Source organism: Tsukamurella conjunctivitidis (genome assembly GCF_007858475.1).
Taxonomy (GTDB): domain Bacteria; phylum Actinomycetota; class Actinomycetes; order Mycobacteriales; family Mycobacteriaceae; genus Tsukamurella; species Tsukamurella conjunctivitidis.
Genome location: NZ_VIGX01000012.1, coordinates 56,160 through 107,864, shown reverse-complemented (window position 1 = coordinate 107,864; position 51,705 = coordinate 56,160). Strand labels below are relative to the sequence as shown.

44 protein-coding genes and 2 pseudogenes (1 of these 46 cut by a window edge) are annotated in these 51,705 nt (G+C 68.1%); 21 read left to right on the top strand and 25 right to left on the bottom strand.

Going from position 1 to position 51,705, the window contains the following annotated elements:
* Positions 1-122: 122 nt before the first annotated feature.
* Both FK530_RS18010 and FK530_RS18005 read right to left on the bottom strand, forming a co-directional pair.
* Positions 123-842: pseudogene (locus FK530_RS18010) on the bottom strand (flavin-containing monooxygenase); the annotation flags it as partial.
* Between the two features lie 54 nt (positions 843-896).
* On the bottom strand, positions 897-1,853 hold the full coding sequence (locus FK530_RS18005) for an AraC family transcriptional regulator (protein ID WP_158645138.1): 957 nt from the start codon (positions 1,851-1,853) through the stop codon (positions 897-899).
* A gap of 214 nt (positions 1,854-2,067) precedes the next feature.
* On the opposite strand from FK530_RS18005, the gene FK530_RS18000 reads away from it, so the two are divergent.
* On the top strand, positions 2,068-2,487 hold the full coding sequence (locus tag FK530_RS18000; protein ID WP_146488357.1) for a tautomerase family protein: 420 nt from the start codon (positions 2,068-2,070) through the stop codon (positions 2,485-2,487).
* 533 nt (positions 2,488-3,020) lie between these two features.
* Here the strand turns inward: FK530_RS18000 and FK530_RS27020 are convergent.
* The 9 genes from FK530_RS27020 to FK530_RS17955 all read right to left on the bottom strand — a co-directional run bounded on the left by FK530_RS27020 (position 3,021) and on the right by FK530_RS17955 (position 12,767).
* Positions 3,021-3,344: a putative quinol monooxygenase gene (locus FK530_RS27020; RefSeq protein WP_158645137.1), complete on the bottom strand. Its 324-nt coding sequence runs from the start codon at positions 3,342-3,344 to the stop codon at positions 3,021-3,023.
* Between the two features lie 39 nt (positions 3,345-3,383).
* Positions 3,384-3,944: a carboxymuconolactone decarboxylase family protein gene (locus tag FK530_RS17990; RefSeq protein ID WP_146488356.1), complete on the bottom strand. Its 561-nt coding sequence runs from the start codon at positions 3,942-3,944 to the stop codon at positions 3,384-3,386.
* Positions 3,945-4,047: 103 nt separating this feature from the next.
* Complete coding sequence (locus tag FK530_RS17985) at positions 4,048-5,343, bottom strand: fatty acid desaturase family protein (RefSeq protein WP_146488355.1); 1,296 nt, start codon at positions 5,341-5,343, stop codon at positions 4,048-4,050.
* Between the two features lie 10 nt (positions 5,344-5,353).
* On the bottom strand, positions 5,354-6,388 hold the full coding sequence (locus tag FK530_RS17980) for a zinc-dependent alcohol dehydrogenase (protein ID WP_331456360.1): 1,035 nt from the start codon (positions 6,386-6,388) through the stop codon (positions 5,354-5,356).
* A gap of 148 nt (positions 6,389-6,536) precedes the next feature.
* Entirely contained in the window at positions 6,537-7,559 is a 1,023-nt protein-coding gene (locus tag FK530_RS17975; RefSeq protein ID WP_146488353.1) for a zinc-dependent alcohol dehydrogenase, read from the bottom strand.
* A gap of 351 nt (positions 7,560-7,910) precedes the next feature.
* Entirely contained in the window at positions 7,911-8,810 is a 900-nt protein-coding gene (locus FK530_RS17970; protein WP_146488352.1) for an enoyl-CoA hydratase/isomerase family protein, read from the bottom strand.
* 111 nt (positions 8,811-8,921) lie between these two features.
* Positions 8,922-10,115 (bottom strand): acetyl-CoA C-acyltransferase, encoded by a 1,194-nt coding sequence (locus FK530_RS17965; protein WP_146488351.1) that lies wholly within the window; start codon positions 10,113-10,115, stop codon positions 8,922-8,924.
* A gap of 75 nt (positions 10,116-10,190) precedes the next feature.
* A complete protein-coding gene (locus FK530_RS17960) occupies positions 10,191-11,492 on the bottom strand; it encodes an MFS transporter (RefSeq protein ID WP_205124221.1) in 1,302 nt (433 codons plus the stop codon).
* 105 nt (positions 11,493-11,597) lie between these two features.
* Positions 11,598-12,767 carry an acyl-CoA dehydrogenase family protein gene (locus FK530_RS17955; RefSeq protein ID WP_146488350.1) on the bottom strand — a complete coding sequence of 390 codons (1,170 nt, stop codon included), beginning with the start codon at positions 12,765-12,767 and terminating at the stop codon, positions 11,598-11,600.
* A gap of 276 nt (positions 12,768-13,043) precedes the next feature.
* Between FK530_RS17955 and FK530_RS17950 the strand changes: the two genes are divergently transcribed.
* The gene (locus tag FK530_RS17950) at positions 13,044-13,934 is read left to right on the top strand and encodes a LysR family transcriptional regulator (RefSeq protein WP_146488349.1); all 891 of its coding nucleotides are present in this window, start codon (positions 13,044-13,046) and stop codon (positions 13,932-13,934) included.
* On the opposite strand, the gene FK530_RS17945 is transcribed toward FK530_RS17950, so the two are convergent.
* The gene (locus tag FK530_RS17945; RefSeq protein WP_223120328.1) at positions 13,923-14,807 is read right to left on the bottom strand and encodes a LysR family transcriptional regulator; all 885 of its coding nucleotides are present in this window, start codon (positions 14,805-14,807) and stop codon (positions 13,923-13,925) included. The genes FK530_RS17950 and FK530_RS17945 overlap by 12 nt on opposite strands.
* 243 nt (positions 14,808-15,050) lie before the next feature.
* Here FK530_RS17945 and FK530_RS17940 point away from each other — a divergent pair, with 243 nt between their 5' ends.
* The 3 genes from FK530_RS17940 (at position 15,051) to FK530_RS17930 (ending at position 18,976) form a co-directional block, all read left to right on the top strand.
* Entirely contained in the window at positions 15,051-16,034 is a 984-nt protein-coding gene (locus FK530_RS17940; protein ID WP_205124220.1) for an NAD(P)H-dependent flavin oxidoreductase, read from the top strand.
* 66 nt (positions 16,035-16,100) lie between these two features.
* Entirely contained in the window at positions 16,101-16,865 is a 765-nt protein-coding gene (locus tag FK530_RS17935) for an enoyl-CoA hydratase/isomerase family protein (RefSeq protein WP_146488348.1), read from the top strand.
* A gap of 38 nt (positions 16,866-16,903) precedes the next feature.
* Positions 16,904-18,976, top strand: coding sequence for a 3-hydroxyacyl-CoA dehydrogenase NAD-binding domain-containing protein (locus tag FK530_RS17930; protein WP_146488347.1), 2,073 nt, complete (start codon positions 16,904-16,906; stop codon positions 18,974-18,976).
* 171 nt (positions 18,977-19,147) lie between these two features.
* On the opposite strand, the gene FK530_RS17925 is transcribed toward FK530_RS17930, so the two are convergent.
* The 3 genes from FK530_RS17925 to FK530_RS17915 form a co-directional block, all read right to left on the bottom strand.
* Positions 19,148-20,836 carry a class I adenylate-forming enzyme family protein gene (locus tag FK530_RS17925; RefSeq protein WP_158645136.1) on the bottom strand — a complete coding sequence of 563 codons (1,689 nt, stop codon included), beginning with the start codon at positions 20,834-20,836 and terminating at the stop codon, positions 19,148-19,150.
* 45 nt (positions 20,837-20,881) lie between these two features.
* Positions 20,882-22,033 (bottom strand): acyl-CoA dehydrogenase family protein, encoded by a 1,152-nt coding sequence (locus tag FK530_RS17920; protein WP_146488345.1) that lies wholly within the window; start codon positions 22,031-22,033, stop codon positions 20,882-20,884.
* Between the two features lie 714 nt (positions 22,034-22,747).
* Positions 22,748-23,656: an Lrp/AsnC family transcriptional regulator gene (locus FK530_RS17915; protein WP_146488344.1), complete on the bottom strand. Its 909-nt coding sequence runs from the start codon at positions 23,654-23,656 to the stop codon at positions 22,748-22,750.
* Positions 23,657-23,880: 224 nt separating this feature from the next.
* On the opposite strand from FK530_RS17915, the gene FK530_RS17910 reads away from it, so the two are divergent.
* Genes FK530_RS17910 through FK530_RS17900 form a run of 3 tightly spaced genes read left to right on the top strand, consistent with a single transcriptional unit; the run spans position 23,881 to position 26,239 of the window.
* Positions 23,881-24,276 (top strand): YybH family protein, encoded by a 396-nt coding sequence (locus FK530_RS17910; protein WP_146488343.1) that lies wholly within the window; start codon positions 23,881-23,883, stop codon positions 24,274-24,276.
* Positions 24,276-25,619: a purine-cytosine permease family protein gene (locus FK530_RS17905; RefSeq protein WP_146488365.1), complete on the top strand. Its 1,344-nt coding sequence runs from the start codon at positions 24,276-24,278 to the stop codon at positions 25,617-25,619. The genes FK530_RS17910 and FK530_RS17905 overlap by 1 nt, the downstream gene beginning before the upstream one ends.
* The gene (locus FK530_RS17900) at positions 25,616-26,239 is read left to right on the top strand and encodes a cyclase family protein (RefSeq protein ID WP_146488342.1); all 624 of its coding nucleotides are present in this window, start codon (positions 25,616-25,618) and stop codon (positions 26,237-26,239) included. Before FK530_RS17905 ends, FK530_RS17900 begins: the two co-directional genes overlap by 4 nt.
* A 48-nt stretch (positions 26,240-26,287) precedes the next feature.
* Here the strand turns inward: FK530_RS17900 and FK530_RS17895 are convergent, their stop codons facing one another.
* The 3 genes from FK530_RS17895 to FK530_RS17885 are packed head-to-tail and all read right to left on the bottom strand — an operon-like array spanning position 26,288 to position 29,716.
* Positions 26,288-27,769 carry a class I adenylate-forming enzyme family protein gene (locus FK530_RS17895; protein ID WP_146488341.1) on the bottom strand — a complete coding sequence of 494 codons (1,482 nt, stop codon included), beginning with the start codon at positions 27,767-27,769 and terminating at the stop codon, positions 26,288-26,290.
* Complete coding sequence (locus FK530_RS17890; protein WP_146488340.1) at positions 27,766-28,896, bottom strand: DUF5938 domain-containing protein; 1,131 nt, start codon at positions 28,894-28,896, stop codon at positions 27,766-27,768. Before FK530_RS17890 ends, FK530_RS17895 begins: the two co-directional genes overlap by 4 nt.
* Positions 28,897-28,921: 25 nt before the next feature.
* Positions 28,922-29,716 carry an SDR family NAD(P)-dependent oxidoreductase gene (locus tag FK530_RS17885; protein WP_146488339.1) on the bottom strand — a complete coding sequence of 265 codons (795 nt, stop codon included), beginning with the start codon at positions 29,714-29,716 and terminating at the stop codon, positions 28,922-28,924.
* Between the two features lie 196 nt (positions 29,717-29,912).
* Here FK530_RS17885 and FK530_RS17880 point away from each other — a divergent pair, with 196 nt between their 5' ends.
* Entirely contained in the window at positions 29,913-30,551 is a 639-nt protein-coding gene (locus tag FK530_RS17880; protein WP_146488338.1) for a TetR/AcrR family transcriptional regulator, read from the top strand.
* A gap of 46 nt (positions 30,552-30,597) precedes the next feature.
* On the opposite strand, the gene FK530_RS17875 is transcribed toward FK530_RS17880, so the two are convergent.
* Positions 30,598-31,167, bottom strand: a complete 570-nt coding sequence (locus tag FK530_RS17875) for a TetR/AcrR family transcriptional regulator (protein WP_146488337.1) — start codon at positions 31,165-31,167, stop codon at positions 30,598-30,600.
* A gap of 48 nt (positions 31,168-31,215) precedes the next feature.
* On the opposite strand from FK530_RS17875, the gene FK530_RS17870 reads away from it, so the two are divergent.
* Entirely contained in the window at positions 31,216-31,830 is a 615-nt protein-coding gene (locus tag FK530_RS17870; RefSeq protein WP_146488336.1) for a DUF1345 domain-containing protein, read from the top strand.
* An 18-nt stretch (positions 31,831-31,848) separates the two neighbouring features.
* Here FK530_RS17870 and helR read toward each other — a convergent pair whose 3' ends face one another.
* Positions 31,849-34,044, bottom strand: a complete 2,196-nt coding sequence (gene helR / locus FK530_RS17865; protein ID WP_191834111.1) for an RNA polymerase recycling motor ATPase HelR — start codon at positions 34,042-34,044, stop codon at positions 31,849-31,851.
* 219 nt (positions 34,045-34,263) lie between these two features.
* Between helR and FK530_RS17860 the strand changes: the two genes are divergently transcribed.
* From FK530_RS17860 to FK530_RS26710, 6 genes and pseudogenes are all read left to right on the top strand, one after another.
* Positions 34,264-34,908, top strand: coding sequence for an ABC transporter permease (locus FK530_RS17860; protein WP_146488335.1), 645 nt, complete (start codon positions 34,264-34,266; stop codon positions 34,906-34,908).
* On the top strand, positions 34,905-36,077 hold the full coding sequence (locus FK530_RS17855; RefSeq protein ID WP_146488334.1) for an ATP-binding cassette domain-containing protein: 1,173 nt from the start codon (positions 34,905-34,907) through the stop codon (positions 36,075-36,077). The genes FK530_RS17860 and FK530_RS17855 overlap by 4 nt, the downstream gene beginning before the upstream one ends.
* Complete coding sequence (locus FK530_RS17850; RefSeq protein WP_146488333.1) at positions 36,074-36,868, top strand: ABC transporter permease; 795 nt, start codon at positions 36,074-36,076, stop codon at positions 36,866-36,868. The genes FK530_RS17855 and FK530_RS17850 overlap by 4 nt, the downstream gene beginning before the upstream one ends.
* Positions 36,865-37,839 carry a glycine betaine ABC transporter substrate-binding protein gene (locus FK530_RS17845; RefSeq protein WP_231706687.1) on the top strand — a complete coding sequence of 325 codons (975 nt, stop codon included), beginning with the start codon at positions 36,865-36,867 and terminating at the stop codon, positions 37,837-37,839. The genes FK530_RS17850 and FK530_RS17845 overlap by 4 nt, the downstream gene beginning before the upstream one ends.
* A gap of 66 nt (positions 37,840-37,905) precedes the next feature.
* A pseudogene (locus FK530_RS26715) lies at positions 37,906-38,403 on the top strand (cupin domain-containing protein); the annotation flags it as partial.
* Positions 38,383-38,793 carry a rhodanese-like domain-containing protein gene (locus tag FK530_RS26710; protein ID WP_262406755.1) on the top strand — a complete coding sequence of 137 codons (411 nt, stop codon included), beginning with the start codon at positions 38,383-38,385 and terminating at the stop codon, positions 38,791-38,793. The pseudogene FK530_RS26715 and the gene FK530_RS26710, both read left to right, overlap by 21 nt.
* Here FK530_RS26710 and FK530_RS17835 read toward each other — a convergent pair.
* Positions 38,790-39,956: a GAF domain-containing sensor histidine kinase gene (locus tag FK530_RS17835; RefSeq protein ID WP_158645135.1), complete on the bottom strand. Its 1,167-nt coding sequence runs from the start codon at positions 39,954-39,956 to the stop codon at positions 38,790-38,792. The genes FK530_RS26710 and FK530_RS17835 overlap by 4 nt on opposite strands.
* Positions 39,957-40,036: 80 nt before the next feature.
* On the opposite strand from FK530_RS17835, the gene FK530_RS25920 reads away from it, so the two are divergent.
* Entirely contained in the window at positions 40,037-40,285 is a 249-nt protein-coding gene (locus FK530_RS25920) for a hypothetical protein (RefSeq protein WP_158645134.1), read from the top strand.
* Between the two features lie 5 nt (positions 40,286-40,290).
* Here FK530_RS25920 and FK530_RS17830 read toward each other — a convergent pair whose 3' ends face one another.
* A complete protein-coding gene (locus tag FK530_RS17830; protein ID WP_146488330.1) occupies positions 40,291-40,938 on the bottom strand; it encodes a response regulator transcription factor in 648 nt (215 codons plus the stop codon).
* A 192-nt stretch (positions 40,939-41,130) separates the two neighbouring features.
* Between FK530_RS17830 and FK530_RS17825 the strand changes: the two genes are divergently transcribed.
* The 4 genes from FK530_RS17825 (at position 41,131) to FK530_RS17810 (ending at position 46,206) form a co-directional block, all read left to right on the top strand.
* Positions 41,131-42,075, top strand: coding sequence for an acyl-ACP desaturase (locus FK530_RS17825; protein ID WP_146488329.1), 945 nt, complete (start codon positions 41,131-41,133; stop codon positions 42,073-42,075).
* A gap of 24 nt (positions 42,076-42,099) precedes the next feature.
* The gene (locus FK530_RS17820) at positions 42,100-42,780 is read left to right on the top strand and encodes a TIGR00266 family protein (RefSeq protein WP_146488328.1); all 681 of its coding nucleotides are present in this window, start codon (positions 42,100-42,102) and stop codon (positions 42,778-42,780) included.
* A 122-nt stretch (positions 42,781-42,902) separates the two neighbouring features.
* Entirely contained in the window at positions 42,903-44,675 is a 1,773-nt protein-coding gene (locus tag FK530_RS17815; RefSeq protein WP_146488327.1) for a BCCT family transporter, read from the top strand.
* 10 nt (positions 44,676-44,685) lie between these two features.
* The gene (locus FK530_RS17810) at positions 44,686-46,206 is read left to right on the top strand and encodes a carboxylesterase/lipase family protein (protein ID WP_146488326.1); all 1,521 of its coding nucleotides are present in this window, start codon (positions 44,686-44,688) and stop codon (positions 46,204-46,206) included.
* A 9-nt stretch (positions 46,207-46,215) separates the two neighbouring features.
* Here FK530_RS17810 and FK530_RS17805 read toward each other — a convergent pair whose 3' ends face one another.
* The 3 genes from FK530_RS17805 to FK530_RS17795 form a co-directional block, all read right to left on the bottom strand.
* Positions 46,216-46,800 (bottom strand): N-acetyltransferase, encoded by a 585-nt coding sequence (locus FK530_RS17805; RefSeq protein WP_146488325.1) that lies wholly within the window; start codon positions 46,798-46,800, stop codon positions 46,216-46,218.
* Between the two features lie 64 nt (positions 46,801-46,864).
* Positions 46,865-50,101, bottom strand: coding sequence for an arabinosyltransferase domain-containing protein (locus FK530_RS17800; RefSeq protein ID WP_158645133.1), 3,237 nt, complete (start codon positions 50,099-50,101; stop codon positions 46,865-46,867).
* Between the two features lie 9 nt (positions 50,102-50,110).
* Positions 50,111-51,705: the final stretch of an arabinosyltransferase domain-containing protein gene (locus FK530_RS17795; RefSeq protein ID WP_231706686.1), read on the bottom strand. The gene runs 1,828 nt beyond the window's last position; the window shows 1,595 of its 3,423 coding nt (coding positions 1,829-3,423); the start codon falls outside the window, past its right edge — the gene reads right to left on this strand; its stop codon occupies positions 50,111-50,113.

Genomic DNA, 51,705 nt, shown 5'->3' with positions numbered 1-51,705 from the left:
GTCGGCGCAACCACACTGCGCACCCGCGGCCGCCCATCCACACCCCGGACTCTAGCGGCTCAGGGCCCCACTCAGGTGGGGCCGAATGAAACCGCCCTACCGGGGCCAGATCAACTTGACATAGCCAGCTGTTCGGGCAGATGGGCACGGAGCCAGTCGGCGTGCTTGTCCCGACTGGGCACGGCGCTGATCCAGGTCGGACTACGTTGAAGCATGGTCACGTGTGTGTTCGATGACGCCATCGCCGGTACGAGGGTCACGGCGGTCGCGCCGCTGCCGATGACTACGATGCGCTTGCCCTCGTAGTCGAGGTCGTCGGGCCAGAACTGTGGATGAACCAGTTGCCCGGCGAAGTGGCTCTGGCCGGGGAATTCGGGGGCGTGGCCGGTGTCGTAGTCGTAGTAGCCCGCGCACACGTAGAGGAAGCTGCAGGTGATCTCAGTTTGTTCGGTGTCGCGTTGCACAGTGACTGTCCACTGCTGGTCGCTCGTGGACCAGTCTGCTGCTGTGACCTTGCAGCCGTACCGGATCTTCTCTGCGATGCCGAACTCGTCCGCGGTCTCGTTAATGTAGTTCAGGATGGACTCGCCGTCGGCGATCGCTTTCGCGTCCTTCCAGGGTTTGAACGGATAGCCGAGGGTGAACATGTCTGAGTCCGAGCGGACTCCTGGGTACCGGAACAGATCCCAGGTGCCGCCCAAGTTCTCCCGTGCTTCCACGATGAGGTACGAACGGTTCGCGCACTCCGTCTGCAACCGGTAGGCGGCGTCGATGCCGGACAGGCCGGCTCCGACCACGAGTACGTCAATGTGTGGGGGAAGTCCGGTGTCGTGATGGGGCATAGTGTCCAGTCTTCAAGGACCAGCCGACCGGCCATTGTCTGATCACGACAACTGTTATTCCGATCCCGACGCAGGTTTTCGGCGTTCGCGTCGGACCCGACTCGGGGGGACACCCCACCAGTGGCGTGCGGCCCGGCTCAGGGAAGCCTGTTCGTCGAAGCCGACCATGGCAGCGATCTGCCCCAGCGGTAGGTCCGTCCCAATAAGCAGCCTTAGCGCCTTGTCGCGGCGTTCCTGTTCGAGGATCTGGTTGAACGGATGACCTTGCGCTGCGAGTTGCCGCTGCAGAGTGCGCGGATGAACTGTCATCAGCTTGGCGATCCCGGTCAGGTTCGCGGTACCTGTGCCGAGCATCTCCTGGGTGGCGGTGCGGACTCGCGAGACGATGTCGTCGCTGCCGGTGGCGCTCCGTCGAGCTAGGTAGGCGATCGCGAGCTGATGGATGGTGTCATCGACCCTGCGCAGCGGTGTCGACAGTACTTCCGTCCCGACGCGCAGAGCAGCGCCGGAACGACGACGGGTACGAACGAGCGCGCCGAAGAAGTCCTGATGCACCGACAATGGCGCCGCGGGCTGGTACGGCAGCTCAACACTGCGCAAGCTGTACGGCCCGCGGTTGAGGTAGGTGATCAAGCGGTGCGTGAATCCGATGCCCATGTCGGCGGCTTGAACTGGGCCGGATCGTCCCGCTGGCCGGTAGACCACGGCCACGGTGCCGGGTTCGCCTTGCAGGTCCGGCTCGGTGGTCAGAGTGACCATCCTGGAGTGCACCGAGATGTACCGGGTGAGGCAATCGAGTGCGTCACCGATCGTCGGGGCGTTCGTCACCGCAACGGCGAGCGGCCCCAACACCGACAACGACTGCACTCCTGCCAGACGCAGCCCAAGATCCGGACAGTCGAGTTCAGTTGCAGCAAGGTCGAGCATCGCCGAGGCGGCCGGCGCCGGGATGAGCACATCGTCCTCGTCCAAGCATTGCGGCGGGAGACCGAACCGGATGGCGTACTCCACCGGGTCCGCGTTGAGCCCGGCGAGTACCTCGCGGAAGCCTCGCAATGTCGCTGACCTCACCACAGTCATGTCCCGCGCACTCGCCACAGCACCGATTGTCGCAGACCGATAAGGATATGTCATGTTTCGTCAAAAGGCGTATGGAGTACCGCGCAATCCTGTCCAGGACACATCCGCCGGACGGTCGGTCCGGAATCGACGAAAGGACCGTTTCATGCCTCAGATCGAACTCACCGCAGTCGAAGGCTCACTCACATCCGAGGGCGCCACCACCATTCAGCGAGATCTCGCGACGACACTTCTGAAATGGGAAGGGGCACCGGACAATGCCTTCTTCCGAGCGCAGGCATGGTCATACCTGCATGCGATCCCCGCGGGAGGACAGATCACCGCGGAGGACGAGCTCCCACGATTCCGAGTCGATGTCACAGTCCCCGCTGGAGCCCTGAACGACGAAGCGCGCGCTGGCCTTGTCGGCGATGTCACCCGGCAGGTGCTCGCTGCCGCGGGCCTCGACGCTGACGAAGGTCTGCGGGTGTGGGTGTTCATCCACGAGCAGCCCGACGGAACCTGGGGAGCAGGCGGCACCCTCATTCGATACGCCGACCTCGTCGCACTCGCAAAGCGGCGGTAGCCCCCCGTACCAGCCCGGCCGTCGGACGTCGGACGATCCGGCTGCGCCGCTGTTGCCGGCCTGTCCCGCCGACGTGCCGTGCTGATGAGACGAAGAACTGCCGTGACGATGTGTCGGCAACAGTGACCAATTCCACCAACCGTGCCTCAGGGGCGTCCGCCATAGCCACCCCGCTCCGATGTTTCCGTGGTTGACTGCACGAACTTCTTCGTCGCGCACGGCATCAGGTCCGGCGAGTGCAGCTCCACTCGGCTGCGGAGATGCCCTCGCCGCCACGGCGGATGGGGCGAAGATGTCACCGTGACACAGAATCGGGCATCTGTCCCCCCGGCCTGCCAGGGGGCGAGCGTCGATGTGTCGGGTTTCGTCAGCCACGGGCAGACCCCGGCCTACATCCAACCCGGCAAGGCTTCTTGTGCATTGAGTCCAATTGTCCGACTCGCAACCGGAGCGGGCCCGAGCCTCACGCGAAACTTCGCATTCGGTGCCGTACCTGTCCTCGTCGCCCCGATCCCACTACGATCCCTCTCGGATCACCACGTGGGAATAGAGGTTCCGCTCTGAATTTCAGTGGCTTCGTAAACCGTAAAATGATACGAGTGAGCTGTCAGCATAGGCTTCCGTAGTTCGGAGAACTCCAAGTAGTGCGGTGCGTGAAGGTGGGCTTCGACTGCGGCTTGAGACTCCCACACTTCGTATACAAACATGTCGGTATCGTTTTCCATCGACGGAAAATGGGAGTAGGCGATGTTTCCCGGCTCCAGGCGGGTGAGGTGGACGTTCTTCTCCGCAATTGTCATGACCGCTGGTCGAGAACCGGGCCGCACCGAGTAGCGGACAGCGCAGATGATTGGCAAGACGGTACTCCTCTTGATCAAAGTTGGACAGATCGCACACTAACAAGGATTCGGCATTTGCGGCGCGTCAGGTTCGGGGGGAATCTCCAATGTCCGGCACTGCGCGGAGATCCCCAAGTAGAGCGCTGCCGTCGCCACGAACTCTGTTCGTTCGGCGTCGGTCAGTTCGCGGCCGATCACGTGGTCTTCCTGTTCGGTGAATGGTCGCATCCCGGCGATCGAGTCGGCAATGGCGATCACCGCTCGCTGCCGATCAGACCAGGCGGGTGTAGGTGTCTCGTCGGTCACGGTCGACCTGACCTGGCTGTCGGATAGCCCGGAGGTCTTCCCGAAGTACGCCACATGGACGCCCCACTCATGCTCTGCGCGGCAACGTGCGGTTACCCGTAGAATGCACAACTCGCGATCCGCCTTGCCGACCTGGCCGGTGTAAAGGAGGCCGCGGAGACCGAGGATCGGGCCCTCCGCATACGCACGGAGAACTTCGGGATTCGCCGCCATAGCCAGATAGAGCAGCGGCGGTCGATGCGGTGGGGGGACTAACCGGTCGAGGATCGCCCTGGATTCTGCTGGGATATCGGGAAGTTTGAACGCAGACACTGAATGTTTCCTCCGTGTGGTCGACACTCCGGTAGCTGTGGGAGTGGGAGTCGCTGTATCACAAGAACCATGCCCGACGTTTCGGTGTAGTCCCGCCGGGCCATTACTGTCTTGCGGTGCGCTGAGCGGTCTCTCGTACACGACTTCGAAGTCCGCGCCGGTTGCCGTACGCGTCGATGTCGCCCTTGACTACGGTCGATGTGCCGGTCGCGTCGTGGAATCTTTTTTCTGAGTGGGTCTCCGGAGCGTTGTCCGCGGTCGCGAGGAGGAAGCGGTCGGGCAGCGAGAGTTTAGCCACGGTGCGCCACGTCTGGGCGTATTGACGCCAGATCGGCCCTGTTGTGTAGGTGAGGTCGTACTTGTCGGCGATCTCCCGCACACGTGAGGCTATGTAGTTGTAGCGATTCGATGGCAGGTCCGGATAAAGGTGGTGCTCGATTTGCCGGCCCAGGTGGCCGGAGAGGAAATGCAGAGTGCTGCTGCCCTCGAAGTTCGCACTGCCGAGCATCTGACGCAGATACCACTGGGGCATTGTCTCCCTGTCGATCTCCTCAACCGTGAACTTCTCCGCGTCGTCGGGGAAGTGAGCGCAGAAGATTGTCACATGATCCCACACGTTACGAACAGTGTTCGCCGTCATGTTCGCCAGCGCCGACCGCCTAAACCCCGCGCTCCCGGCAATGGGAACGGCCATCGCCGGAAAGAGCACGTAGTCCTTGGCGGTCTGCTTGGCAATCTTGGTGAGTACGACCTTCAGCCGGTTGCGGAACTCGGGCCAGTCGTGCTCTCTGTACTGCGCGCCGCCGTTGAGTGCTGCTTTGAGCGCGTTCATCAGCTCCAAGTGCTGAACGGCCTTGCCGTACTGGAAGCCGAGCATCAGAATCACGTTGTACACCGGGTTGAACAGCATGTACGGCTCCCACGGCTGATCGCGCGTGACGCGCAGGATGCCGTAGCCGATGTCGTCGTCGAGATCGGTGACGTTGGTGTACTTGTGGTGCATGTAGTTGTGGGTGTGCCGCCAGAAGGAGCTATCGCACGCGGAGTCCCATTCCCAGGTGGTCGAGTGGATCTCCGGATCGTTCATCCAGTCCCACTGGCCGTGCATGATGTTGTGGCCGAGCTCGTTGTTCTCGATGACCTTGGCGTACGACAGGCACGCGGCGGAGGCGGCCCAGGCGGCCTTGCCCTTCCAGCCCTTCATGCCGGCGCCGAGGCCGAAGACGCGGCCCGCGGTCTCCGCGATGCGCTGGCTCTTGATCACGCGGCGGATGTACCTGGCGTCCGTCTCGCCGCGGCCGTCCTCGATCTCTTTTCGTAGTGCATCGAGTTCAGCGCCGAGCGCTTCGATGTCGGCGTCGGTGAGGTGTGCGTACTCGGCGATGTCTGTGATTGCCATGGCGGATCTTCTAACTGTCTGAGTGCGGCGGAGGTCGGCCTGTCGACGGCCGCTCCTTTGGCGGTAGTGGAGCCCTGTGGAGGACGAGTTTGGTTGTGCGTGTTGCGTACACGTGCGGAGCTTGATCCCAGTCCGCGACGGTCGTGGTGACGAGGTCGGATTCGAATCCGGTCGCTGCGACGAAGTCAAGGAGTTCCGGCAGGATCGGCCGCACGTGCGACACCCCGGCGTGCAATGTGGCACTGGCGGCGTACATGCTCATGACCGGCAGTCGTGAGCGCCGTGCAACGTAATAGCCGGTAGCGGTGCAGATTCCACCCGGTGCGAGCATCCGGAGGGCGGCGTCGAGTCCACGCTGGCGCGATGATGCCTCGACTGCGATGTCGTATCGCATGTTCACTCTGCGCAGCGCGGTGCCGACCTTGCCGTGTCCGCCACTCTTGTACGACGTCGCGCCGAGTCGTTCCGCGATCTCCAGCCGTTCATCGTCGTGGTCCACATAGTCGACGGTGCCGGCGCCATGGGCTACAGCGAGGCCGGCGGCGTAGAGCCCAATGCTTTTGGCGCCGCCTCCAATCACCAAGACTGCCCCCTCGGGGCGCTCGCGCAGGTGTGGGACGACCGCGCGCCATGCATCGGCAAGGTTGTCGCTCGCTGAGGCGACCTTCAGTGGTGCGAGACCGGCAGGAACCTTGACGAGCATGTGGTCAGCGAACGGAACGCGAACCGTGTCGGCGATCATCGATCCCCAGCGCCCGCACTGCGTGCCGAATCCGAACGCTGACAGTGTTCCGCCAGGTGTGGTTGTGGTGGTCGTGGCGCACTTGGCGGTAAGGCCCTGCCGACATCGATCACAGGTACCGCACGAGATTGCCCATGGCACCACAACGATGTCGCCCACTTCAAGGTCGCTCACTTCCTCACCAACGGCGGTGATCTGAGCGACGCACTCGTGGCCGATTCCGAACGGTCCGTGAAAGGGAGGGCTGCCGGCGATATGCCTGACGATCGGATCGATGCCGCCGAGGGTGAGACCGAGCTGCATGGGGCGGCTCACCCTGTGATGCAGCGGCAAGGTGTCTCCGTCGCAGCGTCCGGCGACAAACGGTCGCACAAGTGCATCCGTAGGAGTCTCGAGACTTGGGTCCGGTCGTTCACGCCATTCCAGTCGCCTTGGACGGACGTAGGTCAACTCACGCATCGGCTAGTACGAATATCGGCTTGTGACCGGGATTCCCCGAGGTGAGGACTGTGGGGATCTCGTCCCAGTCGTAGATGCCGCTGGTCACGAGTTCGGGGTGCAGGGTTCCGTCCGCGACCTTCTCAAGGATCGGGGTCATGTTCGGTCGTGCGTGCCCCTTGCCGTTGTGAAAGTGGACACCTCGCATGTACAGATGCAGCATGGGAATCTTCACGCTGCGGAAGTAGATCCCGACACTATTGACATACCCCTCGGGCCGCACGGACGTGAGAACTTTGCGCAGTTTGAGTGGATCGCACGTGGTGTCGACAGCGAGATCGTAGTGATCTTCGATCGAGCCATCGATGTCGCGAACTTCGGCCCCCAGCTGCTTGGCTACCTCGCAGCGGGTGGGATCGTCGTCGTAGTACACAGTGCGGCCAGGCAAGCAGTTCGCCGCGACGTCGGCGACGTACAGGCCGATCGACCCGGTTCCGCCGAACACTGCGATCTCCGGCTCAGCGATGCCGGCCACCGTGGGCACGGTAGTCTCCCAGCCGAGGGCCAAGTTGTCGCCAATAGACGCCAGGTGTACAGGATCGATGCCGTCCGGAATTCGCAGTAGATTGAAGTCCGCGAACGGAACCCGGATCAGCTCGGAGAACGTTCCGCCCCACAGTCCGTTGATTGGGAGTCCGTACTGCGAGTCGCCGTGGACCAGGCAGCGGGCGGTATGCCCAAGGCGGCACTGTTTGCATGTGCCGCAGGCGATGTGCCACGCCACCCCAACGATGTCACCGACCTGGACGGTCGTGCAGTCCGGCCCCACTTCGACGACCCGCCCGACGCACTCATGCCCGAGCGGGAACGGCCCAACACCCGAAAACGGCGTCTTGTCATCGATGACGTGATGATCGAGGTCACAGGTTGTTGCCGCAATCGGGCGGACCAGCGCATCGGTTCCCTGCACGATCGTCGGGGCCTCGACGTCATCGAACCGAAGCTCACCCGGCTTCACAAACATCAACGCACGCATACACGTACCTCCGAAACAACAGAATCTGGGCCCTCCGTGCTGTCACCGCGCCATCGGGCATTACCTTTCTAGACTGGCCATCCGACACCACGCCTACTTGTCCTATAGCGACACAAAGTTGTCTGAACACGACACCTGTCGGGTCGAGTAGGACGCCGAGCACGGAACTCGTCGCGTTCGTCACGCTCGCAGTGTTGCCTGCCAACGAGCTGACCCGAGTGGTCCGTGTCCAGATTCAGCTAATCCATGCAGGATCATGACGCTGACGCGCGCCCTCGGCCGGCGTGGAGGGTTCGAAACTTTTCGCTCCGCCCAGCGGCCGTATTGGGGTCGAGAATGACAAGGCGTGCGTCAGTCCGTGCGCGCGTGAGTTTGCGTGTCCCGCAACCGTTCGCTGAGCAGCGGAGCCTTCGAGTGAGGGATCCAGCCTCCCGTGAAGTTGGGCGCTGTCTTCGTGAGGAACGCTTCACGCGCAGCCTGCGCGTCTGTGGTGGCGAAGTTGACGACCTGAGCTCGACCTTCGGCCTCAAGGGCGCAACGCAACGAACCGGCACTACTGGAATTGATCAGTGCCTTGGTTTGAGAGAGCGCTACAGGGGGCCCTGCGGCCAGTCGGTGCGCGATGTCGTTGATGTGGCGATCGAGTTCCTCGGGCGGCACGACCCAGGTCACCAGACCCAACTGGGCGGCCTGGTCGGCACCGATGAGCTCGGGGAGCATGGTCAGCTGTTTGGCTCGTTGCAGGCCGACAAGTCGGGGCAGCAGCCAGGTACCGCCGAAATCCGGTGACAGACCACGATCTACGAAGATCTGGCTGAAGCGAGCGGTAGTGGCTGCGACGACGAAGTCGCAGCACAGCGCGATGTTCCATCCGGCTCCCACCGCGACTCCCTGCACCCGCGCTATGACAGGGATGGGCAGTTCCATGAGTGCGGTTGCGGCCCGATTTAACCGCCGCAGACTCGTTGTCGGGTGGTTATCCTTGTTCCCGGCCAGGTCGGTGCCGGAACAGAAGTCCTCTCCGGCCCCGGTGATGATCAGCACTCGTGCGTCTGGGTCGGACGCGACGGTGTCGAGCGCATCGCCGAGAGCGGCCCACCCCGCAGCGTCCAGAGCGTTCTTCTTGCCGGGCCGGTCTAGAGTGATCGTGACGATTTCGCCGTTGTGGGCTACCTCGACCTGCTTTCGTGGCCCAATCACATTGGGCTCGGTGCGGGTGGACGGGACCGTTGCTGTCGGTTGTTCGGGCATCGGGCGGCTCCTCGTTCTTTCCAGCCGGAAGTTCTTTTCGAGAGCCGATTCGCGTGGTGCCCCGACTCGATCGGGTGCCCCGCGAGATAGCCCTTCGGGGTGATTGACGTATCAGTAGCAGATCTCGAACAGGCCGGCTGCGCCCATTCCGCCGCCGACGCACATGGTCACGACGGCGTACCGTGCTTTTCGCCGGCGCCCTTCAAGCAGTACGTGACCGGTTAGTCGCGAGCCGGTCATTCCGAAGGGGTGGCCGACCGAGATGGCTCCGCCGTTGACGTTGAGCCGCTCGGACGGGATGCCGAGTCGGCGTTGGCAGTAGATCGCTTGGGAGGCGAAGGCTTCGTTGAGTTCCCATAGGTCGATGTCGTCGATGGTGAGACCATGCCGTGCAAGGAGTTTCGGTACTGCGTATACCGGTCCGATCCCCATCTCGTCGGGCTCGCAGCCGGCGATCGCCATGCCTCGGAAGATGCCGAGCGGCTCCATGCCTTGTCGCTCAGCGTCCTTGACTTCGACCATGACACAAGCGGACGCTCCATCGGAGAGTTGGGAGGAGTTCCCGGCGGTGACGAACTGATCGGCGCCTCGAACTGGAGTGAGGGAGGCCAGTCGCGCGATGGTCGTGTCGGGGCGATTGCAGGTGTCGGCAGTGACAGTGACCTCCTCTCGACTGACCTGGTTCGTCTCCCTGTCCGTGACGGTCATGACGGATGTGCAGCCGACGATCTCGTCTTCGAAGCGTTGGGCTCTCTGCGCCGCGGCGGTGCGGCGTTGACTTTCGGCCGCGAACTCGTCCTGGTCCTCGCGGGTGATCCCATACCGTTGGGCGACGACGTCGGCGGTTTCCAGCATCGTCATGTACATCGCGGGCTTGTGCTCGGCGATCCACGGATCGAACTCGGGGTGGTCGAGGGGGAGCTGGCTGCGGCCTGGGCCGGTCGAGATGTTCTCGACGCCTCCGGCGATCATGGCGGGGGTGCCGTCGACCACGATGCGTCCTGCCGCGATGGCGATCGCCTGGAGCCCGGAGGAACAGAAGCGGTTGACGGTGGCGCCCCCGACCGCGGTGGGCAATCCGGATCGGATCGCGGTCTGCCGACCTATGTTTCGTCCCTGGGGACCCTCCGGGTAGGCACAGCCGAGGATGAGGTCCTCGATCATGTGGGGATCGATGAGAGAGCGGCGGACCGCCTCCCGCACAGCGAACGAGGCGAGGGTGGGGCCGGCGGTGCTGTTGAACTCTCCACGATGGGACTTCGTCAGTGGCGTCCGGGCAGTCGAGATGATGGCTGCTTCACGCATGGATTCTCCTGTCAGATGAGGGGGATGCGGGCCGGGATCCGCGGTGTCGAGGCAAATTCCGGTGTCTGTGGCAGCTCACTGACCGGCGTGTGCTCGGTCGCGGACCGGGTTGACAGTGAACAGGGCGATCACTGCGCCGAGTACCGCGACGACGCCGATTGCTTGGAAGGCGGTGGCATAGCCGTCGGCCGGGAGTGCGGCGCCATCGATGATCAATCCAGAGACATAGGGTGCGACGAGCGGGCCGAATGAGGTCAAGGCAAGGAAGATCCCGAGACCCCCGGCTACCTGGTGCCGCGGAAAGATCATCGACATGACAGCATTGAGCTGGGGCAGGATGCTCATTCCGAGGCCATATCCGACCGAGACGATAACGACGACAAGGACGGCGGAACCGACGTAGGGCACAACGATCAGGGATAGGCCGCAGACGACGAGCCCGAGGGCGGGGATCACCACTCGCATGAGTCGGACGTTTGTTCCTCGGCTGACCGCGCGATCGATCAACGCGGAGACGGACAACAGACACACGAACGCCGCGATGCTGGGAACGGCGAGCAGAGATCCGGCGGCGACCCGGCTGTAGCCCAAGCCCACTTCGAGGTAGGAAGGCAGCCAGGTGATCACCATCGCCGCAATTGCATACATTGCCGCGGCGGCGAGGAACCCGCCGATGAAGGTACGGGTCACGATGGCCCGCCGCAATGACGCCCTGTTCGCCGCTCGGGCGGCGGGGGCCTTCTCGGTGGCGCCGGTGCGGCGCTCGGCACCGAAGGGGCCGGGCCGCCAGAGCGCCAACCAGATCGGAACCCAGATCAGCGCGGCGATCGCCAGCGTGATGAAGGCGGCGCGCCAGCCGAACACGGAGGTGACGAGGGCCAGGACCGGTGCAAAGGCGATCTTGGCGATCGATCCGCCGGAAGTAATGGCCGCCGCCGGTAGTCCCCGTTTCTCCTCGGGGAACCAGGAGAACGCCGCGGTGTTCGCGAGCGCTGAATTGGGGCCCTCGCCGAGACCGAGCAGGCACCGACTCGCGATCAGCACTGCAAAGCTCGCGGCGAACACCATCGGCAGCATCGACGCGGCCCACACCACTGCCATGACGACCAGCGCCCAACGCAGCCCCATCCAGCGGTTCAGCGGGCCAGCCAGAAATCCACCGAGGCTGAACGTCAAATAGAAGAGGCTGCTGGCCAGACCGATCTGGGCAGCGGTGAAACCTAACTCCTCTTTCAGCGGCTGTGCGACGATGCCGAGAACTGCCTTGTCGGCCCAATTTAGCATGTAGAGCGCGACAAGCATGAGAGTCATCATCCATGCTTGCCGATATTGCCCATGATCCGTTTCATTCGGGTTGAGGCTTCTGGTGGTGGTCATTTCGGGCATCCTTTGTAGATGAATCGAATGTAGGCAAGGGGCCATGAAGGTCGTGATGATCAGTCTTTCGGCATCGGGGCGCAGTCCACCAGGCCGATTCGATGCTCAGGTCAGTTCGGCGCCGAGCTTGGTGTAGCCCCGCAGCAGGTCGCGTGAGATGATTAGTCGCTGGATCTCGTCGGATCCCTCGAGGATTCGGAATACGCGGACAGACCGGTACCAACGCTCGAGCGGGAGTTCGCGCGTGTATCCCATGCCGCCATGGATCTGCAGGACGCGGTCGATGACGCGGTTGACCATGCCGGCGCCGTACAGCTTGGCGATGGAGGAGGCGTGGCGGGGGCTGCGTTGCTGGTCGATGATCCACGCGGCGCGCAGCACCAGCAGACGTGCCGCTTCTAGTTCGACCTCGGAATCGGCGATCATCCATTGGATGGCCTGGTTGGTGCCGATCTTGCGACCGAATGTCTCGCGGGTGTTGGCGTGATCGATGGCCATCTGCAGAGCACGTTCGGCGCTGCCGACGGCCTGCGACGGAATGGTGTATCGACCCCGGCCGATCCATTCCATCGCGAGATCGAAGCCTTGTCCGACCTCGCCGAGGACGTTGCGGTGAGGGACGCGGACGTTGTCGAAGATGAGCGAGGCGGGTCCGCCCTCTCCCATGGTCGCGATGAATTCAGACTTCCAGCCCATGTCTCGGTCGACGAGGAAGGCGGTAGAGCCGTGTCGGGCGCCCTTCTCTCGATCAGTGACCGCGATGACGATGGCGAAGTCCGCTTCATTTCCGTTGGTGATGAACGTCTTCTCGCCGTTGATGACCCAGTGGTCGTCGACTTTGCTTGCGGAGGTCCTGATGTTGGCGGCATCCGAGCCGGCGCCGGGTTCGGTGATCGCGAAGCACGAGATGCGATCGCCGTCGATCGACGGGAAGAGATACTCCTCCGCCTGTTCTTCGTTGGTGTGGCGCAGCAGGATGTCGGCATCGCCGCCGAAGCGGAACGGGATGAAGGTCTTCCCGATCTCGGTCCAGATCAGGGATTGGGTGACTGCAGGGAGGTTCATGCCTCCGTACTCCTCGGGGGAGGCGATACCCCAGAACCCGAACTTCTTGGCTTTGAGTTGCAATTCGCGCAGTTCGCTGGGCTCCAGGCCGATGCGGTGCTGACGCTCACGCAGCAGAACCTCCTGCTCGAGAGGTCGCACTTCCTTGTCGATGAAGGCCCGGGTGGTGTCCCGGATTGCCTTCTGCTCGTCGGTCAACGAGAAGTCCATGGGTGCTCTCCTGCCAAAGGGCTATAGACGGCGAAATCGGATCGGCCACTCCGACCGAAGCCGTGTTCTGTGTGCATTTGCCGAGCGACATGACTTGATCAGGGCGGTGATCCGAAGCTCACGTCGGCGATGCCGCTCTGGTTCCAAGCAACCATGGCCGCGACGGCTGGACCAGGACCGGGCAGTGATACAACTGAGAGTCAGCGCCTATACCTGCTGGTCATCCTGACTGCGCTGGTCAACGGCTGAGGTGGACGCCGGCGGAAGGCGGATCTTGTGGAGCGATACCAGTTCGAGTACTTCCTTGCCGTGGTCGACCACGGGGGGATCAATGCGGCCGCTTCCGCTCTCAACCTCGCGCAGCCGACGATTTCCCAGGCAATCCGGTTGACCGAACGCGAGCTCGGCGTGCTGTTGTTCCATCGGATTGGCCGGGGGATGGTGCTGTCGTCGGCTGGCCATGCACTTGTCGGTCCGGCCCGTCGGGTGATGCGGGATCTCATAGTGGCGGGCAGTGCGCTGTCCGACAACATCGGTCGCGCCCGCGGCCGACTCGATCTGGCGGCCGCATCAACGATGTCCGCCGGCACTCTGGCGGACATCGTGGCAGCTGTTCGGCGTGAGGCGCCCGGCGTGGTGCTTCGGATCAGCGAGCTTAGCGACGAGGCTGCCGCACCGTTGCTGCTCCGCGAAGGCCACTGCGAGATCGCGATCTGTCATCTGCCTGTTGCGGTCGGAACAGGATTGGCCGAGCTCGAGTTTGGCGAACAGGAGTGGTGGTTGACCTTCCCACCAGGGATGGGCGTTCCGGGTACGGACCCGCTGATGCTGGCCGACGTGCCCGATACTCCGTTCGTGGTGGTGCCGAAGGGGACTCCGCGAGCACGAGAGATCGAAATCGAGGTACGCCGGGCAGGGCGCGAACTGCGCGTATCGGCGGTATTGGAACACCGCGAAGCGCGGCTCAGTTACGTACTCGCAGGGCTGGGCGCCGCATTCCTCGACCGACCGTTGGCCGAGGAGGCGCAGAGGCGGGGGGCTACTGTCCGATCGATCTCGCCGCGGGTTAGCAGCCCAGTCGGTCTCGTCTATGACCCGGACCGGCTCTCTGTCGCCGGACGCGTCTTCGTCGAGACAGTGCGCGCGAGACAGGTTTCATGGCATTGACGATTCGAGGAACGCCTCCGCGGCTGGAGACAGCGGCCCCGGCCGGAACACCCATCCGATCGGCCGGGTGATCGGTGGGGAGAAGGACCTGACGACCACGCCTTCGAGTTCGGTCTCGGCGAATCGGCGCGGTAGCACGGTCGCGCCTACTCCGGCGCGCACCAGTTCCCATAGAGCCTGACGGTGGGCGCATTCCACCACGACGTTTCTCAGCGTGCCGGCGAGAGTGGTATCGATGAAAGCCCGGCCGAAGGTGGTCGACAGTTCCACCACGACGGGTAGGTCGGCGGCCGCGGGCATCGGCACGGGGTCGGGAACAGTCGCGGCAAGCTCCAGTGGAAGAACAAGAGCGATTTCCTGCTCCTGAACGAACCTCGTCTGCAGTGAGTGCGTGGGTTCGCTCAGTTCTGTCAAACCGAGTTCGGTTCGTCCCTCCCGAACCGACTCGACGACGTCGGCGAAGTTGTCCGCATCCGCGACATCGAGCACCACGTTTGGACACTGCGTGTGGAAACGACTCAGCAGCCCCGCGAGGGGATCGATCGCCAGACTCGACAGTGCTGCCAGTTTGAGTCGGCCGCCGGCCACGTCGCGCACCGCCTTCACCTGTTCGACGGCGAGGTGCACGTCGGTCAGGATCCGCCGCGCAGGTGCGAGGAGCAGGGTCCCGTCCGTGGTGAGTGTCAGCCCCCGCCCTGACCGGCGAAAGAGGGTGACCCCGAGTTTGCGCTCGAGGGTCCGGATCGCCTGGGACAGCGACGGCTGTGCGACGTACAGGCTCTGTGCCGCGCGGGTCACCGTTCCGTGGTCAGCCACCGCCACGAAGTACTCGATCAGCCGCAAATCCACTTCACTCAGGCTCAGCTCCGTCATCCCAGACCGCCGGAGCGCTGGAAGATTGTGGCGACAGCAGCTGACCGGGAGGCTCTCATAGGGCACACATTATGCCTGGCCTGACCAGTAGGTATAGGAAACGGCGATGAAACTGTGCGCTGCTGGGTCTTTGTGGTCGTCTTCGGCTGGGTGATGGACTCGGGTGTCCCTTCACCGGCTGGCGACGTCCAGCGGTGTTGTCGCACCCGGTGCCCCGGCGAGGGGCGCCTGAGAGAGAGACCAATGATGCTGAGTACTCGATTCACCGAAGCCTTTGGGATCCGGTATCCGATTGCCCAGGGGGGCATGCAGTGGGTTGCTCGCGCCGAGCTCGTTGCCGCGGTCGCCAACGCCGGCGCGCTTGGATTCCTGTCTGCACTCACCCAGCCGACACCGGAAGCGCTCGTGAAAGAGGTCGCGCGGTGCCGTGACATGACCGACGAGCCCTTCGGGGTCAACCTGACCATGTTGCCGGCGATCAATCCGCCGCCCTACACGGAGTATCGCCAGGCGATCATCGAGTCAGGTGTCCCGATCGTGGAGACCGCAGGCCAAGACCCATCGCCGCACCTGCCCGCCTTCCAACAGGGAGGTGTCAAGGTCCTGCACAAATGCACGAGTGTGCGGCACGCGCTGAAGGCTCAGTCGATCGGTGTCGACGGTGTCAGCATCGACGGATTCGAGTGCGCCGGCCACCCCGGCGAGGACGATGTTCCGGGGCTCGTGCTGATCGCGCAGGCCGCACGAGCTATCACAGTGCCGATGCTTGCGTCTGGTGGTTTCGCTACCGGCCGAGGACTGGTGTCCGCGCTGGCGTTGGGGGCCGACGGTATTTCGATGGGGACCCGTTTCATGTGCACCGTCGAGTCGCCGATCCACAGCAACATCAAGGACCGCATCGTGGCCGCCACCGAGAGGGACACTGAATTGATCTTCCGACCACTGCGAAACACCTCTCGGGTGGCCGGCAACATGGTCAGCCGGAAGGTCGTGGACACCCTCGCCGAGGGTGGGACGTTCGACGATGTGCGGGAGCTGGTTGCCGGCGCCCGCGGTCGCGAGGTGTACGAATTCGGTGACCCGGAGCGCGGTATTTGGACGGTCGGCATGGTGCAGGGGCTCATCGACGACATTCCCCCTGTTGCAGATCTGGTGCAGCGCATCGTGGGAGAAGCCGAGCGCACCATTGTCGGCCTCGCGGGCCTGACGTCCACTCCCGCCGCCTAGGTCGAATGCGCCTGCCCGAGTTTCCTGTTCGCTACAGCCATCCTTAAGAAAGAAAGTGAGCACGTCATGGGACTGCCCCTCATCCGCGACGAGGACGGAATCCGGTGGATCACCCTCGACCGGCCGGAGATTCGTAACGCACTGCAGGTCGAAGACCTCGACGCGATCACTGACGGCGTCCAATCCGCCAGCTCGCACGTGCGGGCGATCATTCTCACCGGCACCGGTGACCGGGCCTTCTCGGCCGGGATGCACGTCAAAACCTTCGCCGACGCCACCCCGCAGAGTGCCCGCGAGAGCATCGCGCGGGTGCGTGACTGTGTCGGAGCCATCCGTCTGTCCCCCGTACCGACGGTGGCACTGATCAATGGCTACTGCATCGGTGCGGCCTTCGAAATGGCCCTGGCATGTGATCTGCGAGTGGCACATCCCGATGTGCAGTTCGGGCTGCCCGAAGTCAAGCTCGGAATCCCGTCCGTGGTCGATGCTGCACTGCTGCACCAGTACGTGGGCCTGTCCAAGGCCAAGGAAATCATCTTGACGGGCGAGATGTATCCGCTGTCCGACTTCGCTCACACGGGGATGGCGAACCGAATCGTGGACGCAAGCGAGCTGAGCGAGACCGCGCTGGCGTTTGCCAAGCAACTCGGTTCGTACACGCCGCAGGTAATGGCGGCACAGAAGGGACTATTCGAGACGTGGTTGAACACAAGCCTTCAGGAGGGCATCGACGCTAGCGTCGACGTCTTCGCCAACCTCTTCGCGCATCCCGAAACCATTCGCGCGATCGCTCAATACCAGCCCGCTCCGCGACGCTCAGGCGATCGGTGACGAGCACCGTCTCGATACCAAACCATGAAGGAAGATCCATGCCTGTGACTTCTCGTGTCGACTGCGGCGTCGCCGTCGTCACCATCGACCACCCCCCTGTCAACGGACTCGGACACACGGTCCGCACCGAACTGCTGTGCGAACTGCGGCGGGCACTGGGCTCGGACGCCATCCGAGCCGTGGTGGTGACCGGGCGAGAAGGATGCTTCTCCGCCGGGGCCGACATCACCGAATTCGGAACCCCCCGTTCGACGGCCACACCCACGCTGGCCGAGATCATCGGCGAAGTTGACGCCTCCCCGAAGCCGATCGTCGCCGCCATCGACGGCACGTGTTTCGGTGGTGGCCTCGAGCTGGCGCTTGCGATGCACTACCGAGTCGCCACGCCGTCGAGCTCCCTCGCCCTACCGGAGGTGAACCTCGGCTTCGTGCCCGGCTCCGGAGGAACACAACGCCTTCCACGCGCCATCGGCATGGCAGCAGCCGCCGACCTCATCACGACCGGGAAACCTAAGGCAGCCGCAGAGCTCGCCGCCATCCCCGGGCAGCGACTATTCGAGGGTTTGTGCGACGGCGACATCGTCGTACACGCAGTGCAGGTCGCAGCTCGTAGCGCTGATGCTCGTCCCTTGCCCCGCCTGCGCGATCTCACTCCCGCCGATCGGATCGGGGACAACCAGTTGTCCGAGATGCACGCATCGCTGCGCGCCAAGCACCGAGGCCTCGAGGCACCGATCGCGGCGCTGGACCTTATTGCCCATTCGGCGGCCACACCGTTCGATGACGCCATCGCCGAAGAGCGCGACACCTTTCTGCGACTGGTCGGAGGCGCGCAGTCAGCCGGTCTCCGTCACGTCTTCTTTGCCGAACGCCGGGCCCGCAAGATCCCGAATCTGCCCGAGGACACGGTCGCGCGCACAATCGAGACGGTTGTGGTCATCGGGGCGGGCACCATGGGTTGCGGTATTGCCGTGAACTTCCTCAATGCAGGGTTACCCGTCACCCTGATCGACACGACGAGGGACGCACTGGAACGTGGTCGCGGAACCATCACCGCAATCTTAGACTCCCACGTGCGCAAGGGAACGCTGAGCTCGAGCGAGCGGGACTCGCGACTGCTGCGCTTGCGCACTAGCGTTGATCTGCTTGACGGCGCGAATGCCGATCTCGTGGTAGAGGCCGTCTTCGAGAGCTGGGATGTCAAACGAAGCGTGTTCTCGCGCCTCGATGCCGTGATGAAACCGGGAGCAATTCTCGCAACCAACACCTCCACTCTCGACGTGGACGAACTTGCGGACGTCACCGAACGCCCCCAGGACGTCGTCGGGTTGCACTTCTTCAGCCCCGCCCACGTCATGAAGCTGCTCGAGGTGGTCCGCGGAGACCGCACCGCACCCGACGTGCTCGCGACCGCGATGACCACCGCCCGCCGCCTCGGCAAGACCGCCGTCGTGTCAGGTGTATGTGACGGCTTCATCGGCAACCGGATGCTGCAGAGCTACCGTGACGCGGCCGGCCGGCTTCTTCGATCTGGCCTATCGCCGCAGGACATCGACAACGCGATCGAATCCTTCGGCTTCGCCATGGGCCCCTACCGTGTGGGGGATCTTGCAGGCAACGACGTCGGCTGGTCTGTGCGTAAACGCCGATACGCCGAGAACCCCGACATGCCGCACGACACCATCTCTGACACCCTCTGCGAGATGGGACGATTCGGTCAGAAGACTGGCGCTGGCTGGTACGACTACCCGAACGGCGGCCGGAACCCGGCACCGAGCCCCGTCGTGGAGGAAATGCTCTCTCGTTTCCGACCCCGCATCGCCGTAGATGAACGCCCCAGCGATCGGCAGGTCGCCGAAAGCCTGGTGTACGCCCTGGTTGACGAGGGCGCCCGAATACTCGACGAAGGCATCGCTCAGCGATCGTCCGACATCGACGTTGTCTACGTGTCCGGCTACGGCTTCCCCCGACACCTGGGCGGCCCCATGTACTACGCCGACCAGATCGGCCTCGACCGGGTGCTCGCCGAGTTGATCGCCGACAACCCCGACGGCTGGCAGCCTGCGCCGCTGTTGGTCCGCCTGGCCAAAGAAGGTGGCACGTTCGGCTGACCACCAACGGCGAAGGGAGGGGCCAACCGCAACCGGGTGGCCCCTCCCTTCACCGTGTTCTGGGTCCAGACCCCCATCGGGTCGAATTGATTCGCACAACAACATCGGCCGCTGCAACCCCCTCCAGGGTCGCAGCGGCCGAGGAACCTTAGTGCAGACAGGTGGGTCCGACTACTGGCTGCGCGCGTTGGACTGTGCGGCGTCGAGGCGGGCTCGCAGATCATTCTTGAGTATCTTGCCCGCGGCGCTCGTAGGCAGGGCGTCGACGACAATGATCTCTCGCACCCGCTGGTACGGCAGGACCTGCCCCGCCACATCGGCAAGCAGTTGATCGGGCTCGACGGTACGTCCCGGCCGGGGCACCACGAACGCCACCGGGATCTGTCCGGCGTTGGGATCACTGCGCCCGACGACGGCCGCGGAGTCGACGTTCGGATCACTGGTCAGCAGCTCTTCGAGAACGCGGGGATAGACGTTGTACCCCTTGTAGACGAGCATGTCCTTTGCGCGTCCACTGATGAATAGGAAACCTTCGTCGTCGGCATAGGCGATGTCTCCGGTCCGCAACCACCCGCCAGCGAACTGCTCAGCGGTCTTGTCCGGATGCCGGTGGTAACCGTCGGCGATCTGCGGCCCCCGTAGCCAGAGTTCGCCTTGGGCGCCGGCGCCGAGCGCCTGTCCGTCGGCGTCGCGAATCTCGAACTCAGTGTCGGGGATCGGCTGGCCGACGCTGCCCTGCTTATGGCGAGCCCCATGAAAACCCGGAACGGACAGCACCAGGCACGTCCCCTCCGTCAATCCGTATCCCTCGATCAACATCGCCCTGGGAAAGACGTCCTTCATAGTGGTGAGGGTCTCGTGATCGAGAGGGGCCGCACCTGACGACAGCGCACGCAGTGAGGACAGATCCCGGGTACGGATATCGGGACAGCTCAACAGGGAGTGCCACATGCTGGGGCTGCCGTTGATGTAGGTGACGCCCTTCTCCTCGATCAATCTGAGGACCGATTCCGGAGAGAATCGCCCTGGAAATACGATCGATGCACCGGCGCAGATGAGGTTGCACATGGTCAGCAATGACTGGGTGTGATACAGCGGTCCGACGATCAGTGAGACGGTCTCACCGATGGCGAGCGCTCCGTCCGTGCGGTATTGGGTGAACTGCAGGCGACCGTTTTTGTCCACGGTGATGAGGCTGCCCATGCGCCAGGCCAGCGCCTGGGTGATCTGCGCGACGACGTTGCGCTGGAGCGTGCGCACCCCCTTGGAGACACCAGTGGTACCGCCCGTGAACACGAGGTGCGCGAGCGCGTCACGATCCACCACCACTGGTTCGAATTCACGCGGCTGCTTCACCGTCCACTCAGCAAATCCAATCACAGAATCGCCCACGGACGCGCTCTCCGCCGGTGCAGCCGCCGAGCCGGGCACCACGACGATGCGCCGTAGACCGGTGCCAGCGGCGGCTTCGACGAGCGCACCGACATGGGAGGGATGCGAGAACGCCAGGACGGCATCAACCTCGAGCGCCTGGTCCCGCAATCCGGCGACCTGCCGCAGCGGACTCACCGGCGACACGACGGCACCCGCTAGCTGCACACCGAGATAGGTCACGACGAACCACACTGTGTTGGGCAAATGCACCAGCACAACATCGCCCGGTCGGACACCGTCCGCCACGAGTGCGGCAGCGACGGAGGTAGCCTCATCCCACAACTGGGCGTAGGTCATCCGGAGGTCTCCGTCTTCGACAGCGACGCGATCGCCGTGCAGACGGCAGGCTGCGGTCAGCAACTGGCCGACCCCGACTGTCGGATACTCGAGATGGCGTGGGATGTTTTCTGGCCAGTAGGCAGGCATGGCGGTGACGGTCCTTTCGGGAAATTTCATCTTGTACTCGATTAGTCAGAGCTGCATCGACTTGGCGACCACAGTGCGCATCACCTCGCTGGTTCCACCCAGGATTCGGGTCACCCGCGCATCGGCGTAGAGCCTGGCGATGGGGTATTCGGTGATATAGCCATAGCCGCCGTGCAGCTGCAGGCACTTGTCCACGACCCGACCCTGCATCTCGGTGCTCCATAGCTTGACCAGCGCGGCCTGTGCCGGGGTGAGTGCGTCGGCGTCGTGCCGCTCGATGGCGTCGTCGACCAGTGCCTGTCCTGCGGCGACGTCTGCCGCGCAGTCGGCAAGGACAAACTTGGTGTTCTGGAACGACGCGACGGGCGTGCCGAACGCCTTACGGTTGAGGGTGTAGTCCACCGTGTGCTCGACGGCTCGGCGCGCAGAGGCGACGGCGCCGATGGCGATGACCAACCGTTCTTGCGGAAGGTTCTGTGAGAGTAGCCGGAAGGCCTGCCCTTCCTCCCCGACCCGGTCCTCGATCGGGACGCGGACGTCGTCGAAAGAGAGCTCGCACGTGTCCTGAGCCTTGAGCCCCAGCTTGCTGAGCATACGGCCGCTCGTGAATCCCGGCGTGGCGGTGTCGATCGCGAGGATGGTCAGACCGGCGCGGCGGTTGGCCTTCTCCGGTGGCGAGGTGCGGCAGACCACCAGGACCCGCCTGGCCTGGCGACCGCCGGTGATGAATGTCTTGGCGCCGTTGACAATATAGACCTCCCCAGCGCGTCGGGCCGTCGTGCGGATGCCGGCGAGATCGGAGCCGGTATCCGGTTCGGTCATGGCGATGGCGGTCATTGTTTCGCCGCTGGCGAATCCCGGGAGCCACCGCTTCTTCTGCTCGGCGTTCGCGAATCGCTGCAGGTAGGGGTACACAAGGTCGAGGTGCGTGCGCAGCGATCCCAAGGCAAGCCCCGCAGCGGCGGCTTCTTCGTTGAGGACCGCGTTGAACTTGTACGATTCGATACCCGAACCGCCGAATTCCTTGGGTACCTGCATCCCCAAGAAGCCGAGTTCTCCCATCTGGAGGAAGAATTCGGGATCGACAAAGCCCTGACGTTCCCAGGTCGCGTACTTCGGCAGCGCCTCTCGCTCGAGGAATCGCCGGACGGCAGACCGGAATTCCTCATGCTCTGCTGTATAGACCATGCGCTCCATTCAAAATCTCCTAGATTTTCCACTCTCGAGTCCTGTGACGGCTGGGCGAAAGAGTGCCAGAGGCTAGGAACCGTGCTTCCAAAGCCATGGACAATCGCGACGCCTGGGCGTGGGGCGCGAAACGCACCGTCCGCCACGATGGCTCACTCGAATCACCTCAACGATCTCAGCACCGCAGTGCCACTCCGGTCCAAGACCTATCGGCGTACGGATCGACTGTCGAAACCAATTGCGCCGCACAGGGCCGCGTACGGGTGCACAATGCCAAGGGGCGGCACCCGAGGTCGGTAGGTGATCGGCATGTGTCGGCAAGACCACTGTGAGGATCTCTCGAGACTCATTTCCAACATGTGCAGTCGACGCGTTGAGGTCAGAGCTTTTGGTCGGTCGGGTGACGCGGAGAGGTGAGCAGGCGGGGTAGCGGCAGTCCTGTCAGCTCACAAGTTTGGGTGCCCCACTTCTGCACTATCGTGCGGCGGGGTGGTTCCGATCCCCGAAGCCGGGGCGCGTTGTGTCACAGTGACGAAAGGTGGCGGCTGACCGGAGAGTACTGCCTGCCTCATCGGCTGTCGCTGCCGCCCGGAATCAAGATCGCTGTAGGAAATGCCATGTCTGTGAGACTGGCGAGATGCCAAGTGCGTGGGACAACTTACATCACCGCAGGCCACAGGCGTGTCAGATGCCAAGTGGAATGAGACCCTACACCCGCACGGATCAGTCGCCGTCCCCCGGGGCCGGTGCTGGTTCGGCCGCCCCGAGCGACGCGTACGACTCCTTGACGAACCGCAGGTGCGACCAGGTCTCCACGCCGCCGACCGCGGGCTGGGTCCGCACGGCGTCGACGGTCTCGGCCAGCGTCGCCGCCGACGGGCCGCGCACCGTCGCGAGCAGGTCGAAGGACCCCACGGTGCGGGCGAGGAAGCTCACGCCGGCGACCGCGGCCACGTCGCGGGCGGCATCGCGGGCGGCGCCGCGCACGTGGATCCCCATCCCCACGGCGTGCTCGGAACCGCGGCTCACGATCGGGCCGATCCGCACCACCGAACCCTCCACCAGGCGGAGCACCCGTCGTCGCGCCGCGGCCGCCGAGAGGCCCGTCGCGGCCGCCAGCCGCACGTACGATGCGCGGCCGTCGCCCTCGAGGATCTGGAGAAGGGCGACGTCCGCCGCATCGAGCTGCGCCGTCGCCTCGCCGACGGGCCCGGCCGCGTCGCGGATGACCTCGCGGTAGGCCAGGGTCTCGGCCCGTGCGACGCCGGGCAGGTTGCGGAGGCGGGCCAGGACCGCGTCCACCGCATCGCCCGATCCGCTGCGGATCTCCGCCGCGACGGCGAACCGTCCGGTGGTGATCGACACGTAGACCACCTCGGGCAGCGCGGCGACCGCCGCCGCAACGGGAGCGGCGGCACCGTCGACCTCGATCCGGGTGTAGCAGATGGTGCCGCGGCCGAGTACCGACGGGTGGACCACTCCCTGCACCGTGAACGCCCCGGAGCCGAGGAGCCGGCGCATCCGCGCAGCCACTGTGGCGCGAGTGATACCCGCGGCGGTGGCGAGCTCGCGGTGGCTCATCCGCCCGTCGCGGCTGAGGAGCGCCACGAGCGTCCGGTCGATGTCGTCCATGGCGTCCCCCGAGGAAGTTCGTCCGCCGCCTTTTCGGGACGGGTGGTCGCTCCGATCATGCACGGGGCCGCCCGCCGGCGCAGCGAGTGGCGCACATCCGCCACGACGGCTGTGCAGATCGTGCGAGGTCGTGGTGCGGCTGCTAGCGAACTGCTTGCGAGGTCCTGTGATCGGGCTTACAGTTGGCCGATCCGAAGCGGGAGAACCGCAGGTCAGGAGACGAAATGCAGCACACGATCCCCGAGGGCGAGGTGCTCGCGGCGGCCGACCGCATCATCGAGGCCTTCGCCGCCACGGACACCGACGGCTACTTCGCGGGCTTCGACCCGCGCGCGACCTTCGTCTTCCACACCGAACCGCGGACGCTGGCCGACCGCGCGGAGTACGAGCGGCTGTGGGCCGGCTGGGTCGACTCCGGCTGGCGCGTGCTCTCGTGCGAGAGCACCGCGCGGATCGTGACGGCCCTGGGCGGCACCGCCGTCTTCAGCCACGACGTGCACACCGTCACCCAGGACGGCGACGGGACGCGCACCGAGACGCGCGAGCGCGAGTCGATCGTCTTCGCGACGGCCCCCGACGGCACCCTCGTGGCCGTCCACGAGCACCTCTCGGCCGCGTGATGCTGCGCTATTACCGCCGGCTCGACGCGCACCTGCACGCGTCCGCCGACGACGGGACCGCCGTCCGGGGCGAGCTCAGCGGGCGGCGCATCTTCGCCATCTGGCTCGCGGCGAACCTCGTCGTCACCACGATGCTCACCGGCACGCTGTTCGTGCCGTCGGTCTCGCTGACCGGCGCGCTCTGGCTGATCCTCGCGGGCACCGTCGTCGGCGCCCTGGTGCTGGTCGCGGTCGGGAATGTGGGCACTCGCACCGGCCTGCCGACGATGGCGCTCACCCGCGCCTCCTTCGGGGTGCGTGGCAGCCGGATCCCGGTGGCGGCCAACATCGCCGTGCTCATGGGGTGGAGCTGGGTGCAGGCGATGCTCGCCGGCGTCACCGTGAACTACGTGGTCGAGCAGCAGACCGGCTACTCGAATCCGGCCCTGTTCTCGGTGCTGTGCGAGGTGATCGTGGTGTCGCTGGCCATCTTCGGCCACGCGGGCATCGCCAAGGTGGAACCGATTCTCGCCGTGGTGATCCTGGCGATCATGGCGTACCTCTTCATCGACATGTTCGGTGACGGCTTCGCCCGCCTGAACGCGCTGCCCCGCGATCCCGAGGGGCTCAGCGGCCTCGGTATCTTCGACATCGTGGTGGCGACGGCGATCTCCTGGACCGTGCTCTCGGCGGACATCAACCGGTTCGCGCGGAGCGAGCGGGGCGGCGTGATCGGCTCGGGGATCGGCTACGTCGCCTCGACGGTGGCAGCGATGGCCCTGGGCGCCACCGCGATCGCGTGGTTGCTCGCGAACGGCAAGGACGCACCGCCCTTCGACCCGACGGTGATCGTGGCCGAGTTCGGCGTCCCGCTCGCCGGCGTGGTCTTCTTCTCCGTCATGGCGACCAACTCGATGGCCGTCTACGGCATGGTCACCTCGCTGGTGAACGCCGAGCCGGGTCGCATCCGATTCCTGCCCGCCGCACTGGGACTCGGCGTGATCTCCATCGCGGGATCGGCCTGGCTGGCGCTGCTCGACAAGTTCACGTCCTTCCTCACCGCCATCGGCATCGTGTTCATCCCCGTCTTCGCGATCATCGTCGTGGACTTCTACGTGCTGCGCCGCGGGCGGTACGCCGCCTCGCCGGCCGAGGCCGGCTCGCGCGACTACTGGTACCGCGGCGGCTGGAACCCGGTCGCCGTCGCGGTGTGGATCGTGGGCGTCGGCTTCTCGTCGGCGATCACCTACCTGTGGGTCAGCCCGGTGGGTGCCACGGTCCCGACCTTCCTGGTGAGCGCCGGCCTGTACTGGGGCGCGAGCGTGGCCGTCCGCCGCGGTGCAGCGGAGCCGGCGCGGCTATGAGCTGGATCGATCTGACGCACACCCTGCGGCCCGGCACCGAGTACCCGGGCGATCCCCCGATCGCGATCGAACCCGCGCTGACGCCGGAGACCGACGGAGTGGCCGTGACCGCGCTGCATCTGTCGACCCACAGCGGTACGCACGTGGATGCGCCCTGCCATACCGTGCCGGGCGGTCGCACGATGGACGAGGTGTCCGTCGACGAGTTGATCGGGACCGCCGCGGTCCTGCACGTCGGCGGCGGACCGGACGGCACGATCGGCGTGGCGGACCTCGGCGACCTGCCCGCGCGGCTCCCCTCGATCGTGCTGATCGCGACCGGCTGGGACCGATGGTTCGGTACGGAGCGTTACCGGCACCACCCGGCGCTGGCGCCGGAGGCGGCACAGGTGCTGTGGGAGCGCGGAATGCGGGTCCTGGGCGTGGACTGCTACAGCCCCGATCCCCTCGATTCCGAGGACTTCCCGGTGCACGCCGCCGTGCTGGGGTGCGACGGTCTCATCGTCGAGAACCTGCGCGGTCTCACCGGGCTCCCGGCGGTGTGCGAGGTCGGTATCCATCCGCTCAAGGTCGGGCCGTTCGACGGTGCCCCGGTCCGCGCCCTCGCACGGCGCGCCTAGGCCCCTACGCGCGCGGGCCCGCCGAGGTCGCCCGGACCGCCCGAGCCGCTACGGCCCGGATCGGTCGCCCTGCCGCAGAGTGGGTTTGTCGATCTTGCCGACGGGATTCTTCGGGACCTCGTCGAGCAGGATCAGGTCGACGGGGACCTTCACCTTCGCCAGCTCGCCGCGCAGGCCGTCCAACAGCTCGGCGGCGGTCACCGTGGCTCCCGCGCGCAACGACACGTAGGCCACGGGCACCTCGCCGAGCACCTCGTGCGGGCGGCCGATCACCGCCGCCTCGAACACGTCCGGGTTGCGGTACAGCTGCGCCTCGATCTCCTTGGGGTAGATGTTCTCGCCGCCGCGGATCACCATGTCCTTCACCCGATCCACCAGGCGCAGGTAGCCGTCCTCGTCGAGCAGCCCCACGTCGCCGGTGCGGAGCCACCCGTCGACGATCGTCTCCGCGGTGGCGTCGGGGCGGTTCAGATAGCCCGCCATCACCACGTCGCCGGCGATGAGCACCTCGCCGGTCTCCCCGGGCGGCACATCGCGGAGGGCACCGTCGACGATGCGGATCCGCTGGCCCGGCAGCGCGGGCCCGACGGTGCCGGGCTTGCGCGGACCGTCGAGCGGGTTGATGGCCGATGCGGTGGTCGTCTCGGACAGCCCGTAGCCCTCGACGATCGGTACGCCGAACCGGGACTCGAACCGCTCGATGAGGTCGACGGGCATCGGTGCGGCGCCACAGATCCCGAACCGCAGCGACGACGAATCCGGACGCACCTCCTCCGGCAGCGTGGTGAGCATCGCGTAGATCGCGGGCACCGCGGAGAAGTAGGTGGGCCGGTGCCGCTCCACCGCCGGGAAGAACTCGTCCGGCCGGAACCGTCCGACGATCGTGGTGCGGCCGCCCGCCCGGAGCGGAGTGAGTGTGCCGAGGACGACGCCGTTGGCGTGGAAGAGCGGGAGGACCAGCAGGCTGTGATCGCATTCCGTGAACGAGAAGTGCTCGATGAACGACGCCGTCATGGCCGCGATGTTCCCGTGGCTGATCATGACGCCCTTGGGTTTCCCGGTCGTACCGGCGGTGTAGATGAGGAGGGCGAGATCGCCGGCCCGCACCTGCGCGGGCGCGGCCGCCTCACCGTCGGTCGCGGTGAGCAGTTCGTCGCACGGGAGCGCGGCGACGCCGTCGGCGGTGTCGATCCCGGACTCCGTCACCAGCACGCGGGCGCCGGCATCGGCGGCCTGGTAGGCGATCTCGGGCGGTGCGAGTGCGGGGTTGATGGGCGTGACCGCCGCGCCGAGGCGCCAAGCCGCGAACACCGCGACCACCAGCTCCACCCGGTTCGGTAGCAGCAGGCCCACCACGTCGCCGGCCGAGACGCCGTACTCTTCCAGCCGGGTGGCCGCGGTCCGGACGGCCGCGGCGAAGTCCGTGTTCGAGAGGGAGAGCCGGTCGTCCGCGATCGCCGGGTCCGACGGTGCCCGCGCCGCTCGGAACTCCGGGAGGGCGGGCACCTCGGGAAGGCCGGGCACCGTCATCGATGCACCGTCACGATCGGCTCCGAGATGAGCCCGAAGGTGCGCAGCACGCCCTCGAGTTCCCGGTGACCAAAGGCCTGGCAGCCCGATGCCAGCCCGACGCGCCGCGGCGGCTGCTGCAGCAGCGAGTACGCGGCGTAGGCCTGCAGCAGGCCCGTCTGCTTGTAGTTGCTGTTGCCGTGGATCACGACGTGCGCGCGGCCCAGCGGGCCGGAGGCGTGCACCGAGTCGAGCGACTTGTTCACGCGCGGATTCTCGCGGGGCGGCATCGAATTCATCACCTGCGCGGCGACCGCGTCCAGCGCGTCGGCGCGGTCCTCGGGCGACATGTCCTTCGTGGCCTCCAGCGCGTCGGCCACGATCACCGGCACGTTGTTCATCAGCGCGGCGTTGAAGACGCCGCCCTGCGCCTTGCAGTTCGCCACGCGGGGATCGCGCTTGAACCAGACGGGATGCGAGGTGCCGCCCCACGGCAGCGACTGCGCCAGCTCGTGCTGCCCGGGCACCACGAGCGGGACCAGCCCCTGCATCGGGTCGAACGACGTGTACTCGTTCTGCTCCAGGTAGAAGGCGTCGCCGCCTGCGGCGTTCACGAGGATCGTGCGGGTGGACGCGATGGTGGGGCTGCCGCCCCAGAAGACCGCGATGTCGAGGGTGTCGAGACCCGGTGTCTCCAGAGCGATCTGGGCCGCGATCTCGCCCGTGGTGTACATGTGCGCGATACCGGGCGCCAGGAGCAGGCCCGCGTCCGCGTATTGGTTATGGAACGTGTCGTCGCAGTGGATCATCCAGTCCTGCTCACCGTTGGTGTCGCTGTAGTGCGCACCGGCGTTCAAGCTGGCCTGGACCACCGTGTCGCCGAACTTGATGAACGGCCCCACCGTGTTCAGTACGACGGAGCTGCCGCGGAAGAGCTCGGTGAGGGAGTCGACGTCGTGATCGACCTGCACGACCTCGTAGTCGGCGGTCTCGATGCCCGCGACGTTCTTCTCCATCGACGCGGTCAGCTTTCCCTCGTCGCGGCCCGCCGCGGTGAAGGGCACGTTGTACTCGCGCAGGTACTCGCAGATGAGGCGTCCCGTGTACCCCGATGCCCCGTACACCACTACCGGCTTGTTGCTCATGATTCTCCTTGTCCTGTGGATGTTTCCGTCACATGCCCATGCCGCCGTCGACGGGCAGCCCGGCCCCGTTGACGAAGCGGGAGGCGTCGGAGGCGAGGAAGACGACGGCGTCCGCCATGTCCTGCACCTCGCCGAGCCGGCCGCTGGGCGTGAGTCCTACGACCGCCTCGACCGCCTCCTCGGGGGAGCCGAACAGCCCGATGTTCGCCATGTCGACCGCGAGGCCCGTGCCCATCTCGGTGGGCACGAGGCCCGGGTAGATGCAGTTGACCCGCACGCCGTAGCCGAGCTTGCCGGCCTCCATCGCCGCCACACGGGTCATCCGGTCGATGGCCGACTTGGTGGCGGAGTAGATCGCGATGCCGGGGAAGGCGATGGTCGCCGCCACGGAGGCGACGTTGATGATGGCGCCGCCGCCACCGGCCGCCCCGCCCGGACGCAGGGCCCGCAGTCCGTGCTTGAGGCCGAGGGCCGTGCCGAGCACGTTCACGTCGAGCTGGCGGCGCACGTCCTCGACGGTGATCTCGGTGAGCAGCCCCGTGATCTCGACGCCGGCGTTGTTGACCACCACGTCGAGCCCGCCGAGCTGCGCGACGGTGGCGTCGATCGCGACGGTCCAGCTCTTCTCGGAGGTGACGTCGAGGTGGACCGAGCCGTTGCCGGCTCCCAGCTCGGACGCGACGGTGGCGGCACGGTCCGCCTGCAGGTCGCCGAGCATCACCCGGGCGCCGGCGACGGTCAGCGCACGGGCCATGCCCTCGCCGAGCCCCTGTGCCCCGCCGGTGATCAGGACCCGCCGGCCGGTCAGATCGAATGCGCTCACGACTACTCCCTTGATCGAGGTGGATCGGTGTCCGTGCGGCGTGTGGCGGCCGTCACATTCCAAAATCTAGACGACTGTCAAGAAAATTGTTGGACATTCGTCAAGAGTTCTCGCTCGGGGTGCCGCCCCGGGGCGCGGCACAGGCGCTATCCTGGGACGATGCCGACGGGCCGTCGGCCGGAGGAAGGAGTGCGGGGTGACCGAGGTGATCGCGCCCGCTGCCGTGGGCGCCACCAAGCACGCCACTAAGGTCGCGGCCAAGCGCGACGAGCTGGCCCGTGCGGCCCTCAAGACCCTCTCCGAGCTCGGCTACGCCCGCACCAGCCTCCGCGAGATCGCCGCGAACTCGGAGTACAGCCACGGCGTGCTGCACTACTACTTCGCCGACCGGCTCGAGCTCATCGCGCACTGCGTGCACCTCTACAAGGCCGAGTGCATCGCCTCCTACGACGACGTGCTCCGTCCCGACGACGATGCGGCCGCGCTGCGCCTGCGGTTCGCGGAGCGGCTGGCCGCCACCATGGAGCACGACCTCCCTACCCATAAGCTCTGGTACGACCTGCGCTCGCAGGCCATGTTCGAGGCGGCTCTCACCGACGACGTGCGCGAGATCGACGGCTCGCTCGAGGCGATGATCTGGCGGGTCGTGAGCCGCTACGCGGAGCTCGCGGGCGGCACGCCGCTCCTCGACGCCGCGGGCACCTACGCCGCACTCGACGGGCCCTTCGAGCGCGCCGTCCGTCGCCGCGTCCTCGGCGATGAGAACGCGGGCGCCGTCCTCACCGCGCAGGTCTTCGATCTGCTCGACGCCCTCGTGGTCCGCCGGAGCCGCTGACGCCCCACCCGCAGGCGGCCGCGCCTCCTCGTCCCCGGCCCCGCGTTCAGTCGGCCTCGGGCGGCCCGCCGAGGGCACCGTCGGTGAAGGTACGGAAGGCGAAGGCCAGCGTGTCGAGCGATTGCAGCGTGCCGCTCTCGTAACCCACCAGCAGGTACAGCGCGGTGGTCGCGTACTTCTCCGCGAGCTCGCGGTCCCCGATCACCTCGGTGTAGGTCTCCGCGATCACGTCGCGCCGCTCGAGGTCGACCGCCGCCTGGTGCCGCGCCACCTCCGGGTCGTGCGCGGCCCACACCCGGATCGCCGCCTCGGTGGCGTGCGGCAGCGTCATGCCGACGTCGATGAGCGACATCAACCGGTCGTAGGCGTCGGGCACCTGGCGCGCGGCCTCGATCAGCCGGTCGCTCTTGGTCTGTCGCCAGTACGCGATGAGCGCCGAGGTGAACTCGGGCCAGCTCGGGTAGGCGTGGTAGAAGCTGCCCGTCGACGAGCCCGCCTGCTCGCACACCGCGGCCAGCTTGAGCGCCGCGTGCCCCCGCTCCGCCAGCACCGCCAGGCCCGCCTCCAGGAATCGCAGTTGGACGTAGCGCGACGGGCTCGAGCGGGCGGGGGGCATGCGGCGATGGTATCCGCCGAGCGCCCGGTGCCGTGGAAAGCTTGCCGCATGCGACGTTCGGTGATGGTCCCCCTGCTCGAGACGGTGCTCACGCTGCTGGGCCTCGCGTGGCTGGCCGCGGTGCTGCTGTTCGGCCGCGCCGCAGTGCCGCTGCTCATCGCGTGGGACGTGGCCGCGATCGCCTACGTCACTGCGGGATGGCTCCTGCTGCACCGGCGGATCCCCGTCGAGGACGACGATCCGGAGTTGCTCGCGCCGCGCTGGCAGACCACCCTGTTCGCGCTGGTGGTCAGCGGCTCGGGCCTCGTGGGCGGCTTCCTGATGATCGCGACCCGGGGTGAGGACTCCGATTCGTTCTTGCAGCCCGCCGCGGCGGCGACGGTGCTGCTGTCCTGGATACTGCTGCACACCGCGTTCGCGCAGATCTACGCCCGGGACTATTTCGCGGGCGATCCCGGCCTCGTCTTCCCCGCGTGCGAACGGCCGCAGCTCACCGAGTTCGTCTACTTCTCCATCACGATCGGCACCTCGTTCGCGGTCTCGGACGTCACCGTCACCAAGCGCTCCACGCGCCGCCTGGTGATCGCGCACAGCGTGCTCAGCTTCTTCTTCAACGCGGCCGTCGTGGCGATCGCGCTGGACTGGATCAAGGGCGGAGGCTGAGCACGCCGTGCGTGCTGATCACGCCGTGGCCACGGGGCTCTCGAGCCCGGCCAGGCACGCCGGCAGCGGCGCGCGGTGCAGCACCCCGAGCCGCTGCGTCGCGCGGGTGAGCGCCACGTACAGCTCCGCCGCTCCGCGCTCGCCCGCGGTGAGGATCGCCTCGGGATCCACCACCAGCACCGCGTCGAACTCGAGCCCCTTCGTCTCCGACGGCGGCACCGCGCCGGGCGTGCCGTCGGGCCCGATGACGACCGACGTGCCCTCCCGGCCCGCCTCGTCGCGAGTGAAGGCCTCGATCGCGCCGGCCAGGCCCTCGTCGGTCACCCGCCGTGCCCATGGGCGATTCCCGGAGGCGCGCACCGACTCCGGCGGCACGGCGCCGGGAGCGAACTCCGCGAGGAGGTCGGCCGCCACCGCCATGATCTCCGACGGGGTGCGGTAGTTCACGGTGAGCGCGGTGTACGCCCACCGGTCGGCGACGTACGGATCCAGCATCTCGCCCCACGTGCGGGCGCCCGCGGGGGCGCTGCGCTGGGTGAGGTCGCCGACCACCGTGAACGACCGGGACGGGCAGCGCCGCATCAGCACTCGCCAGTCCATCGCCGAGAGCTCCTGCGCCTCGTCGACCACCACGTGCCGGTACACCCACGTCCGGTCCGCCGCCGCGCGCTCCACCAGGTCGCGGGTGTCCCGCTCCTCGAACCGCCCGGCCAGGTCGTCGGCGTAGAGCAGGTCGGTGGCGAAGAGATGGTCCTCGTCGTCCATCGAATCCGCCCGCGACACCAGCGAATCCAGCACCCCCTCCGCGAACTCCGCCTGCTCCTTCCGGGCCGCGGCCGCGGCGGTGTCGTCCGGCGCCTCGTGCGGGCCGAGCAGCTCGGCGAGCTCGTCCAGCAGGGGCACGTCGGAGACGGTCCACGCGGCACCGTCGGCCCGCAGCAGCGACGGGTCGGCGCCCGCCGCGGCCAGGCGCTCGGGAGAGCTCAGCAGGTCCGCGAGGAGGGCCTCCGGGGAGAGCACGGGCCACAGCGCGTCGACGGTCCGCCGGAAGGTCCCGTCGATCGCGAGGTCGGCGAGCATGCTGCCGCGCATCTCCTCCCAGGCCCGGGTGTCCTCGCGCCGCAGCCACTGCTTCCCGATCCGGCCCAGCGCGCGTTCGGTGATCGCCCACGTCAGCACGTCGAGGAAGACGGCGCGCGCCTGGTTGTGCGGCTGCCCGCTCATCCGGGCTTCGTCCCGCGCCCAGCCGACCACGTCGGCCTCGATCCGCACGGTCGCGTCGCCCAGCCCGATGGAGACCGGCGTCTCCGGCAACGTGCGACGATCCGCGACCGCGGCGGCGAGGACGTCCGCCATCGCGGCCGCGCCCTTGATCCGCGCCACCGCGGGCGCGTCCTCGGCCCGGGCCGCGACGCCCGGATACAGCGTGGCGGGCGTCGCGAAGACCACGTCCGATTCGCCGAGCGAGGGCAGCACCCGCCCGATGTGCTGCAGGAAGGACGTGTTCGGCCCCACCACCAGCACGCCGTGCCGCTCGAACCGCGCCCGCTGCGTGTACAGCAGGTACGCCACGCGATGCAGCGCCACCACGGTCTTGCCCGTGCCCGGCCCGCCCTCGATCACGGTGACCCCGGGGTTGTCGGAACGGATGATCCGGTCCTGATCGGCCTGGATGGTCGCGACGATGTCGCGCATCCCCTCGCCGCGCGGCGCGTTCACGGCGGCCAGCAGCGCCGCGTCGCCGCGGGCGTCGGCGCCCGGCCGGCCCAGCATCTCGTCGGTGAACGCGGTCAGCGTGCGGCCGTCGCTGAGGAACTGGCGTCGCCGGTGCACGCCCTCCGGGTGCGCACCCGTCGCCGTGTAGAAGGGCCGCGACGCCGGGGCCCGCCAGTCCAGAAGTAGTTCCCGGTCGCCGTCCTCCTCGTCGAACAGGCCCAGGCGCCCCACGTACCGCGTCCCGACGGTGCCGCCGGGCTCCCCGTCGAGCCGGCCGAAGGCCAGCCCCTCCTCGGCCACGCTCAACCGCCGCACCTCCCGCGCGGAGGTCATCACATCGCCCTCCCGGTCCACCGCCCTGCCCTCGTGGTCGCGGAGCGCGTTCGTGTAGCGTCGCCGCGCTCGGTCCCGTTCGGCGTCCAACCGCGCGTACAACCCCGCGACGTACGCACGCTCCTGCATCAGTTCCTCGGTCAGCTCGTTCTCGTACTCGGACATGCACCCACCTCGCAAGAATTCGGATCCGGCCAGCGAGTATGCGCCCCGGACGGGGCCTTGCGGCAAGGCCCGGGGTGGGCTATACAGTGAAGTGGGAGAGAGATTCCGCGTTCGCGCGCGCCCGTTCCCGCTCGATCAGGCCCCCGTCACGGCACGCCGGTTGCGCCCACTCTGACGCGAACCGCGCGGGAAGCGCGCATCGTCTGTAGGTTCGGACGAGTGGACCTCCGAAGATTCCTCGACGGTCGTGGGGGTCAGCTCGGCTTCCTGACCTATCAACACGCCTCCCTGGTGATCCAGTGCGTGGTGCTGGGGGCGGTGATCGCGCTGGTCATCGCCGCGCTGGTGTACCGCTCCCGCGCGGGCGCCGCGTTCGCCACCGCCGTCGCGTCCGTCGGCATGACGGTGCCGTCCCTCGCGCTCCTGGCGCTGCTGCTCATCGTGTTCGGGCTGGGCGTCACGCCGTCGGTCACGATGCTCGCCTTCTACGCGACACTGCCGATCCTGACCAGCGCGATCGTCGGGCTGCAGGCGGTGCCGCCCGCGCTCGTCGAGGCCGCGCGCGGCCTCGGCATGCCCCGCTGGCGCGTGCTGACGACGGTCGAGCTGCCCAACGCCTGGCCCGTGATCCTCACCGGGATCCGGGTCAGTACGCAGCTCGTCGTCGGCGTCGCGACGGTCGTCGCCTACGTGCTCGGCCCGGGCCTGGGCTCCCTGATCTTCTCCGGCCTCGCCCGCCTCGGCGGCGCGGGCGCCCTCGAATCCGCGTTGGTGGGCACCGTTCTCGTGGTGGCCGTCGCGCTCGTACTCGACGGCCTGCTGGTCCTGCTGGGCCGCGTCACCGTCTCGAAGGGACTGCGATGAGTGAAACCACCGGCGTTTCGATCGAGCTGGAGAAGGTGATCAAGCGCTACCGCGGGCAGGACAAGCCGGCGGTGAAGGAGCTGTCCATCGCCATCGAGGCGGGGGAGACGGTCGCCATCGTCGGGCCCTCCGGCTGCGGCAAGACCACCACGCTGAAGATGATCAACAGGCTGATCGAGCCGACCTCGGGGCGGGTACTCATCGGCGGGACCGACGTCACCAAGGCCGACGCCGACGACCTCCGGCAGGGCATCGGCTACGTCGTGCAGGCGGGCGGCCTGTTCCCGCACTGGACCGTCGAGAAGAACATCGGCGCCGTGCCCGGCCTCCTCGGCTGGGACAAGGCCCGCACGCGCGCCCGGGTCACCGAACTGCTCGAACTCGTCGGCCTGGATCCGGACGTCTTCCGGGGTCGGTTCCCCAAGGAGATGTCCGGCGGGCAGCAGCAGCGTGTGGGCGTGGCCCGTGCCCTCGCGGCCGACCCGCCCGTCCTGCTCATGGACGAGCCCTTCGGCGCCGTTGACCCCATCACGCGCGTCCGGCTGCAGGACCAGCTCCTGGCGATCCAGGAGGAGCTGCACAAGACCATCGTGATCGTCACGCACGACGTCGACGAGGCGATCAAGCTCGGCGACCGGGTGCTGATCCTGTCCGAGGGCGGCCAGATCGAGCAGTTCGGCACGCCCGAGGAGATCCTCACGTCGCCCGCCAACGCCTTCGTCGAGGAGTTCGTCGGCTCGGGCGCCACCCTCAAGCACCTCTCGCTCAGCTCCGTCGGGGAGATCCCCAGCGCGCCGGTCGTGATCGCCCGCCCCGGCGATCCGTCGGAGGAGGTGGCCGCGCGGGCGAAGGAGGCGAAGCTGAGCTGGGTCGTCGTGGTGGACGAGGAGGACCGGCCGCGGGCCTGGCCCTCGGTCTCCGAGGTGCTCAGCAAGCCGGTGGTCTCGACGTACGTGGATCAGCGGCTCCCCGTGGCCGAGCGCACCGCGACGCTCGCCGACGCGCTCGACGTGATGCTGGCCTCCAGCCAGGGCGGCGTGCTGGTCACACAGCGCGGCAAGGTCATCGGCGCGCTCACCATCGAACAGGTGGCGCAGCGGATCCGCGAGCGCCAAGCGTTGGCGAACCCGGAGCAGGCCGCCGACACCTATCGGGCGGCGCCGTCGTGACCGCCGCGGCCCAGGCGCCGAAGACGGCGCGCGTCGGACCCACGCCGCGGTTCGCGGGTGGCGTGCCGATCGACCTGATCCTCGAACCCCTGCTCGTGGTCGTGGGCTTCGTCGGATATCTCATCTGGCACGCGGCGCAGACCTTCACCAAGACCGAGGCCCAGCTCGAATGGTCGGCACTCGGCGAATCCGTGTGGCAGCACATCCAGCTGACCGTGGTCTCCGCCGTGCTCGTCGTCCTGATCGCGATCCCCCTCGGGATCCTGGTCACGCGCAAGCGGTTCGCCCGCGTCGCGCCGGTGATCGTCGCGCTCGCCAACGTCGGCCAGGCGGCACCCGTCCTCGGCATGGTGGTGCTGTTCGCCATGTGGTTCGGCACCGGCTTCCGCACCGCGGTCGCCGCGCTCGTGGTCTACGCGGTCCTGCCGATCCTGCAGAACACCGTCACCGGCCTGCGGCAGGTCGACGATCGCGTCATCGAAGCCGCACGCGGGCAGGGCTTCTCCGCCTTCCAGACCCTCCTCCGTGTGGAGCTGCCGCTCTCGGTGCCGGTGATCCTGCACGGCGTGCGCACCGCGCTCGTGATCCTGGTGGGCACCGCGACGCTCGGCACCTTCATCGGCGCCGGCGGGCTCGGCGTGCTCATCACCACCGGCGTGACCCTGTACCTGCCGGCGCTGCTCTTCTCCGGTGCCCTGCTCGTCGCACTGCTCGCGCTCGCCATCGATTGGCTGGCCCGGCTCGCCGAGTACCTGCTGGCGCCGCGCGGCCTGCGCGGGGTGACCGCGTGACGGGGCGGGCGCGCGTGCGGCGCGCGCTGCTGCCGGTGCTGGCGGCCCTGTCCCTGGTCCTCGCCGGCTGCGGGCTGGAGAGCTCGTCCGGCCACTTCGTGCACGCGGAGTCCGCCGATGGACGGACCCCGCTGGCGGGCGCGAAGATCTCCGTCACGTCGAAGTCGTTCTCCGAGGGCATTCTGCTCGGCAAGATCAGCACCACGATCCTGCAGGCGGCGGGCGCCCAGATCACCGACCTCACCAACGCTCCGGGTTCGATGTCGTCCCGGCAGGCCATGACGAGCGGCGCCGCCGACGTCTCGTGGGAGTACACGGGCACGATCTGGGTCAGCTACCTCAAGCAGACCGAGACCGTCAGCGATTCCTCCGAGTTGCTGACCCGGGTGCGTGAGGCGGAGCGGGCCAAGGGCATCGAGGTGCTCGAGCCCGCGCCCTTCAACAACACCTACGCCTTCGCGGTGACCCCCGCGCAGAAGGCGCAGCTGAACCTGCGGACCCTCAGCGACCTGTTCCGGCTGCCGCCGGCGCAGCGCACCCTCTGCGTGGACCCCGAGTTCCATTCCCGCCCGGACGGACTCGGACCCCTGCTGCAGAAGTACGAGGTGCCGCTCGGCAGCGGGACACCGCAGAACACCGTCACCACGATGGACGCGGGCGTGGTGTACTCGGCGATCTCGGCGAACACCTGCCTCGCCGGCGACGTCTACGCGACCGACGGCCGGATCCGGAAGCTGGGCCTGCAGTTGCTCGAGGACGACCGGAAGTTCTTCCTGCCCTACGACGGCGTGCCCGAGGTCCGCACGGACGCGCTCGCGAAGTATCCCGCGATCAAGGACGTGCTGGGCAGGGTCAGCCGCCTGCTGACCAACGAGACCATGCAGGAGCTCAACGGGCAGATCGACATCGAGGGCCGCGACCCCGCCGACGTGGCGGCGACCTGGCTCAAGAAGGTGGGCCTCGTCCGCTGAGCACGCTTTCGGTCGCGGTGAGCGGAAGGGTTCACCGGGCGCTCGCACCGTCCGACACTGAACCGCATGACCGATACCGCACCGGACCTGCTGGCGCTCACCGCGACCGAGGCCGCCAAGGTGTGTGCCGGCGACTACGACCGCGTGATCCCCACCGAGTGGCCGGTGGGGGAGCGGTGGTCGACGCGCCTGTGGGGCGACGACGAGGTGGACGTCTGGCTGATCAGCTGGGTCCCCGAACGGTCGACGGAGCTGCACGACCACGCCGGCTCGCTGGGCGCCCTGACGGTGGTCTCCGGTGCGCTCGCGGAGCGCAGCTGGGACGGGGAGGCGCTGCGGGAGCGCCGGATCGACGCCGGCGGGCAGGCGTCCTTCGACCGTGGCTGGGTGCACGACGTGACCCGCCACGCCGACGCGCACGACGCGGCGAGCGGCGAGGCCACGGCCCCCACTCTCTCGGTGCACGCGTATTCGCCGCCGCTGACCGCGATGTCGTACTACGAGGTCACGCCCGGCGGTAGGCTCCGCAGGGTGCGCAGTGAACTGACCGACGAACCCGAGGGCCCCACCGGCGGGCGCGGCATCGACGAGCTGCTGGCGAGTGCGCGGGACCGCATCGACCGCGTCGAGGCCGCTGACCTGCGCGCCGAGCTGGAGGCGGGCGCGATCCTCGTGGACACCCGGCCCGCCGCCCAGCGCGCCGCCGAGGGTGAGGTCGAGGGCGCCCTGATCATCGAGCGGAACGTGCTCGAATGGCGGCTCGACCCGTCGTCCGACGCCCGGATCCCCGAGGCCACCGGCTGGGACGTGCGGTGGATCGTGATGTGCTCGGAGGGGTACTCCAGTTCCCTGGCCGCCGCGGCCCTGCGCGACATCGGGCTGCACCGCGCAGCGGATCTCGCGGGCGGATACACCGCGCTCGCGGCCGTCCCCGCGGCGCCCGCCGCCGGCTAGGGCTCGCGCGGTACGGACCACCGCACGACGGTGCCGGGCCGCTCCGCCTCCGCGTTCGCGGGCAGCAGCTCGACGGTGCCGCCCCGGAGTTCCGCGCGGGTGGCGAGGTTCCGCAGGCCGCTGCGCCGGCCGCCGTCGGGGACGCCCGTCCCGTCGTCGGCGACCTCGACCGTGACCGAGTCGCTGCTCGCGAGGACCGTCACCGCCACGCGGGTGCCCCCCGAGTGCCGTACGGCGTTCGAGACGCTCTCCGTCACCACGGCCTCCAGGTCGCGGGCGAGTCCGTCGTCGGCGACCGCACTCTCCACCGGGCCGGAGAAGCCGACGTCGACCGACAGCTCGCCGCCGTGCGCGACCGCCCGCACCGCCCGGACCAGGCGGGTACGGAGACCGCTGCCGCCCGCGGACAGCTCGAAGATCGTGGAGCGGATGTCGGCGATCGTGCGGTCCAGTTCGCCGATCACCGAGTCGAGCCGGTCCCGGACGGGCTCGTCCCGGGCGGCGGACCGGGCCACCTGCAGTCCGAGGCCGGCCGCGAAGATCCGCTGGATCACGTGGTCGTGCAGGTCCCGACCGATGCGCTCGCGCTCCTCGATCACCTGGAGTTCGCCGAGCCGCTGCTGCTGCTGCAGCGCCTCGGCGTGCATCTGGGCGTTGTCGATCGCGACCGCGGTGGCCGCCGCGAAGATCTCGATCGCCTTCGCGTCGCTGGCGGTGAAGGCGATGCCGTCCGCCTTCTCCGCGAGGTAGATGCACCCGAAGAGGTTCCCGCCGACGATGATCGGGGCGCCGAGGAAGCTGTGCATCGGGGGATGGTTCGGCGGGAAGCCGACCGAGGACGGGTGTTCGGACAGCTCGGCGACGCGGACGGGTTGCTGCACCTCGAGCAGGTAGCCGAGGAGCCCGCGCCCGCACGGCGGGTCGCCGATCAGCGCCGCGGTCTCGGCGTCGACGCCGACGTAGATGAACTCCTGCAGCGAGCCGTCGTCGTTGCTCACGCCCACGGCGCCGTAGCGCGCATCGACGAGCGCCATCGCGGAGGTGACGATGCGGCGCACCGTCGCCGGTAGGTCCAGCCCCTGCGCGACGACCATCACCGCGCTGAGGATGTCCTGCAGGTCGGCGTCCGGCCGCTGCGCGCCGGCGCGCTGTTCCCCGGTCACCGGACCGCCCCGGAAAGGGGGAGCACTGTCGGGACGGACGTCCCTGGTCCCGTGCCGATCGGGCCGCGACGCTGGAGGGCGTGAACGGAATCGACATCGACCCGCTGGACCGCCCCGACGTGCGCGCGCTCGTCGTGGACCTCGCCGAGGCGGCCTACACCGGCCGCGTGGCCCGCTGGAACGAGGTGCGCACCGCCGCCGCCGTGGACGACCTGGACTGGGAGTACCTCGTGTGCCGGCTGCTCGGCAGGCTGCTCGCCGAACGGGCGGTGCAACGCGGCACGCCCGCCGTCGACACCTGGCTCCGTGCCCGCGCCGCCCTGGCCTGACCGGGTCATCGCCGGGCCCCGCCGGCATCGCGCCACTGCGCCGCGCGCAGCGCCGCCTGCACCCGGTTCTCCACCCCGAGCTTCGCGAGAACGCCGGTGACGTGATTGCGGACCGTCTTCTCGGCCAGGAACATCCGCTCCGCGATCTGCTTGTTCGTCAGGCCCTCGGCCAGGAGCTCGAGCACCGCCTCCTCCTGCCCGGTCAGGCCCGAGGGCACCGCGGGCGCGACCTGATCCCGGCGGATCCGGTGCAGCACGCGGGCGGTGCTGGCCGAGTCCAGGAGGGACCCGCCGCCCGCGACCGTCCCGATGGCGGAGACCAACTCGGTGCCGCGGATCTGCTTGAGCACGTATCCCTGCGCGCCCGCGGTGATGGCCTCGAGGAGGGCGTCGTCGTCCGAGTAGGAGGTGAGGACCAGACAGGGCAGGCCCGGCACCAGGTCGCGCAACGAGCGGATGAGATCGATGCCCGATCCGTCCGGCAGCCGGACGTCGACCACCGCGACATCGGGACGCACCGCGGGGACGCGGGCGAGGGCCTCGCGGACCGTCGACGCCTCGCCGACGACGGTGTGGGTCCCGTCCGTGGCGAGGAGGTCGGCCAGCCCGCGCCGGACGATCTCGTGGTCGTCGACGAGGAACACCGAGGGCATGCACTCAGCCTAGGCCGCTCGCGGCCCCGACCACCGCAGGAGGACCGTCGGCCGAGGAACTCGGGACATATGCCCCGGCCGACCCGGTGCACACGTCCTCACCTGCGACGACGAGGCGCGGCCCGGCGCCGGGACGGGAGCGGGGACCATCGCCACTGCCCGGCCCGCGGGTGCGCGAGCAGGGTGGACGACATGAGTGATCTGACCGACCTGGAACTGCTGTACGAGCTCTCGGAGACCGCCGAGCGGGAGGTCGACCGACACCTGCGGCAGGCGGTCGACTGGCACCCGCACGACTACGTGCCGTGGAGCCGCGGCCGTGACTTCGCGGCGCTCGGCGGCGAGGACTACGAGGAGGCGGACTCGGCGCTGTCGCCCGTGGCGCGGGCCGCGCTGGTGATGAATCTGCTCACCGAGGACAACCTCCCGAGCTATCACCGGGAGATCGCCCAGAACTTCTCCCTCGACGGGGCCTGGGGCTTCTGGGTGCACCGCTGGACGGCGGAGGAGGCGCGCCACTCGATCGTCCTCCGCGACTACCTCACCGTGACCCGTGGCGTGGATCCCGTCGAGCTCGAGGACCTGCGGATGACGCAGATGCAGCACGGCTTCGCGCCCGGGATGAACTCGATGCTGCTGTCGGTGAGTTACGTGACCTTCCAGGAACTCGCGACCCGGATCAGCCACCGGAACACGGCCGCGGTCTGCGCCGACCCGGTGGCCGACCGGATGCTGGCGCGGGTGGCCGCCGACGAGAACCTGCACATGCTCTTCTACCGCAACATCCTGGGCGCGGCGATCGAGGTCGCACCGGAGCAGGCTCTCACCGCGATCCACGCGGTGCTCACCAACTTCCAGATGCCCGGCGCCGCGCTCCCCCACTTCCGGCGGGACGCGGTGCTCATGGCGAAGAACGGCATCTACGACCTGCGCCAGCACCGCGACGCCGTGGTGGTGCCGGTACTGCGGAAGTGGAACCTCCTGGAGCGGACGGACCTCACCGGCGAGGCCGCGCGGATGCGCGACCTGATCGGCGCGTTCGTCGACGACCTGGAGGTCGGTGCGCGCAGATTCGAGGAGGCGCGCGACCGGGCGCTGGAGCGGGACGCGCGGCGGCGCGAGCGTATCGCCGGCTGACCGGATTCGGCTAGATTCGACGGCATGCAGGTACAGCTCCGTCACAACCCGTCGTTCTCCATGGCCCGCTGCCAGCTGGCGCCGAGCGAGCCCATGACCCTCGAGTCGGGCGCCATGGTCGCGCACTCCGCCGGGATGAACCTGCAGTCGCAGGCGCAGGGCGGCATCATGCAGGGCCTCAAGCGCAGCCTGCTCTCGGGGGAGTCGTTTTTCGTCTCCACCTTCACGGCGCCGCAGCAGGGCGGCTGGGTGGACGTCGCCGGCACGCTGCCCGGCGACATCGCCGTGCTGCAGATCCAGCCGGACCGCCCCTACTACGTGACCCGGGGCGGGTGGCTCGCGAGCTCCTACGGAGTGCAGACCACCACGCAGTTCGGCGGCGCGAAGACCTTCTTCGGCGGCGAGGGCGCCTTCGGCCTGCAGGCCGCGGGCCAGGGCGAGGTGCTGATCTCCTGTTACGGCGCGATCGACGTGCTGGATCTGCGGCCCGGCGAACAGGTGGTGATCGATACCGGCCACGTGGTTGCCTACGACTTGAACATGCAGTTCTCCATGCGCCGCGCCGTGCAGGGGAAGTGGATCCAGTCGATGAAATCCGGCGAGGGAATGGTCTTCGAATTCACCGGGCCCGGCCGCGTACTTCTGCAGACGCGCAACCCGCGCGGCCTCGAGGGCTGGGTGCGATCGGTCGTTCCGTCCGCCTGATCGGGCGGGATCTCCGCAGCGCACGAACCTGCAGGTCGGGCAGTCTAGTTCGCGCCGATCGGGCACGGAGGAGTTCACCGGAGATTTGACCTGCGCCATGTCCACTGTGATCTAGTGGGATCATGGCTACTGTAACTAATAAGGCAGGAGACCATCGCCGGACGACCGACTGGGTCGTTTTCGGTGTGACGAGCGTCGCGGTCCTGGCGTTCGTCCTCTGGGGTTTCCTGGATTCGGACGGGTTGAAGCAGACGACCTCCGACGTCCTCAATTGGATCATCACCGATTTGGGTTGGCTGTTCCTCATTTCAGCCAGCTTCTTCGTTCTTTTCGCCGTCTTTCTGGCTTTCTCCCGGTTCGGCCGCATCCCGCTGGGACGCGACGGGGAGCGCCCCGAGTTCAAGACCGTTTCCTGGATCGCGATGATGTTCAGCGCGGGCATGGGCATCGGCCTGATGTTCTTCGGCGCCGCCGAGCCGATCTATCACTTCGTGGGCGCCCCTCCCGGCATGAACAGCCACGACGTGGCCGTCGCCATGGCGACCACCATGTTCCACTGGGGATTCCACCCGTGGGCCATCTACGCCGTGGTCGGCCTGGCCATCGCGTACAGCACCTACCGGTGCGGGCGCAGCCAGCTCATCAGCTCGGTCTTCGCGCCGATCTTCAACCGCACCGGCGGGCACGGCGTGGGCGGCCGCGTCATCGACATCCTCGCGATCTTCGCCACGCTCTTCGGTACCACCGCCTCGCTGGGCCTCGGCGCCGCACAGGTCGGCGCGGGCCTCGAGCGCCTCGGCTGGGCCGAGGACGGCTCCAGCAAGCTGCTGCTGGTCGCCATCATCGCCCTTCTGACGCTGGCGTTCGTGGCGTCCGCGGTGTCGGGCGTCGCCAAGGGCATCCAGTGGCTGTCGAACACCAACATGGTGCTCGCGCTGGTGCTCGCGGTCTTCGTCTTCGTGGTCGGCCCGACCGTGTTCATCCTGAACCTGCTGCCGACGTCGATGGGCGCGTACGCGGCGGATTTCATGGACATGTCGGCCCGGAGCGCCGCGAACGAGCCGGAGGCGGGCAAGTGGCTGGCCTCCTGGACCATCTTCTACTGGGCGTGGTGGGTCAGCTGGACCCCGTTCGTCGGCCTGTTCCTCGCGAAGATCTCGCGCGGCCGCACCATCCGCGAGTTCGTGATCGGCGTCATGGCCGTACCCACCCTGGTCTCGCTGGTCTGGTTCGCCGTCTTCGGCGGCACCGCCATCAACCAGGAGCAGGCGGGCCTCGGCATCAGCAAGGCCGAGAACGAGGAGGTCATGCTCTTCGACGTCCTCGGCAATCTGCCGTGGCCCACGATCACCGCCTTCCTGGTGGTGCTCCTCGTCGGCATCTTCTTCGTCTCCGGCGCGGACTCCGCCTCCATCGTCATGGGCACGTTGTCCCAGCGCGGCGCGGAGGAACCGAACCGCCTGATCACCGTCTTCTGGGGCGTGCTCACCGGCACCGTCGCGGCCCTGCTGCTCTGGGTGAGCGGCGACGACGCGCTGACCGGCATCAAACAGATGGCGATCATCGCGGCGGCCCCCTTCCTCGTGGTGATGGTCGGCATGTGCGCCGGCCTGATGATGGACCTGTGGCACGACCCGCTGATCGTCGCGGAGCGCGCCCATCGCGAGGAGCTGGGCGAGCGCATGCGCTGGCACGCGAACACCCTCGCGGTGACCGACGACAGCACCGACGTGCTGCCCTCGGAGGACCTGCCCGTCTACTCCGACGGCACGGTGCCGGAGGACCTGTACCACCCGCCGCACACCGGCGAGCTGGTCACGATCGAGGTCTACGACGCCGATCACTCCGGGCCGATCGAGGTCGATATCGAGACCAAGGGCGACGACTCCCGGTAGACAAGGAGGTATGACCTCCTCCGTCACCGCCGAGACCCGTTCCGGCCGCGTCCGCGGCACCGTCGAGCAGGGCGTGGCCCGCTACCTGGGCCTGCCCTACGCCGCACCGCTCGACGGTGCCGGGTGGCTCCTGCCCGCCGTCCCGCCCGCGCCGTGGGAGGGCGAGCGCGACGCCTCCGCCTTCGGCCCGACGGTGCCCAAGCCCGGGTATCAGGGGCCCGTCGCCGAGATCCTCACGGCGGAGCCGGACTTCCCCGGCGCGGAGTGCCTCAACCTCAACGTGTGGGCGCCGGCGCCCGGCGGCGACGTCGCGGCGTCCGGCGGGGCCGGCGGGCTGCCGGTCTTCGTATGGATCCACGGCGGCGCCTTCCGCAACGGCAGCGGCCGCAGCGGCTACTACGACGGCGCCGCCTTCGCCCGCGACGGCGTCGTGTGCGTGACCATCAACTACCGCCTCGGTGCCCTCGGCTTCCTCGACACCGGCGACGAGCACACCAACCTCGGTCTGCGCGACCAGATCATGGCGCTGCAGTGGGTGCGCGACAACATCGCTGGCTTCGGCGGCGATCCCGCGCGCGTCACGGTGGCGGGGGAGTCGGCGGGCGGGATGAGCGTCGGCTCCCTGCTCGCCTCGCCGCTCGCGCAGGGCCTGTTCGCCCAGGCCGTGCTGCAGAGCGGCGCCGGCCACCACGCGATCACCCGCGAGACCGCGCAGAAGGTGACCCGGGCGCTCGCCGAGCGGCTCGGCATCGAACCCACGCGGGAGGGCTTCGCGAGCATCGACGCCGGCACCCTGGTCGACGCCACCACCGCCCTCGACGCCGAGATCCAGGCGAACCCGGACCCCGCGGCCTGGGGTGAGCTGACCCGGAACGTGATGATCTTCGAGCCCGTGATCGACGGGGACGTCCTACCCCGGCTGCCGATCGACGCGATCCGCGCCGGCTCCGGCGCCGGCGTGCGGGTCCTGGTGGGCGCCAACGCCGACGAGGCCCGGTTCTTCATCGTGCCGGGCGGGCTGATCGACCTGCTGCCCGAGGCGGCGCTGGCCCCCACCGCCGCGAAGTACGGCCTGCCCGACCCCGCGGCGGCGGTCGCCGCGTACCGCGAGGCCGAGCCCGACGCGTCGCCCGGGGACCTGTTCTGCCGCATCATGGCCGACTGGTTCTTCGGCATCCCGGCGGTGCGGATCGCCGAGGCCCGGGCGCAGGGCCCGGCGGAGACCTTCTTCTACCGCTTCGACGAGCCGTCCACGGCGCTCGGCGGGCGCCTCGGAGCGTGCCACGCCGTCGAGCTGGCCTTCGCCTTCGACAACCTGCACGCCGACGGCGTCACGAACCTCACGGGGCCCGCGCCCTCGCAGGCCGTCGCCGACGAGACCCACGGCGCCTGGGTACGTTTCACCCGCGGCGAGGACCCGGGCTGGGAGCCCTACCTGCCCGCCCGCACCGTGCGGGTGTTCGGCGGGAAGGGCGGCACCGCCGTCGATCCCGCGCCCGCGCTCCGCGCCCTCTGGGACGGCGTCCGCTGACCGCCGCCCCTACGCGGCGGGACGGATCATCGGGATGAGTTCGGGGCCGCCCGGGAGCGGGATCGGCGCCAGCGGCTCGAAGCCGAATCGCCGGTACAGGGGTACGTTGCGGGGATTGCTCGACTCCAGATAGGCGGGGCCCGTCACCCGCTCGAGGCCGTACCGCAGGAGCGCCGAGCCGAACCCGCACCCGGGACGCTCCGCGCCGAGCGTGGAGAGGTACCAGTGCGGCTCCGCCGGCCGGCGCTCCTGCAGCGCCCGCACCAGCGCGGCGCCGCGCCCGAACCCGGTCCTGATCCCCGCCGCCAGCAGCGGCAGCGCGGCGACCTGGCGCGCCGGGCCGGGTTCGTGACCGGGCGGATCCCAGTACGCCGCCGCGGCCGGCACGCCACCGTCGAACAGCAGATGGCCGGTGCCCGGAGCGCCGTGCGAGGCGAGGTACATGCCCGCGAAGGTGAGGCGGTCGCCCCACGGCCGCGGCTGGACCCAGCGGATCACGGGATCATCGGCGAAGGCGCGCGCGAGCACCCCGAAGGACGACCAGAGCGTGCCCGGCGTGACGTCCTCGATGCGATGCCCGGTGATCGGTTCCATGCCTCGACGGTACGCCCGCGACGGGCCCGGCGGCGATCTCCGCCGGGCCCGGGCCGGTGCGCGATCAGTACGGCGCGGACCGCATCGGCCCCGGCGTGTACCAGCCCGTGCGGGTGGTGGTGCCGAGCTCGAGCCGCGCCGGTTCGGCCGCCGTCCACGGCGTGAACTTCGTCAGCGTGCCCCAGTCCATCGCCCACTTGCCCTTGAGGTAGGTGGGCACGATCTGCTCGTGGTACAGCGCGTCCGTGACGCCGAGCGGGCCGCCGGTCTTCCAGCCCTGCCACGTGTTCGAGGTGAGCACGGTCGCCATGTAGTCGGGCGAGATCCGGTACTCGGGCCGCTCGAAGACGCCGTTGACGGCGCGCACCTGGTGCTGGCACGGGAAGGCGAAGGCCACCATGAAGTCCATCGCCACCACGGTGTCGCGGCCCAGGAACTCCTGCAGCGTCTTCATCGGCGTCATCCGCGGCGGGGTCACGACGATCGGGTCGGGCGAGGGCACCCGGTCGTCGACCACCACGCGCACCGTGTTGGTGCCGCGCGGCAGGTCCGCGGTCGGGAACCGCAGGTTGCGCCAGTTGTTGTTGGTCCAGGCGTCGAGCGGCGCCAGACGGCCCAGCGGCTGCACCGTGCCGTTCGCGGCGCGGTGTCCGGCCTCGAGGAACAACGTGCGCCCGTCGCGCGCGACGCCGTTGATGCCGGTCGCCGCCACGGGACCGGCGACGGACAGCGTCACCAGCGGTGTCGACTCGTCCACCGCGCCGAGGGTGTACCAGTCGGAGGTGAGGTTCGCCAGGCCCGTCGCGCCCGAGGAACCCAGCACGGGGGTCGTCGCCGGGTCGAGGCCGAAGGGCAGCGGCACGCCGTCGGTCTTCGGATCGGGGTTCCGCTTGCCGCCCACCGTCTCCGGTACGTCGGAGTTGGTGACGTCGGTGTTGTGCCCGGGGTTGGACTTCACTGGCGACAGCCAACCGGGAATGCCGGTGGGCGAGAAGCCCGTCGACTTCCCGGCGAGGGCCTGCGCCGCGCTCGGCACGGTGCCGTCGGGGCGGGGCGCGGGCTTGAGCTGCCCCGCGTTGGGGTCGGTCTCCATGAGGACGTAGTCCGCCATCGAGCAGGTATCACCCTGCAGCGCGCGGACGTTCGACGCCGTCCAGGAGAAGCTGCCGCGCTGCGCGTAGGCGCCCTTGGCCATCGTGCCCACGTCGAAGAGCACCATCAGCATGGTGAGGATCGCGAGCGTGGGGAGCGTGCGCCCGCGGGTCTTGGTGGGCTCGGGGGCGTAGTCGCGGCGGTAGTGCAGCCACAGGCCGTAGAGGGCCGTGAGCACGGAGGCGAAGAACAGCAGCCAGGAGATCTCGAGCCCGAAGAGCTGCGGCGGCATGGTGTTCCACGGGATGCCGTAGGTGCCCACCCAGTAGTAGCCGACGCGCGCGGCGAAGGAGATGGCGGCGATGAACAGCGCCGCCGCGGCGAAGAAGACGCGATTGCGCTTCGAGCGCATCATCGGCGCCATCGTCAGTGTCGCGGCGACGGCGGCGATGCCGGCGGCGTAGCCGGCGAAGAGGCCCAGGTGGTGCGTCCACTTGGTGGGGGTGAAGGCCAGCAGCACCACGGTGGCGAAGAAGACCGCCATGAGGCGCCACACCGGGCCCGCGGAGATGCCCGCCGGGCGCTTGCGCCGGAGCATGAACGTCAGCACCGTCAACAGGCACAGGAAAGCGGTGAGCACGCCGATCCGGCGAACGGCGGAGCCGTCCTCCGTCTCGAGCATGAGGTAGTAGTAGCGGACGCCCTCCTCGTACCAGTCGAGGGTCGGGCCGGTGACGGTCTTGACCGTGATCGCCTCGCGGAGCGCGGCGAAGCTCGGCGTGAAGAAGGCGTAGAACAGGTACGCCATCCCCGAGGCGAGGATCGGCGCGATCATCGGCAGGAGCCCGTCGCGCCCCCGGCGCTTGACGATGCGCGTGATGATCTGGCGCGACGCGGCGAGCAGCGCGGCGACGGCGATGAGGCCGCCGGGTGCCGCGCCCACGCAGAGCGCGGCGCACGGGACGGCGATGGCGACGGGCAGCATGCGGCCCGTCGCGATGGCGCGCTCCACCGACACCCAGGTGAGCAGCGAGAAGAAGACCACCGCGGGCTCGGGGCGCAGGCCGTTGTTGAGCGGCAGCCAGATCAGCAGGAAGCCGCCCGCGCCCGCCCACAGCGCGGCGGGGTTGTTGCGGACCGCGCGGCCCAGTCGGGGGATCATCTCGCGGGAGATGATGAGCCAGGTCAGCAGCCCGAAAACCAGGCCGGGCAGCCGCATCGCGGGCGCGGCCGTCGTGACGTGGGAGATCGCGGTGAACAGGTAGTCGTTCCAGCCGACGGGGTTCTCCGGCACGCCGAAGCTGCGGAAGTAATTGATCATGTAGCCGCTGAACTTCGTCTGCGTGGCCATCGTGATCTGGTAGCCGTCGTCGGACGTGTTCGGCCCGATCAGCCACCAGATCCCGAGCACGCCGATCACGGTGAAGTCGACGGGCCGGGGGCGCAACCAGCCCTGCGGCATGAAGCGGATGTGGCCGCGGCCGTCGCGCATGTCCACGAAGCCGAGCGCGATGAGCGCGAGGATCGTCGAGGCGATGCCCACGACGATCGCGATCAGCTTGATCGTCGACGGCGTGGTGTTGAAACGCGTGTCCACCTGCGTCGAGACGTCGACCCCGGCGACGGGCGTCGACGCCGGGAGGTCCGTGTAGAAACCGGCGATCTGCGGGCGCAGGTTGGGATCGTTGACGGTGACCGACAGCTGGTTCGCGCCGGGGTCGGAGGCCGTGACCCCGGTGAACGAGGCACTGGTCGACTCCGGTGTGGAGACGAAGCGGATCGCGCAGTCGGATCCCGCTCGCGCGACGTCGGTCCGGCTCGCGGTCGCCAGCGCCACGTCGCGGTCGGCGATGATGACGTTCTTCGCGTCGGCGCGGATCACCAGGCCCTGCAGGCCGGGGCGCGGCCCGTCCTCGGGCAGCGTGCGCAGCAGGGTGCCGCCGGCGGCCGGCAACGCGTTCACCACCGAGCACGGGAGCGAGACGTCCAGCCGCACCGGCGTGTACGAGACCAACGGGAGCTCGACGTTGGAGATCCGGCCGTCCTGCGGCCAGTGCACCGCGGTCGTCGTCTCCTTGACGGGCAGGAAGGGCGTGAGGATCGCCAGGACGAAGCCCAGCAGGCCGGCGACGGCGGCGACGATCCGCCACTTCCCGTAGCGCTGCTCCGGCGGCACCGTCGCGGGCGCGGTCGAGTTCTCGCTGCTCATCATCGATTCCTAGTTCTTCACCGTCTGGTTGGTCAGCGCGCGGATCGGGCCCTGGCGCCACCATCCCGACCGCGTCTGGACACCGACCGTCAGGCCCGCCGCGGGGGCGTCGTCGGCGAGGGGCGTGTACTGCTGCAGCTCGCCCCAGTCCCGGGTGAGGTCCCCGGTCATGTACGTGGGCAGCGTCGTCGTCCGCAGCAGCGTGTCCGGCACCGTCAGGACGCCGCCGGCCTCACGGGCCTGCCAGGTCCCGGAGGTGGAGAGTGCGTCCTTGCGCGTGGGCAGGATGCGCCACTTCGGGACCTCGTAGGTGCCGTTCCGGATCGCCAGCGGGCGCTGGCACGGGAACTGCTGGCCGACGAGCAGGTCGAGCAGAACGGGGTCCGTCTCGCCGACGACGTCCTGCAGGGTCCGCAGTCGAGGGACGCGCGGCGGCGTGACTCCGACCCACTGCTGATCGCCGAGGTTCGGGTCGCGCACGTGGATGCGGACGACGTTCGCGGTCGGCGGGATCGCCTCCATCGGCACGCGGAGGTTGCGCCAGGGCTTGTTCGGCCCCGGGTCGATCGGGTCGATGGCCCCGCGGGCGCCGATCGAGCCGTCCGCGCGGCGCTCGGCCCATTCCAGGGTCACCGGCTGGCCGTACTCCTTCTTGCCGGTCGGGCCGACCGAGGAGATGGCGCCGGACGCGGCGAACGCCACGAGGGGGCGGTCCGCCGACCGCGCCGGCAGGCTGTACCAGTCGCTGAACAGCTCGGCGGGCACCGTGTTCTGGCCGTATGAGCCGACGACGGGGGTGTGCGCCGGATCGAGCCCGAAGGGCAGGGCCGCCGTGCTGCCGTTGATCGTGCGGGGCCCGGTGCCGCCGCCGGTGCCCGTCGTCGCCGCGGTGGACGTGAACGGGGAGGTGATGGGGGAGGCCATGTTGATCTGGCCGGGCGCCGAGCTGATCGCCAGGGGCTTGAGCTCGTTCGCGATGCCGTCGGGCGTGAAGCCGTGTGTGCCGGGCCCCGTCAGCGCCTGCGCGGCCGGGCGGCCCTCCGCCGAGGTCAGCATGTCGGCGTTGGGGTCGGTCTCGACGAGCACGGAGCGCGCCATGCCGCAGCTGTCGCCGCGCAGCGCGTCCAGGTTGCCCTTGGCGACCGTGTACGTGGCGGGGTTGGAGACGTAGGCCTTCGCGAAGATCGCGCCCTCGCCGAGCACGAGCATGCCCAGGACCGCGACGAGCGGCAGCGAGGCCAGCCGCAGCCGGCGGCGACTGCGCAGGGCCTGGTCCCGGTCGGCCCGGGTGTGGGTGGCGAGTTCGGTGTCCTCGAGGGCGGTGTCGTCGACGGTGCCGTCCTCGACCAGACCGCCCTCGCCGCGGCCGCGGAAGTCGATCCGGAAGTGCTGCCACGCGGCGAGCGCCCCGGCGAGCCCGGCGAGGATCAGGAAGGCCTTGCTGAAGGTGATGCCGGCGACCTCGGGTGCCCGGTCGAACCACGGCACGCCCCACAGGTAGGGCCACGACCACAGGTTGAAGCCCGCGAACGCCGCGGCGAGTGCGAAGAGCATCCCGCACAGGAAGAACGTGAAGTTCCGGACGGAGGTGCGTGCGGCCTCGA

Bases quoted from the DNA above. Each gene is read 5' to 3' on its own strand.
- FK530_RS18000 (WP_146488357.1), top strand. From the start codon at position 2,068: ATGCCTCAGATCGAACTCACCGCAGTCGAAGGCTCACTCACATCCGAG.
- FK530_RS17985 (WP_146488355.1), bottom strand. From the start codon at position 5,343: ATGGCAATCACAGACATCGCCGAGTACGCACACCTCACCGACGCCGAC.
- FK530_RS17980 (WP_331456360.1), bottom strand. From the start codon at position 6,388: ATGCAGCTCGGTCTCACCCTCGGCGGCATCGATCCGATCGTCAGGCAT.
- FK530_RS17975 (WP_146488353.1), bottom strand. From the start codon at position 7,559: ATGCGTGCGTTGATGTTTGTGAAGCCGGGTGAGCTTCGGTTCGATGAC.
- FK530_RS17970 (WP_146488352.1), bottom strand. From the start codon at position 8,810: ATGCCCGAACAACCGACAGCAACGGTCCCGTCCACCCGCACCGAGCCC.
- FK530_RS17965 (WP_146488351.1), bottom strand. From the start codon at position 10,115: ATGCGTGAAGCAGCCATCATCTCGACTGCCCGGACGCCACTGACGAAG.
- FK530_RS17960 (WP_205124221.1), bottom strand. From the start codon at position 11,492: ATGACCACCACCAGAAGCCTCAACCCGAATGAAACGGATCATGGGCAA.
- FK530_RS17955 (WP_146488350.1), bottom strand. From the start codon at position 12,767: ATGGACTTCTCGTTGACCGACGAGCAGAAGGCAATCCGGGACACCACC.
- FK530_RS17945 (WP_223120328.1), bottom strand. From the start codon at position 14,807: ATGACGGAGCTGAGCCTGAGTGAAGTGGATTTGCGGCTGATCGAGTAC.
- FK530_RS17940 (WP_205124220.1), top strand. From the start codon at position 15,051: ATGATGCTGAGTACTCGATTCACCGAAGCCTTTGGGATCCGGTATCCG.
- FK530_RS17935 (WP_146488348.1), top strand. From the start codon at position 16,101: ATGGGACTGCCCCTCATCCGCGACGAGGACGGAATCCGGTGGATCACC.
- FK530_RS17930 (WP_146488347.1), top strand. From the start codon at position 16,904: ATGCCTGTGACTTCTCGTGTCGACTGCGGCGTCGCCGTCGTCACCATC.
- FK530_RS17925 (WP_158645136.1), bottom strand. From the start codon at position 20,836: ATGCCTGCCTACTGGCCAGAAAACATCCCACGCCATCTCGAGTATCCG.
- FK530_RS17920 (WP_146488345.1), bottom strand. From the start codon at position 22,033: ATGGAGCGCATGGTCTATACAGCAGAGCATGAGGAATTCCGGTCTGCC.
- FK530_RS17915 (WP_146488344.1), bottom strand. From the start codon at position 23,656: ATGGACGACATCGACCGGACGCTCGTGGCGCTCCTCAGCCGCGACGGG.
- FK530_RS17910 (WP_146488343.1), top strand. From the start codon at position 23,881: ATGCAGCACACGATCCCCGAGGGCGAGGTGCTCGCGGCGGCCGACCGC.
- FK530_RS17905 (WP_146488365.1), top strand. From the start codon at position 24,276: ATGCTGCGCTATTACCGCCGGCTCGACGCGCACCTGCACGCGTCCGCC.
- FK530_RS17900 (WP_146488342.1), top strand. From the start codon at position 25,616: ATGAGCTGGATCGATCTGACGCACACCCTGCGGCCCGGCACCGAGTAC.
- FK530_RS17895 (WP_146488341.1), bottom strand. From the start codon at position 27,769: ATGACGGTGCCCGGCCTTCCCGAGGTGCCCGCCCTCCCGGAGTTCCGA.
- FK530_RS17875 (WP_146488337.1), bottom strand. From the start codon at position 31,167: ATGCCCCCCGCCCGCTCGAGCCCGTCGCGCTACGTCCAACTGCGATTC.
- FK530_RS17870 (WP_146488336.1), top strand. From the start codon at position 31,216: ATGCGACGTTCGGTGATGGTCCCCCTGCTCGAGACGGTGCTCACGCTG.
- helR (WP_191834111.1), bottom strand. From the start codon at position 34,044: ATGTCCGAGTACGAGAACGAGCTGACCGAGGAACTGATGCAGGAGCGT.
- FK530_RS17855 (WP_146488334.1), top strand. From the start codon at position 34,905: ATGAGTGAAACCACCGGCGTTTCGATCGAGCTGGAGAAGGTGATCAAG.
- FK530_RS17830 (WP_146488330.1), bottom strand. From the start codon at position 40,938: ATGCCCTCGGTGTTCCTCGTCGACGACCACGAGATCGTCCGGCGCGGG.
- FK530_RS17825 (WP_146488329.1), top strand. From the start codon at position 41,131: ATGAGTGATCTGACCGACCTGGAACTGCTGTACGAGCTCTCGGAGACC.
- FK530_RS17820 (WP_146488328.1), top strand. From the start codon at position 42,100: ATGCAGGTACAGCTCCGTCACAACCCGTCGTTCTCCATGGCCCGCTGC.
- FK530_RS17815 (WP_146488327.1), top strand. From the start codon at position 42,903: ATGGCTACTGTAACTAATAAGGCAGGAGACCATCGCCGGACGACCGAC.
- FK530_RS17810 (WP_146488326.1), top strand. From the start codon at position 44,686: ATGACCTCCTCCGTCACCGCCGAGACCCGTTCCGGCCGCGTCCGCGGC.
- FK530_RS17805 (WP_146488325.1), bottom strand. From the start codon at position 46,800: ATGGAACCGATCACCGGGCATCGCATCGAGGACGTCACGCCGGGCACG.
- FK530_RS17800 (WP_158645133.1), bottom strand. From the start codon at position 50,101: ATGAGCAGCGAGAACTCGACCGCGCCCGCGACGGTGCCGCCGGAGCAG.